45 protein-coding genes and 1 pseudogene (2 of these 46 running past the window's edge) are annotated in these 57,671 nt (G+C 50.1%); 21 read left to right on the top strand and 25 right to left on the bottom strand.

Annotation, left to right across the window (positions count from 1 at the left end):
• From JMI88_RS15330 to JMI88_RS15380, 11 genes are all read right to left on the bottom strand, one after another.
• On the bottom strand, window positions 1-662 hold the 5' portion of the coding sequence (locus JMI88_RS15330) for a M24 family metallopeptidase (RefSeq protein ID WP_201362777.1). Its footprint begins 661 nt before the window's first position; only the first 662 of its 1,323 coding nucleotides appear in the window; its start codon is at window positions 660-662; its stop codon lies beyond the left edge, outside the window.
• A gap of 36 nt (window positions 663-698) precedes the next feature.
• Window positions 699-1,724, bottom strand: coding sequence for an alpha-ketoacid dehydrogenase subunit beta (locus JMI88_RS15335; protein ID WP_201362778.1), 1,026 nt, complete (start codon window positions 1,722-1,724; stop codon window positions 699-701).
• Entirely contained in the window at window positions 1,708-2,646 is a 939-nt protein-coding gene (locus JMI88_RS15340) for a thiamine pyrophosphate-dependent dehydrogenase E1 component subunit alpha (RefSeq protein WP_373323868.1), read from the bottom strand. Before JMI88_RS15340 ends, JMI88_RS15335 begins: the two co-directional genes overlap by 17 nt.
• Window positions 2,647-2,804: 158 nt before the next feature.
• Window positions 2,805-3,131 carry a FadR/GntR family transcriptional regulator gene (locus JMI88_RS15345; protein WP_201362783.1) on the bottom strand — a complete coding sequence of 109 codons (327 nt, stop codon included), beginning with the start codon at window positions 3,129-3,131 and terminating at the stop codon, window positions 2,805-2,807.
• Entirely contained in the window at window positions 3,029-3,538 is a 510-nt protein-coding gene (locus JMI88_RS15350) for a FadR/GntR family transcriptional regulator (protein ID WP_201362785.1), read from the bottom strand. Before JMI88_RS15350 ends, JMI88_RS15345 begins: the two co-directional genes overlap by 103 nt.
• A 113-nt stretch (window positions 3,539-3,651) precedes the next feature.
• Window positions 3,652-4,536, bottom strand: coding sequence for an NAD(P)-dependent oxidoreductase (locus JMI88_RS15355; RefSeq protein WP_201362787.1), 885 nt, complete (start codon window positions 4,534-4,536; stop codon window positions 3,652-3,654).
• A gap of 86 nt (window positions 4,537-4,622) precedes the next feature.
• Window positions 4,623-5,336, bottom strand: a complete 714-nt coding sequence (locus tag JMI88_RS15360) for an ABC transporter ATP-binding protein (RefSeq protein WP_201362789.1) — start codon at window positions 5,334-5,336, stop codon at window positions 4,623-4,625.
• Window positions 5,333-6,091: an ABC transporter ATP-binding protein gene (locus tag JMI88_RS15365; RefSeq protein WP_201362791.1), complete on the bottom strand. Its 759-nt coding sequence runs from the start codon at window positions 6,089-6,091 to the stop codon at window positions 5,333-5,335. Before JMI88_RS15365 ends, JMI88_RS15360 begins: the two co-directional genes overlap by 4 nt.
• Window positions 6,084-7,121: a branched-chain amino acid ABC transporter permease gene (locus JMI88_RS15370; protein WP_201362793.1), complete on the bottom strand. Its 1,038-nt coding sequence runs from the start codon at window positions 7,119-7,121 to the stop codon at window positions 6,084-6,086. Before JMI88_RS15370 ends, JMI88_RS15365 begins: the two co-directional genes overlap by 8 nt.
• Window positions 7,118-7,993 (bottom strand): branched-chain amino acid ABC transporter permease, encoded by an 876-nt coding sequence (locus JMI88_RS15375; protein WP_236022928.1) that lies wholly within the window; start codon window positions 7,991-7,993, stop codon window positions 7,118-7,120. The genes JMI88_RS15370 and JMI88_RS15375 overlap by 4 nt, the downstream gene beginning before the upstream one ends.
• Before the next feature lie 238 nt (window positions 7,994-8,231).
• On the bottom strand, window positions 8,232-9,491 hold the full coding sequence (locus JMI88_RS15380) for an amino acid ABC transporter substrate-binding protein (protein ID WP_201362795.1): 1,260 nt from the start codon (window positions 9,489-9,491) through the stop codon (window positions 8,232-8,234).
• Between the two features lie 697 nt (window positions 9,492-10,188).
• Between JMI88_RS15380 and JMI88_RS15385 the strand changes: the two genes are divergently transcribed.
• Window positions 10,189-12,273: a methyl-accepting chemotaxis protein gene (locus tag JMI88_RS15385; RefSeq protein ID WP_201362797.1), complete on the top strand. Its 2,085-nt coding sequence runs from the start codon at window positions 10,189-10,191 to the stop codon at window positions 12,271-12,273.
• 446 nt (window positions 12,274-12,719) lie between these two features.
• Window positions 12,720-13,319, top strand: a complete 600-nt coding sequence (locus tag JMI88_RS15390; protein WP_201362798.1) for a DUF4388 domain-containing protein — start codon at window positions 12,720-12,722, stop codon at window positions 13,317-13,319.
• Window positions 13,320-13,652: 333 nt separating this feature from the next.
• On the opposite strand, the gene trxA is transcribed toward JMI88_RS15390, so the two are convergent.
• Entirely contained in the window at window positions 13,653-14,006 is a 354-nt protein-coding gene (trxA, locus tag JMI88_RS15395; RefSeq protein ID WP_201362800.1) for a thioredoxin, read from the bottom strand.
• 274 nt (window positions 14,007-14,280) lie between these two features.
• On the opposite strand from trxA, the gene JMI88_RS15400 reads away from it, so the two are divergent.
• Complete coding sequence (locus JMI88_RS15400; RefSeq protein ID WP_201362802.1) at window positions 14,281-14,679, top strand: cupin domain-containing protein; 399 nt, start codon at window positions 14,281-14,283, stop codon at window positions 14,677-14,679.
• 59 nt (window positions 14,680-14,738) lie between these two features.
• On the opposite strand, the gene JMI88_RS15405 is transcribed toward JMI88_RS15400, so the two are convergent.
• Entirely contained in the window at window positions 14,739-15,944 is a 1,206-nt protein-coding gene (locus JMI88_RS15405) for a serine hydrolase domain-containing protein (RefSeq protein WP_201362804.1), read from the bottom strand.
• A 391-nt stretch (window positions 15,945-16,335) separates the two neighbouring features.
• Here JMI88_RS15405 and JMI88_RS15410 point away from each other — a divergent pair, with 391 nt between their 5' ends.
• Entirely contained in the window at window positions 16,336-17,289 is a 954-nt protein-coding gene (locus tag JMI88_RS15410) for an NAD-dependent epimerase/dehydratase family protein (protein ID WP_201362806.1), read from the top strand.
• A gap of 296 nt (window positions 17,290-17,585) precedes the next feature.
• On the opposite strand, the gene JMI88_RS15415 is transcribed toward JMI88_RS15410, so the two are convergent.
• The 4 genes from JMI88_RS15415 to JMI88_RS15430 all read right to left on the bottom strand — a co-directional run bounded on the left by JMI88_RS15415 (window position 17,586) and on the right by JMI88_RS15430 (window position 23,337).
• Entirely contained in the window at window positions 17,586-19,430 is a 1,845-nt protein-coding gene (locus JMI88_RS15415) for an ABC transporter ATP-binding protein (protein WP_201362808.1), read from the bottom strand.
• Window positions 19,423-21,291, bottom strand: a complete 1,869-nt coding sequence (locus JMI88_RS15420; protein WP_201362810.1) for an ABC transporter ATP-binding protein — start codon at window positions 21,289-21,291, stop codon at window positions 19,423-19,425. Before JMI88_RS15420 ends, JMI88_RS15415 begins: the two co-directional genes overlap by 8 nt.
• Window positions 21,292-21,840: 549 nt before the next feature.
• Window positions 21,841-22,239 (bottom strand): Rieske (2Fe-2S) protein, encoded by a 399-nt coding sequence (locus tag JMI88_RS15425; RefSeq protein ID WP_201362812.1) that lies wholly within the window; start codon window positions 22,237-22,239, stop codon window positions 21,841-21,843.
• 15 nt (window positions 22,240-22,254) lie between these two features.
• Window positions 22,255-23,337 (bottom strand): amidohydrolase family protein, encoded by a 1,083-nt coding sequence (locus tag JMI88_RS15430; protein ID WP_201362814.1) that lies wholly within the window; start codon window positions 23,335-23,337, stop codon window positions 22,255-22,257.
• 582 nt (window positions 23,338-23,919) lie between these two features.
• Here JMI88_RS15430 and JMI88_RS15435 point away from each other — a divergent pair.
• The 4 genes from JMI88_RS15435 to JMI88_RS15450 all read left to right on the top strand — a co-directional run bounded on the left by JMI88_RS15435 (window position 23,920) and on the right by JMI88_RS15450 (window position 29,082).
• On the top strand, window positions 23,920-27,081 hold the full coding sequence (locus tag JMI88_RS15435) for an alpha-mannosidase (RefSeq protein WP_201362816.1): 3,162 nt from the start codon (window positions 23,920-23,922) through the stop codon (window positions 27,079-27,081).
• A 184-nt stretch (window positions 27,082-27,265) separates the two neighbouring features.
• Window positions 27,266-27,490, top strand: coding sequence for a hypothetical protein (locus tag JMI88_RS15440; RefSeq protein ID WP_201362818.1), 225 nt, complete (start codon window positions 27,266-27,268; stop codon window positions 27,488-27,490).
• A 153-nt stretch (window positions 27,491-27,643) separates the two neighbouring features.
• On the top strand, window positions 27,644-28,252 hold the full coding sequence (locus JMI88_RS15445) for a PH domain-containing protein (protein ID WP_201362820.1): 609 nt from the start codon (window positions 27,644-27,646) through the stop codon (window positions 28,250-28,252).
• Between the two features lie 146 nt (window positions 28,253-28,398).
• Window positions 28,399-29,082, top strand: coding sequence for a bifunctional nuclease domain-containing protein (locus JMI88_RS15450; RefSeq protein ID WP_201362821.1), 684 nt, complete (start codon window positions 28,399-28,401; stop codon window positions 29,080-29,082).
• Between the two features lie 51 nt (window positions 29,083-29,133).
• Here the strand turns inward: JMI88_RS15450 and JMI88_RS15455 are convergent, their stop codons facing one another.
• A complete protein-coding gene (locus JMI88_RS15455; RefSeq protein ID WP_201362822.1) occupies window positions 29,134-30,186 on the bottom strand; it encodes a LacI family DNA-binding transcriptional regulator in 1,053 nt (350 codons plus the stop codon).
• Window positions 30,187-30,918: 732 nt separating this feature from the next.
• Between JMI88_RS15455 and JMI88_RS15460 the strand changes: the two genes are divergently transcribed.
• Complete coding sequence (locus tag JMI88_RS15460) at window positions 30,919-31,881, top strand: purine-nucleoside phosphorylase (RefSeq protein ID WP_201362823.1); 963 nt, start codon at window positions 30,919-30,921, stop codon at window positions 31,879-31,881.
• Window positions 31,882-31,993: 112 nt separating this feature from the next.
• Here JMI88_RS15460 and JMI88_RS15465 read toward each other — a convergent pair whose 3' ends face one another.
• Complete coding sequence (locus tag JMI88_RS15465; protein WP_201362824.1) at window positions 31,994-33,985, bottom strand: tetratricopeptide repeat protein; 1,992 nt, start codon at window positions 33,983-33,985, stop codon at window positions 31,994-31,996.
• 574 nt (window positions 33,986-34,559) lie between these two features.
• Between JMI88_RS15465 and JMI88_RS40685 the strand changes: the two are divergent.
• Window positions 34,560-35,063: pseudogene (locus JMI88_RS40685) on the top strand (DEAD/DEAH box helicase); the annotation flags it as partial.
• Window positions 35,064-35,183: 120 nt separating this feature from the next.
• Entirely contained in the window at window positions 35,184-36,062 is an 879-nt protein-coding gene (locus tag JMI88_RS40690; protein ID WP_373323870.1) for a helicase-related protein, read from the top strand.
• A 173-nt stretch (window positions 36,063-36,235) separates the two neighbouring features.
• Here the strand turns inward: JMI88_RS40690 and JMI88_RS15475 are convergent, their stop codons facing one another.
• From JMI88_RS15475 to JMI88_RS15485, 3 genes are all read right to left on the bottom strand, one after another.
• Entirely contained in the window at window positions 36,236-36,658 is a 423-nt protein-coding gene (locus tag JMI88_RS15475) for an ACT domain-containing protein (protein WP_201362826.1), read from the bottom strand.
• A gap of 194 nt (window positions 36,659-36,852) precedes the next feature.
• Window positions 36,853-37,437, bottom strand: coding sequence for a helix-turn-helix transcriptional regulator (locus JMI88_RS15480; protein WP_201362827.1), 585 nt, complete (start codon window positions 37,435-37,437; stop codon window positions 36,853-36,855).
• 206 nt (window positions 37,438-37,643) lie between these two features.
• Complete coding sequence (locus tag JMI88_RS15485; protein WP_201362828.1) at window positions 37,644-37,826, bottom strand: HTH domain-containing protein; 183 nt, start codon at window positions 37,824-37,826, stop codon at window positions 37,644-37,646.
• Between the two features lie 729 nt (window positions 37,827-38,555).
• Between JMI88_RS15485 and JMI88_RS15490 the strand changes: the two genes are divergently transcribed.
• The 6 genes from JMI88_RS15490 (at window position 38,556) to JMI88_RS15515 (ending at window position 48,990) form a co-directional block, all read left to right on the top strand.
• A complete protein-coding gene (locus JMI88_RS15490) occupies window positions 38,556-40,406 on the top strand; it encodes an ABC transporter ATP-binding protein (protein ID WP_201362829.1) in 1,851 nt (616 codons plus the stop codon).
• Window positions 40,403-42,262, top strand: coding sequence for an ABC transporter ATP-binding protein (locus tag JMI88_RS15495; protein ID WP_201362830.1), 1,860 nt, complete (start codon window positions 40,403-40,405; stop codon window positions 42,260-42,262). Before JMI88_RS15490 ends, JMI88_RS15495 begins: the two co-directional genes overlap by 4 nt.
• Before the next feature lie 674 nt (window positions 42,263-42,936).
• Window positions 42,937-44,673: a peptide ABC transporter substrate-binding protein gene (locus JMI88_RS15500; RefSeq protein ID WP_201362831.1), complete on the top strand. Its 1,737-nt coding sequence runs from the start codon at window positions 42,937-42,939 to the stop codon at window positions 44,671-44,673.
• A 96-nt stretch (window positions 44,674-44,769) separates the two neighbouring features.
• Complete coding sequence (locus JMI88_RS15505) at window positions 44,770-45,732, top strand: ABC transporter permease (RefSeq protein ID WP_201362832.1); 963 nt, start codon at window positions 44,770-44,772, stop codon at window positions 45,730-45,732.
• A gap of 12 nt (window positions 45,733-45,744) precedes the next feature.
• Window positions 45,745-46,884, top strand: coding sequence for an ABC transporter permease (locus JMI88_RS15510; RefSeq protein WP_236022929.1), 1,140 nt, complete (start codon window positions 45,745-45,747; stop codon window positions 46,882-46,884).
• 396 nt (window positions 46,885-47,280) lie between these two features.
• Window positions 47,281-48,990, top strand: a complete 1,710-nt coding sequence (locus JMI88_RS15515) for an ATP-binding protein (RefSeq protein WP_201362833.1) — start codon at window positions 47,281-47,283, stop codon at window positions 48,988-48,990.
• Between the two features lie 179 nt (window positions 48,991-49,169).
• On the opposite strand, the gene JMI88_RS15520 is transcribed toward JMI88_RS15515, so the two are convergent.
• The gene (locus JMI88_RS15520; RefSeq protein ID WP_201362834.1) at window positions 49,170-50,492 is read right to left on the bottom strand and encodes an MFS transporter; all 1,323 of its coding nucleotides are present in this window, start codon (window positions 50,490-50,492) and stop codon (window positions 49,170-49,172) included.
• Between the two features lie 393 nt (window positions 50,493-50,885).
• On the opposite strand from JMI88_RS15520, the gene JMI88_RS15525 reads away from it, so the two are divergent.
• The 3 genes from JMI88_RS15525 to JMI88_RS15535 all read left to right on the top strand — a co-directional run bounded on the left by JMI88_RS15525 (window position 50,886) and on the right by JMI88_RS15535 (window position 55,271).
• Entirely contained in the window at window positions 50,886-53,504 is a 2,619-nt protein-coding gene (locus tag JMI88_RS15525) for a PAS domain-containing sensor histidine kinase (RefSeq protein ID WP_201362835.1), read from the top strand.
• 159 nt (window positions 53,505-53,663) lie between these two features.
• Window positions 53,664-54,776 carry a sensor histidine kinase gene (locus JMI88_RS15530; protein WP_236022937.1) on the top strand — a complete coding sequence of 371 codons (1,113 nt, stop codon included), beginning with the start codon at window positions 53,664-53,666 and terminating at the stop codon, window positions 54,774-54,776.
• 27 nt (window positions 54,777-54,803) lie between these two features.
• The gene (locus JMI88_RS15535; protein ID WP_201362837.1) at window positions 54,804-55,271 is read left to right on the top strand and encodes an SRPBCC family protein; all 468 of its coding nucleotides are present in this window, start codon (window positions 54,804-54,806) and stop codon (window positions 55,269-55,271) included.
• A gap of 35 nt (window positions 55,272-55,306) precedes the next feature.
• Here JMI88_RS15535 and JMI88_RS15540 read toward each other — a convergent pair whose 3' ends face one another.
• Window positions 55,307-55,789, bottom strand: a complete 483-nt coding sequence (locus tag JMI88_RS15540) for an NUDIX hydrolase (RefSeq protein ID WP_201362838.1) — start codon at window positions 55,787-55,789, stop codon at window positions 55,307-55,309.
• A 45-nt stretch (window positions 55,790-55,834) separates the two neighbouring features.
• Window positions 55,835-56,590, bottom strand: coding sequence for an HAD family hydrolase (locus JMI88_RS15545; RefSeq protein WP_201362839.1), 756 nt, complete (start codon window positions 56,588-56,590; stop codon window positions 55,835-55,837).
• A gap of 673 nt (window positions 56,591-57,263) precedes the next feature.
• Here JMI88_RS15545 and JMI88_RS15550 point away from each other — a divergent pair.
• A protein-coding gene (locus JMI88_RS15550) for a PP2C family protein-serine/threonine phosphatase (protein WP_201362840.1) crosses the window boundary here: on the top strand, window positions 57,264-57,671 show its 5' end (the start). Its footprint extends 507 nt past the window's final position; the window shows 408 of its 915 coding nt (coding positions 1-408); its start codon is at window positions 57,264-57,266; its stop codon lies beyond the right edge, outside the window.

The following is a 57,671-nucleotide window of genomic DNA, read 5'->3' on the forward strand; positions in this document are numbered from 1 at the left end:
CCCAGGTCGTAGAGCACTTTGCTCACCAGCCCTACGCACTCATTTTCACGCATACCCGGTTTCATGGCGCGATAGAGCTCATCATAAGCGGCATCCACCATCATGCACGCGCTTGATAGCAAGGTGATTTCGTCCTGCGTTTTGATTAAGCGGGCCTGCTGCATTAGCTGCTGGCCATCAACGACCTTGATGCCTTCAGCCTGCAGGGCGAAGAGTACGGGTAGCTCAATGACATCGACGCCCAGCGGCTCATGGAGGAGACCTCGTTCTTCCAGTTCAATGCGAATCTTGCGCGCCACATCTTCAGCCCGGCCAGATTCTGGCGCCATGGCGCCACGCTGGGTTGAGATGCCAGCCCGCGAGCGTTCGCCCAGCCAGGGACTATAAAGCTGATGATGGCGGGCCGCCGAGCCAAAATCCCACATGATGGGCTCGTCATTCTGTGGCAGCAGGCTAAAGCGCGCTAGTTTATCCATTGCCCAGGTACCGATATGGGTGGCGGTGATATAGCGGATGTTATTCATATCAAAGCAGAGCAAGGCGCCCATTTCGGACTTCTGGAGCAAGGCTTTGATGCGTTCCAGACGTTGTGTACGCAGTCGCTCAAAGTTTGTGCGTTCCTCCCAGTCAACACTCATCAAGCCATAGGTTTTGATTGTCATGTTTCAGCTCCTTCTGTTAAATTCCTTGTGGCGACATCACACATGGCCGCAAAGCGTCTTTGCTAGCGTGGTTACCTTCTCGGCGGTCGGCACCGTCAAATCTTCGAGGACCGGCGAAAATGGTACCGGGACATCCATTGCTCCCATACGCTTGACCGGTGCATCTAAATAATAAAATGCGCCGTCGGCAATGATCGCGGCTAACTCGGCTGTGACGCCATAGCGCTCATAGCCTTCATCGATGATTATTGCCCGGCTGGTTTTTTTCGCGGACTCTATCAACGTGGTTTTATCGAGTGGGAACAGGGTGCGTGGATCGATGACCTCTGCGCTCAGACCGAGCGTGGCCAGGGTCTCGGCGGCCTCTAGCGCGATCTGTACCATACTGCTGGTCGCCACCAGCGTAATATCGCTGCCCGCACGCTTGATGTCGGCCACACCAAAGGGAATTGTGTAATCGCCATCTGGGACGTGACCTTTGAGCTGGTACATCATCTTGTCCTCAAAGAAAACCACCGGATTATCGTCGCGAATGGCGGTCTTGAGGAGTCCTTTGGCGTCATACGGAGTTGAGGGTAAAACTACCTTCAGGCCGGGAATGTGGCTGACCCAGGCGTGTAAGCTCTGGCTGTGCTGCGCGGCGGTACGGCGGGTGGCTCCCAGCGTCGTGCGTATCACCAAAGGTACCTTGAGCTTGCCGCCCGACATATAGTGTACTTTGGCAGCCTGGTTGACCAGTTGATCCATGACCAGCGTCATGAAATCACCGAACATAATATCAATGATTGGTCGCATGCCGGTCATGGCGCCCCCAACGCCGATACCCGCGATGCCCGCCTCCGAGATTGGTGAGTCGATGACACGCGCTGTCCCAAACTCATCTACAAGGCCGGAAAGCACTTTAAAGGGCGTCCCCGCCTCGGCCACATCCTCACCCATAATAAACACGAGTGGATCGCGGCGCATCTCCTCGGCCAGAGCATCATGAATCGCCTGGCTGAGCGTAATCTCCTGACCGCTGTGATGTTTTTCCTGTGCTACTGTGCTACTTGACGTAGACATCTTGATCTACCTCTTCTGGCGAAGGATACGGCGCATCCAGTGCGAACTGTACCCCTGACTCTATTTCTAATCGCACCCGTTGCTCAATCTCTGCAATTGTCTCGGGCTCAGCAAGGTGCTGTTCATATAACCAGGAGGAAAGGACGGTGAGCGGATCCCTTTCGGTTCGCCACCAGTTTTCCTCTTCCTTTGAGCGGTAATAAGCACGCTGAATATCGCCAACATGATGCCCATAAAAGCGATAGGTATGGCAGAGTAAGAAGCTGGGTCCCTGACCCTGGCGTGCGCGGATGACCAGGCGCTGCGCGGTCGCATAGACGGCACGAATATCCTGTCCATCTATCTCTTCAGCTTGCACACCAAAGGCGCTGGCTCGCGCAAGCATACTGCCAGCCGTTGTTTCGGCGTTATGGGTATATTCATTGTAGAGGTTATTTTCGCAGACATAGATGACTGGGAGCTGCCAGAGCGAGGCCATATTCATCACCTCGTAGAGCAAGCCCTGTCCCAGTGCACCGTCGCCAAAGAAACAGACCGCTACCTGGTCGGTCTGGCGCATTTTACTGGAAAAGGCTGCTCCGGTGGCTATGCCCGCGCTGCCGCCCACAATCGCGTTGGCCCCCAGATTGCCTGTATCCTGGTCCGCGATATGCATTGAGCCTCCTTTGCCTTTGCAATAGCCGGCAGCCTTGCCGAGTAGTTCGGCATACATACCATCGACGGAGGCGCCTTTAGCCAGACAATGCCCATGTCCACGGTGAGTACTGGTTATATAGTCATCTTTGCGCAATGCCTCACAGATCCCTACCGCGATAGCCTCTTCTCCGGCATACAGATGGGCCAGGCCGGGCATTCTGGCTGTCTGGTAAAGATTGTTGACGTGCTCTTCGAACTCACGAATCTTGTACATTTGCTCGTACATATGCAGCCATTGTTCACTGGTAACAGTGGGCAGGGGTGTCAGCGTCTCTGCCGTGGCAGGCTGCGAATGTGATGTGTCAGGATGGGGCATACCCAAATCTCCCTTAAAGTCAGGTATCGCATACAACGCTCAACATGGTGGAAAAATAATTGATCGCCTTATGATAGAAGGGTAGAATCTTCTTGCTGTAATCTTTGTGCTTTCTCCGCATCTTCACGGACCTGGCGCAGATGGGCTTGCATGCATTGAAGTGCCCGCTCCGTGTCGTGATCTGCGATGGCCTCAATCAATTGTTTGTGATAGACCTGGCCATGGCTGGGCCCATCCTCGACGGTAAATATACGTTTCCGTTGCTCGCTTAATAGGTCCACAATTGAGTCAATCAGCAAGAGAAGCAAGGGATTGTGCGTGGCTTTGGCCAGTATGCGGTGAAACTCATTATCGGCGGCAATATAGCGAGCGGCATCATGTAGTGCGCTATCCATGAATCGACCGCGGCTGTTAGCGCGCCAATTTCTTCCCGGGTGGCGCGTGAGGCGGCGCGAGCCGCAATTTCGGGTTCGAAGATCTCCCGCACTTCAACCAGATTATCCGAGCTGGTCGTTTGATCGACCCGCATCATTAAATCCAGCGACTGCCGCATCGCGCGCGAGGTAGCGTTGATCACGATAGTACCACGCCCAGGACGCATCTCAACCAATCCCTTTTGGGCCAGCGTTTTCATGGCTTCTCGCACAGCGGTGCGGCTGACTTGAAACATCTCACATAGCTCGCGTTCAGTTGGCAGGCGATCTCCGCTATGAAGTTCGCCGCGCAGAATCCGTTGTTCGATCTGCTCAGCGACCTGCTCAAAGACCTTGCTAGATTGGACGCGATTGTACATCGTCGGCATCGTAATTGCTTCTTCCTTACCTCGCACACATAAAGTTGGTGTAATGATCATACCAACTTTATGTGTTTAATAGTAACCAGTTTGTTTCGTCTTGTCAAGAATGTTTTCCGAGATTAGACTTGTTCTACGCCTGAGATGCGGGCGAGCGCCTCAAACATAATGGCATAATCTTCTTCCGCGAGCCCCATTGCGCGTGCCATGGTCAGTGTCTCATTGGCGACGGCCACACTTGTCAGTGGAACGTTCAGCTCGCGACCCAATTCTTGTGCCAGTACGAGGTCTTTCTGCATCATATTTACATTGAACCAGGGATTGGCGGGCTTGTTGATGATAAAAGGTGCCCGGTACTTTAAGGATGGAGAGGCCAGGACGCTATTTAAAAATACTTCCAGGGCCGTTTCGCGTGGAATACCGCCTTTTTCGGCCAGCAGTAAACCCTCGCTGAGCGCCTGAAACTGCACGGCCAGGCTGAGATTGATGGCGATCTTCATCAAGACTGCTTTACCGTTTTCCCCGACATAATTGACCTTGGGGCCAATCGCGAGCAGTATCTCTTTGATTTGCTCAAAGGTTTCTCGATCTCCACCGATCATCAAAGATAAGTTGCCTTGTTCCAGTGTAATGACACTACCTGAGACCGGAACGTCGAGCATTTTTGCTCCCTGGTCAGCTACCTGGGCGGCCAGATTGCGACTGAAGCTCGGACTTACCGTGCTCATATCCACATAGATTTTACCTGGCGCCATGCCAGCAAGGATGCCGTTTGGACCCCCTGTGACGTCTTGTAGCGCGGCAGTGTTTGAAACCATGGTGAAGATGACGTCCGCGGCCTGTACCACACGCAACGGTGAATCCGCCCAGAGCATCCCCTCATCCATTAGCCATTGTGCTTTCGCTTTTGTGCGGTTATAACCAGTAACCGTGTATCCCGCAACCAGTAAACGCTGTGTAATCCTACCTCCCATCTCTCCTAATCCAATAAAACCAATGTTTGTCATAATTCACTCCTCGCATTATGTTTGGAAAGATGAATCAACGAATATCGATTCATCTCGCGCAGTCATTGCGCTGGCTAATAAGCTGCTTAAATAGTACCACCTAGATAAAGACTGCCGATTTCTGGATTATTTAAGATATCCTGGGCACTACCCTCCAGACGTACTTTTCCGCTTTCTAGTACCAGTCCGTGGGTCGCCAGAGCCAGGCCTGCACGCACATTTTGCTCTACCAGTAAGATGGTTTTGCCCAGTTCTTGCATGACTCTGACACTATCAAAAATTTGTTTCAGGGTCTTTGGATCGAGTCCCATCGAGGGCTCGTCAAGCAAGATAAGGGTCGGATCGAGCATCAGGGCGCGCGCAAATTCGATCAAGCGTCGCTGCCCACCGGACAGGTTGACGGCGCGTTCGTTGGCACGCTCTTTGACCAGTGGGTAGAGTTCTTCAATCTCTTGCAGGCGTTTACTGATTCGGGGTGTATCGCGCAAGAGATAGCCGCCCATGCGCACGTTTTCCTTCACCGTCATTTCTGGAAAGAGACTATGCTCTTGAGGCACCTGTACGATGCCGAGTTCCAGAATCTGGCGCGTGGACAGGCCAACCAGCGATCGATCCTTGAAGAGAATCTTTCCCTGACGCGCTTTGAGCAGGCCGCTGACAACCCGTAGCACAGTTGATTTGCCGGCCCCGTTAGGTCCCACAATGCAGGTCGTGGTGCCTTTTTCCAGCGTGAAACTCAAATCCTTTAGAATATCACTTCCGTCATATCCGGCGATGACCTGCTCGCATTGTAAAATCATTGCACTCCCTCCCCTAGATAAGCATCCAGCACGAGCGGATTGTTGCGTACTTCTTCGGGTGATCCCTGAGCGATGATGCTGCCGCGATGCATGACGGCGACGCGCTGGCAGAGACTCATGACAAATTCCATGTTGTGCTCTACAAGCAGAAAGGTCAAACCTCTTTGATGCAGTTCACGAATTCGATCAGCCAGGTATAAGATCATGGTTGGATTGACGCCGCCAGCTGGCTCGTCGAGCAAGATGATCTGCGGGTCCGCAATCAGGATGAAGGCAAATTCCAACAATTTTCGCTGACCATATGAAAGATTACCGGCTGGCAGATCTTTGTGCTGCGCAATGCCGACAAAATTGAGCAACTCCAGGGCTTTCTGCTGCTCGTGTGCCGCGCTCCAACTGCTGAAGAGATGGCCTTTTCCCTGCCGCTGCACTGCGACGTGCATATTCTCTAGCACGGTCAATTTGGGGAAGATACGGGTCAGCTGGAAGGTGCGTCCGATACCCAGTCTAAAAACTTTCTCTGGCGTTGCGCGGGCGATACTCTTGCCCTGGAAACGGATATCTCCGCTATCGATACGCTCATAGCCGGTGATAGTATTGAACAACGTGGTCTTACCAGAACCATTGGGACCAATCAGTCCAGTAATTGAACCGGCTGGAATACTTAAAGAGCAATTTGAGAGCGCCTGAAGGCCGCCAAAGGCTTTGGAGACAGAATCTATGTCAATCACGCTCTGCCGGGTATCGCTATCCATTCTTCTTCTCCTCCAGTGCCAGACCTTCTGTGTTCCTGATTTCTTCTGCCGCGACGGCATCCGGAGCCCAGGTGCGTGTGGCTATAATCTTCAGTACCAGTTTGGTGAGTGAAGGAACGATACCCTCTGGCAAGAGCAGAATTACCGCCAGCAGCAGTCCTCCAAAGAGGATCAGATCGAAGCCAGCCGTACCAAACTCCAGTGTGGCATATTGCTGTAGTGGTTCAACGAGCAATGCTCCCAGTACGGGCCCGGCCAGTGTGCCAACACCACCAAAGAAGGTCATGAGCGCTACTGCTATATCAAAGGTCGGATCAAATGCCTCGGGTGGAAATACTGTGCTGGTGAAATAGGAGATCATGGCTCCGGCTGTGCCAGCAAAGAAGGCAGAGATCATCAAGGCAATCAGCTTATACTTTGTCGTGTTAATACCCAGGCTGCTGGCTCGATCCTCATCTTCGCGAATAGCCAGCAGGCCAAGCCCGAACTTTGAGTGACGGATCAGCCAGGACATGAGTATTGCTGCGATCAACAAAATGAAGGCCATATAGTAAAAAGGAATATTAAAGAAGTCGCCGCTCCAGGAGGGCAGAGGTAAGGTCATTCCGGCGGAGCCATTAGTGAAGCCATGCAGGTTGTAAGCCAGCAATTGCATAATAAACAATGTAGCCACCGTCACAACCACAAAAACATGTCTCCTCGTGCGCAGGATGATCAATCCTATCGGAAGCGCAAAGATGGATGCAATCAAGCCGGCCACCAGCACAAAGGCAAATGGTATATAGTCGCCCTGGATGTTCCACTTCTGGCAGATTAATGCTAGCGAATACGCCCCTATGCCAGAAAAGACCGCATAGCCAAGCGAGATATAGCCACTAAAACCAGAAAAGATATTCCAGCCCGCGGCCGCGACTGCGTAAATGACGGCAAAAAAAGCGACTGAGGTAGCACCCGGATTGGGAAATAGTAGAGGGAAGATAGCCAGTATGACCAGCATGATTAGCAGAACAATTGTTTCGGTCTTTTTCATTGCTTTCGGCCCTCGACTTTTCCAAACAGGCCCTGCGGACGGAAGAGCAAGAGCACGACCAGGAGCACAAAAAAGACTGTGCTGGACCAGACAGGCGACCAGATTACATCTGTAATCGCTCCTACTGCCAGCATAAACAGGGATGCCAGCAAGGCACCGCGTAAACTTCCCATGCCTCCCAGCACGATAATGACCAGCAGGCGCGAAATCAAGTCATACGAGCTGGCGGCATTGAAGGCGTTGATGGCTCCAAATGACATACCGCCAGCCGCCGTCAAGGCCACACCCAGGCCAAAAGTGATGGCCGAAATGCGCTCGACGTCGATCCCAATCAACATGGCTGCCGTACGGTTTTGCATCGCCGCGCGCATGCTATAGCCAAAGCGAGTCTGGTAAATCAAGAAGTAGAGTCCCAGTAAGAGGACAATGCTCATTCCAGCCGAGAAGAGATACATGTACGAGATATAAAAGCCAAAAATGGGAAATGTCGCGTCGACATATGGTGCGCTCAAGCGAACCGTTGTGCCCGTGAAAATAAAATTTAAGATGCCTTCAATTACCAGGGCAACGGCATAGGTGACCAGGAGAGAAAGCATGACGCGGTTCTGCCGAATGCGGCGAATGAAAGCCCATTCAATGCCCAGCCCCAGGAAGAACATGACTGGCACCGTAATCAAGAGACCCAGAAATAGGTCAATGTGGAGATAATGTTCTAGTGCATAACTAAGATATGCGCCAAGAACAACAAAAATACCCTGAGCTATATTGATAATGTCCATAACCCCAAAAATCAATGTTAACCCCGACGCCATCAGGGCGTAGACACTACCGGTTAACAGACCCAGGATAATTGCTTCAGCAAGGAGTGCCATTATATGCAAACCTTTCTATGTGACCGATGGATGTACGAAATGGGTTTAGTGAGTGTGTCGGACGCCATGGCTTCCAGGTGCATGCTGCCAGATGCATCGTTCCTTTGGCGCCCACAAAGAGATACTCCTGTTGGTGCAAAAAGTGCGCTTTGCGCACTTTTTGCACCAACAGAAAAAAAGAGATTGGGCGTCAGCGCCCCCGGCTGGCGAGCCACCTTTTCCCGTAGGGGTTATGATACTAAGACCAGGTTTTTTTCGGATATTCGGGATTGGCCTGAGCCTGGTTAGCTGGATATACGGGTATTAATTTCCCATTCTGCCATTGGAAGAGGAAGGGTTCCGCAACAGTATTTTGACCATCGCTGGCAAATTTTACCGGACCCTGGATAGAGTTGAACGTATCCCCTGAATGCAGCTCCTGAATCAATTTGGTGTTATCGATACTGTGTATTTTCTCTACGGCTTGCTGCAATACCTGACCAACGGCAAATGCTTCTACAGAGTCAGCACTGATCGCGTCGGCGGTTCCTCCAAATTTGGCCGTGTAGGCCTGGGTAAAGGCATCATTCTGATAGGATTTGATACCGGGGAACCAGCCATTGTTTGGCACGAAAACGCCTTCGACTCTGTTTGCGCCACCTAGTGGACCTGTAAACTGGCTACCCTGGTCGGGACCGGCTGTTTCAATGATCGCTTTGGGATTGAAATGCTGCTGAATGAGCGCTTTTGTGAGTGCAACCGAATCGTCCTGACCGGTTGTTCCTAGAATCATGACATCTGGCCTGGTAGCAATGGCTTTTTGCGCGATCGGCGCATAGTCGGTGGTTTCGGCGGGATAGACCGTATAAATAGCTGTTTGGATACCACCTTTTTCTAGTTGTGCTTTTGCCCCATCAACCTGTGGTTGTGTGAAGAAGTCGTCGGCGGTGACATAGGCAATCGATTTGGGGCGTTGAGCCTGGGGCAGTGAAAGCAGATAAAAGACGAAGCTGGTCAAATAGCTTTTGGCCGAGAGCGAAACCGAGAACAAATTACTAAATTTGGCATCAAAAATCGATGGTGCCACGCCAGCACCCTCAATAAATGCGTAATTGTAGCGCTTGGCTACAGGGGCAGCGGCCAGCGTCAGGCTGGACGAATAAGGGCCAAGGACCAGATCATCATGATTGACATTAATCAATTTCTGATAATCACTGATGACCTGTTGCTTATTGCTATTATCATTCAAAATATCGAGTTGGACCTTGCGGTTGAGAAGACCACCATGGCTATTAACATAATCTGCCCAGATCTGATAGCCCTGCTGAAGTGCTTTTCCATCCTGTGAAAAGTCACCCGAGAGGGAAACGGTCAGACCAATCTTAATTGGTCCTTGCGCTGATGGTGTAGCGCTTGATGCATTTGATTGGTCGCAGGCACTTATCACGAAAATGATACATGCCGTAAGGAGAAGAGTTAAGATACTGCTTATCTTTACTCTTCTAAGAACATTTACCATGCTCATTACTCCTGACCTATTAAATACTAAATTTCCGCCAGACGATGTTACCTGAAACTATGCCTTGCATGCACGTTTAAATTGTGCGAAAAATATATCCTTCACAATATTCGCACAAATATAGTAAATCACGTTTTATGTCATCCCAAATACCCTAAATGGCTCAAAAATATAAAATACCCCATAAAAGATGTGATTGCCGATAGATATAAATGCAAAAACGAATGTTCTATACATTTATACTTAAATATGCCCGCCTTTATATGGTAGAACCTTTATGGGTCGAGAATACATAAAACCACCAACTAATCATCGCGCACACTTTAACAGAGTTAGCCAATAATTGCAAGTATAGTTATGCTATATGCCTAGATATATTATAACTAATTAAGCTAGCTTGCTATCTAGATGTGATCGTAAAAATCCCTGAACTCTTATACTTACTTTTTAGCCACATATAGATGGGTTACGTAATTCAACACAGTCTGTCCGCTTATGGTATTATATTCTAAATTTGCAACGTAAATGTCACAAAATAATCTATGTAGTTTATAATGAGACCAAGTTGCCAAATATGGTGCCAGAAACAGCATTTGCCCTATGAATTGTTTTTAATTATGCAAACAAAATAGAAAAGAAAAAATTATCAGTGATATCGCCAGCTATTTTTATATCCAGAGGGAAAGGAACTTAAGAAATGACAAATAGTGTGAGAAATATGCGCATATTCCGGAATATGCGCATATTTCCCCGGCTTCTTATCCTATTTGTAATACTGGTAACTATTTCCAGTATTGCTATTGCATTTTTGGACTATTTTTATTTGCGGGCTTTTGATACTCATGCTCAAGCAGTCAAAACGAGTTTTGCTTCGCAACAAATTGCGACCGAGCAGCAGGTAAATTTGCAGCGCATGAATGCTCTATTACAGGCTCGCTTCGCGCAGATTTTCGCCAGCGATAGTCCGAGACTAAATGGAGACCCATCGTTAGCGGCTTCCGGAGGATTGATCGAGAACGATATTGCGGCCCGTGAGATCGACTTTGATCAAACTTTAAACTCATACAGGCAAAATTACTCCATTGCTGATTCAAGTAATATGAGCGTTGTTCGTAATATTCTACAGAGTAGTGAGGAGAACAGTTACTTGATTACGAATCAGCAGACGGCACTGAATGCTGTTTCGTCGAGGCAGTGGACTGATTACAAGTCTTTACAGGACCAGGTTCTGAATGTACTGAACAGCCCATACCCCGACTACGTAAAAGGATATTCGCTGCTTTATAGAGCCAACGAGCGATTCCTGGATCTGCAAAAAAACTGGAATGTCGTTGTAAATACCTCAACTACCGTTGGCCAGGCCGTGACTGGCCTGGATAATTCAGAGATTATCCCGCTACAAATAGCTACTCTGCTCGCTATCGCAATGACAATTCTTATTATTTTGGCTACCGCTTTTGTTGTGAATATCAGCATCTCTCGCCCTCTCAGACAAATGGCCAGCCTGACTGAACGTATTTATAAAGGAGACACCAGTGAGCGAGCGCCGGTGGAGGGACGCGATGAGATCCAGATAGTTGCCGTCTCTATGAATGCGATGCTGGATAATATTGTTGCATTGATGCGAGATGCGCAATTACGCCATATTTCTTTGCAAAATCAGATCGAAATGTTGGTCAAGGATATCCAGGGTATCGGTGAAGGTGATCTCCGTGTCTATGCCGAGATATCTTCAGAGAGCAGCCTGGAAAAATTAGCTGCTTCATTCAACTATGTAATTGCTGAACTGAGCTCGATCGTGGTCAAATTTAAGACGCTTGCCAATGAGGTAGAAAGAGCTACTATTCAGGCGTACGATGAGATGTTAGAGGTGGTGGATGCCACCGACAAACAAATTCAGCAGATTACAGCTGCTAACGCTCAAGTTGGAGATATGGCCAATGCCAGTCGCCAGATGGCAGAGCGTGCCCATTCCCTCTTACAGATGGGAAATGATGCATATACTACTGCTCAGAATGGCCGGAAGTCGGTCGCTAAGGCTTCTTATGGTATGTCACGCATCAGCTACCATGTGGACTCAGCGGTTACGCGGGTCAAACAGCTCGAGGAGCGTTCGCAAGAGATCGATACCATCGTGAAAGTTATTTCTGGTGTGGCTAACCAGACCAATCGCCTGGCATTGGATGCCGCTATTCAGGCTGCTATGGCTGGCGAAAATGGTAAAGGTTTTAGAGCAGTGGCCGAAGATATTCGCCGCTCAGCTGAAGTGGCCAAGGCACAGGCAACTGTTGTTGAACGTATTGTCAAGCAGGTTATCGAAGATATTCACTCCCTGGCCAGTTCTATGGCGGATACAGAGGAAGAAACGGCTACTGGCCGACAATCTTCCCAAGAGGCCGGCAATGCATTTGATGCTATCTTTGCCGCTATTGAACGACAAGGGCAAGAAATAGAGACCATTAACCGGTTTGCTAAACGGCAATTAGACGTTTCTAACCAGGTTCTGTACGTCATACAAGAGGTTTCGCTCTCAACTCAGCAAAGCAACCAGAGTATTCACACTGAAGCAGAGCGCATGGAAGGCGTGGCACAACTGGCCGAGCGACTGCTGGCCTCAGCTGAAGTGTTCAAATTACGAGAGGACCAGGATATCTTCGCGCAAACAAATATGGCCAATCAAGGTTCCTTCGTGTCCGATGAGCAAAACTTCTACCGCGATCCCATCTCAGCTTCGTTAGCTCCAGATAGAAATATTTCGTTTATTCAGTCTGGTCAGTCTTGATTCCTGTGTTCACTCTTAACCTTCTATCTACTATGCACTATCCAACCAGACAAATATATAGGTAATCTTGCCAGGAACCACAGTGGCGATGGCAGCCACATCAATAAACATTGATGTTTGTCGATAAGAGCATAGAGCGCCTGGAGAGAGCTATCCATCAGGGTAGCTCTCTTCCTGAGATATTCTCATGTGCGCTAATTCCATAGGTAATAATCAAGAATGAGCGCTGCGTAAGGTGCCTCTCATTCTTGATTATGCCTATGAAGATTTATACACCTCTTCAGAGGCTTTTCCTGGGCTGTCTCTGGCGGTACTCGAACAAAGGAGAGACAGAGCGAGGTAGTCATACTTCTAGCATGTCTACCTCGCTTTCAGATCAGAGAACAGATGCTTCTGGCGTCTCCTGCTGAAGAGGTATAAATTTACAAATTGTAATGGAGAAAGACATGTCACAACAGCAAGGGAGAATAGCCGATCACCTGGCGCATGTCATCAGTACTATACAGGCTAATCATATGACGGGAGAATTGCGCGCCAAAAAGGGTGATGACGCCTATGCTGAAATAGGCGCGATATTTTTTTTGGAAGGGCAGGCAGTGAAAGCTCAGGTTGGCGCTCAACAGGGGGCCAGCGCCTTTGACGTGCTTTGCACCTGGAGAAATTGCATCTTTATTTTTGTTCCTCACAGTAGTCCATATCAAACATCACCGCTTTCACCATCAACAGGACCTCAATTGAGTCCCTCTGTATCCTCGACGCCTTCCCAACCACTTTTACCTATACCTGGTAGTGTCAACGAACAACAGACGATACCAATCGTTTCAGTTCCGTTAATTGCAGTTCCACGCGCTACTATGTCGATAGTTAAAGCTATTGGTGTCATAAATAATGCAGGCTTGCCACGCACATATCGTCAAATTTTGCTATTGATCGACGGGCAGCACTCTGTCAATGATATTGTCGCCCTTGCGAACGTTCCACTGGAAGAAGTACTGCAAATACTCAGGGTCCTGGAAAATTTAGCCATTATCAGAATACCTACATAAAATATATTTAAAAAATACTGTCTGATCTCGCGTCTGGAAGGCGCTTTTTTTATTGGTACGATCATTAGACCATGAAACAAAATGTAGCAAAGTGGTGGCAGTCTTAGTCGTGTAGAGGCGGCACTAATAATCGATATTTTAAACCGCCAGTACTCTGCGTCGTTGAGGAACATTCGTAAGTAACATGACTCTGATGTACTTTACCATCAAAGCCCTGTGAGCATGCATCCATACGCATAGAAGTAGAAATATATATCCAGACAGGCTGCTTCAAAGCCACAAAGCAGCCTGCTACATTTTTTCTGCGTGGTGTAGTGCTGTCCGTACTGAGACTTACACAGTCGTACTTGATAATTTGGCCAGAATACGATCAATGTCTGCCTGCAACCGGCTGGGATGTGGACCGGTGATGCGCTCGACAACGTTCCCTTTGTTAAAGACGATCAGCGTCGGAATAGCCTGAATCCCTAGTTTTTTTGCCGCTTCGGGATCATCGTCGATGTTCATTCTAGCAAAGCGCAATTTTCCCTGATATTGATCACTCAGACGCTCAAAAACAGGAGCGATAGCGCGACAAGGACCACACCAGGGTGCCCAGAAATCTATGATGACCGGTTGATCTGGATGGTTGATAAACTTTTGAAACGCCTGATCATTGACGGTATACAGATTAGAATGTATAGCCATGAGATGTCCTCCTGCCTGGATTGTTTTGCCGATATAACCTTTGATATATTCAAGCACCGCGCTCAACAGGAGCTACGACTTGCATGTATTTTCATGGATGAGAGCAATAGGCCTGTCTTAACTTCCTCACCAGTGAGCAGCTAAACATTGACCACATGTCAGATACACCATGCATAAATGCGGGGGCTTGTTCCTATCCTTCCCTGTTATGATTAATATGACGTGTTTTTATTCTGAAAAACTAAAACGTACGCATGTAGGAGGTGCATGAAGTATGGAGAATCGCGCTCATATTCAAATCAATCAGTTGCCTGTGGAAATGGATGTACGGGCTCCTGATATGACAGAGATTCGCTTGCTCGCGAATATGAATAACGGAAGTATGGTACATTGCACATTGCTGCCAGACCAGGTATCGCATGCGGGTGTGCATCAGACGGTTGAAGAAATATGGTATGTGTTGCAGGGCCAGGGAGAGGTGTGGTTGCAGCATAGGAATGAGCAGCGAGAAGAGAAGATCTATCCTGACATCTGCTTTACTATTCCAGTTGGTACGCGGTTTCAGGTGCGCAACACCGGCTCGGCCCCCCTCCGCTGTATTATTGTCACTATGCCACCATGGCCAGGCGCCCAGGAATGGGTGCGTGTGGAAGACCACTGGCCATCTCCATAATGTGGATGTGCTGGCGGCCAATGCGCATACCGGGATGAGTGGTGAGACTGGTATGTTGCCTATTCCATTGCTCCATACGCCAGTGTCCAGAAGTCGGTGAAGACCTTCGGTGGTTCCGGCGAATCCATCATGCGCTGCGTGAAGAGGATGCCGACCATTCCCTCCGCAGGATCGGTGTATGCCGTTGTGCCGAAGCCGCCGGTCCAACCGAATCGGCCTGGAGTGTGGAAGATTTCGTTGCGCCGAATGTCTACCGCCATTCCTAAGCCCCAACTGGAATGCGTGCCAAAAAAGATTTCCGAGCCAGTGCGTTGCTTAGGTGTGAGTTGATCTGAAGTCATCAGCTCCACTGTGGCGCGGGAAAGAATTTGTTTGCGGCCGTGCCGGCCTTTTTTGAGCATCATGCGGCTGAAGGCGAAGTAGTCATCGATCGTCGATACAAGTCCGCCTCCGCCCGATTCGGAGGGTGGCTCAGACCGCCAGGCACTGTTGGCCACGTTGTCAAAAACATCCAGCTTGTTCGTTTGACGATTGAAAAAATAGAACGCGGGCAATCGGTCGATTTTCTCGGGAGGCACGTGGAAAGCGGTATCTTTCATGCCCAGCGGATCGAAGATGCGCTCGCGCATGAACGTGCCGAGGGATTGTCCTGACACGCGTGCGATCAAGGCCCCAAGCACATCGCCGCTCACCTGATACATCCACCGCTCGCCCGGTTGCGCCAACCACGGTAGTGAGCCGAGTTTCTGCAGCCATTCGTCCATGCCAGGCGCTTGCGACGGGAGCATCGGGCCGTCGCCGCCAATGCGATATTCACGGATCAACTTCTGGATTGGATACGTGTCTGGCATGGCCATTACACTGCCGAAGCCCATACGGTAGGTCAGCAGATCGCGAAGCGTGATTGCGCGCAACGCGGGCACCGTGTCATCGAGATCCGAGGAGATGGATTTGAGCACACGACGATTTGCAAGTTCCGGAAGCCACGGCTCGATCGAATCGTCGAGCCGTATCTTGCATTCCTCCACCAGAATCATGGCCGCGACTGCAGTGATGGGCTTCGTGATCGAAGCAATGCGAAAGATTGTGTCGCGCTTCATTGGAGCCGGATCGCCGAACGTCAGGGTGCCGAGCACTTCCACATAAACGTCGTCATGATGACTGACGAGCGCTACGAGCCCGGGCATCTCTTTACGTTCAATGTATCCCGACAACACGTGATGCATTCGTTCGAGTCGCGACTTCGAAAGACCTGTGGTGTTCATATTCAGCTCCTTGCATGAGATTTTCCTGTTTGATTTCGGTACAACGGAGGCGCTTTGACAACCTGCTCACGCAGTTTTTCGAACCCTGGATTTTCCTTCCCTTTGACAAGTAGCAACAGGATACGAAGAGGACCATCGAGCTGAGCGACTGGCTCGGCAAACCATCCAGAGCCTTTTGAAAGCTTGGAGTTTCTCCTTCCAGACAAAGTAGCCGTTTTTTTTGCCTGTTATCTAACAAAGTTAGATTTTTGATTGTCGTTATATCCATTCATATCATACATAAAGGAAAGAGCCGGCAGGGAAGCCCACAGACCTGCGCAATAACGACAGCATTTTTCGCGTGTCGGACCTTGTGAAAAACCATTCTATCGTTATATACGGGAGAACTACCATGAACCTATCAAACGAACTTCATGTCATTTTCGGAACCGGCCCGGTTGGGCTGTCGCTCGCTGAGGAACTGCTTGCCCGAGGCAAACGGGTTCGCCTGGTCAATCGGAGCGGAAAGGGGCAGATCCCAGCTGGGGCAGAACTGGTTGCAGGCGATGCCTCTAGACTCGCCATTGCCCAGGAACTCAGCCGAGGCGCTGCCGTCATTTACAATGCGACCCATGCTCCTTACGAGCAGTGGCCAGAGATTCTCCCTCGTTTGCAGGAGAATATGATTGAGAGCGCTGCCACAGCCGGAGCAAAGTTGGTGGTGATCGATACTCTCTACGTGTATGGAGAAACGCATGGGCAACCCATGACAGAAGCGATGCCCTACGCGGCCACATCACGGAAAGGACGTCTCCGTGCCGAGCTTGCCTGGGGCTATCTGCAAGCCCATCGCACCGGCAAGGTTCGCGTCGTGTTGGGACGAGCCGCCGATTTCTTCGGCCCGCGTGTGCTCAATTCGTCATTGGGCCAGTATGTCTTTCCCGCCGCGCTCTCCGGCCAACCGATCCTGACGCTTGGGAATATTGATCTGCCTCACAGCTACAGTTATATGCCAGATATCGCCAGGAGCCTGGCAGTGTTGGGCGAACGTGAAGAGGCCCTTGGGCAAGACTGGCTGTTGCCAGTGGCCCCTACCGTGTCAACACGCGAAGTCAGCCAGTTGATTGAGCAAGCGCTTGGGCACCCGCTCCAACTCTTCTCGGTCCCTTCCATTGAACAAGCCCGCGAACTGGGCATTTTCGATGAGACCTTTGCCACGGAATATCGCGAACTCTTCTACCAATATACCGAGCCACAAATCGTAGACGCTCATGCGATTGAACACGCATTCGGTCTGCAGGCAACTCCGCTGGATGAGGCCCTGCGTACCACCATCCGTTGGTATCAAGAGAATACGCGCTCTTAAAAAGGAAGCGGCCGGAACAGACGTGGTTTATCGTGTCCCTGGTCGCTGTCTTCACGATCATCGTGTTTCGGATGCCAGCGATGGGTGCTTTATCAGCCATTTTGAACCCATAAATGCCTCTCTACACATGTTAAATGGTATACTTTCCTTTTTGTTGAAGTTCCATCGCACGGACCATCGAAACGCACAAAGGATGAGGACGCCCATAGGTTCGGGCCTTGCGCCCGATTTATTGCTCAACGCATGAAAAATGTTCAAGAGACGATGTCATGTTCCCTTGTGTCCTAAGCTTACGCCTATTGATACCAGTGAGCTTGTAGCTTGAACATTCCAGCGTATAAACCATCGTGGGCTAGCAGCTCACTGTGTGTTCCCTCTTCAACGATTCGCCCGTTTTCCAGGACGATGATGCGATCAGCTAAGCGGGCAGATCCGAGGCGATGGGAGATGAGCAGGGCTGACTTGCCGTGCGAAATGTCGCGGAACTGGCGGTAGACTTCCACTTCAGCGCGAGCATCGAGCGCGGCTGTCGGCTCATCAAGGACCAGCACCGCAGCATTGCGCATATAGGCGCGAGCCAGAGCCAGCTTCTGCCATTGTCCGCCGGAGAGATCCTGCCCGTTCTCGTCATAGGCTTTGCCGAGCGTGGTCTCATACTGCTGGGGCAGGCGCTGAATCATTTCGTCAGCCCCGCTTTTCAGGGCCGCGCTACAGATGGCCGGCTCATTATTGAGCTGTCGTATATCACCAAAGCCGATATTATCGCGAGCGGTAACCTGGTAGCGCATAAAATCCTGAAAAACCATCGCGCATTGTGTGCGCCACGAAGTGAAATTGAGCTCTCGCAGGTTTTTATCGTCCACAAAAATACGTCCTTCTGTTGGCTGGTAGAGACCGAGCAGTAGTTTCGCAAGCGTGCTCTTACCCGCGCCATTCTCGCCGATGAGCGCGATCCGTTCTCCGGGCTGGATGCGCAGGTTGAGTTCGCGCAACACAGGTTGTTCTGTGCCAGGATAGGTGAAGCTCACCTGCTCAAACTGAATGGCGGGGACGTTCGGGGTTTGTTGCGCTTTCGTGTTGATGTTTGGTGATTGTGATGGTTGCACCAGGTCCAGGTACTCGAAGATATCTTTAATATATTGCATGTCCCGGTCAATTATTGTGATATCCCACAAAAAGCTAAAGAGAAACTGCTGGAATTGTATGACAGCGTTGAAGTAGGTCGCGTATGCCCCTAACGAGAAGCTGCCCTCTGCCATCAGCGTCACAACGCCGGAGAGTGTGAGGCCAAGAGTAAGTGTTTGACCACCATCACCGATGATGCTGGTCACGACCAGTTTGCGCTCTTGTTGTAAGCGGTGATCGCGCAAACCGTTAAAGATGTGGCGTCGCAGCTGCAGAAAATGATCCTGTAAATGAAACAGGCGCAGTTCCGCGGCGGCTGGACGAGTGCGCAGCATCTCTTCGAAGTAGTTGAGTCTGCGTTCTTCACCGGTCAGCTTGCGTTCAACGAGGTAGCGCTTCTTATTATGCGGGATGATCAGAGTGAGCGGAATGAGCGTGCCGATGAGGAGTAAGAATGGAAAGAACGGTGAACCGAGCGCGACGTAGAAAAGCAGGCTTACAATCGAAAAGAATGTGGATGGTATGCGTACCATGAATGCCAGCGTGCTAAAGATTCGATTATCTACCCCTTTTTGGGCGCGTTCCAGCTGGTCATAGTAGGCTGCAGACTCAAACTGTCCCAGTGGTAGCTGTCCGGCGTTCGTCAGTAGACATTCCTGAATACGCGCCTTCAGCAGTTCCTGAACACCGTCGCCGATCCAGTGTTCTGTCTGAAGTAGGATATTCCCCGCGATATAGGCCAGCAGCAAGAGCACGAGCCAGACGAGCACTGTCGAAAGGCTCTCCCGGCCACTGATGAAAGAGAGAGCACTATCGATCAGACGGCGTAAAAATATGAGCTGCACGACAGGAGCCACACCGTTGGCGAGCGATACCACAAGCAAGAATATGACTTCTTTGCGTCCCGACTGCCAGAAGAGGAGTAGCAGGCGGGGCAGAGAACCCCAATTCCCTCGTATTGCGCGCAGCATCTTCCCTGGTGTTCTCTGTTTGGTTGATGATGTCTGGCTACTCATGTGCGGTCCCTGCTTTCTCCTGATACCATTCTGCCTGCATCGTGTAGAGCTGGGCATAGGATCCGTTGGACGCTATCAGCTCATCATGGGTGCCCTCTTCAGTAATGGAGCCATGTTGCAGGAAGAGAATACGATCGGCCAGGCGGGCGGAACCGAGGCGATGCGAAATGAGGACAATCGTCTTGCTCCGGGCGACATCACGGAACTGGCGGTAGACCTCGTATTCTGTCCTGGCATCGAGTGCGGAGGCTGGTTCATCCAACAGTAAAAGGTGCGCCTCTCGCAGGTAGGCGCGCGCAATGGCCAGCTTTTGCCACTGGCCGTATGAGAGGTCGTGCCCGCCCTCAAATTCTTTCCCGAGCAAGGTTTGATAGCTCTGAGGCAAATGCTCAATGAATTCTGATGCACGACTCTTTTCAGCTGCCTGTTTGATCGCAGCAAGATCATCTTTCTTGTCCAGCAATCCCAGTCCGATATTCTCCTGAACGCTGAGCGGGTAGCGCATGAAGTCTTGAAAGACTGCGCCAACCTTCGCACGCCAGGAATCCAGTTGCATTTCATGCAGATCGATACCATCAACCAGGATACGTCCGCTATCGGGTTGGTAGAGACCGAGTAATAGTTTCGCGAGTGTGCTCTTGCCTGCGCCATTTTCTCCGACCAGCGCAATACGTTCGCCGGGTTGGATACGCAGGTTGAGATCGTGCAACACAGGGTGCTCCATACCGGGATAGGTGAAGCTGACGTGTTCGAAAAGAATGTCCTGGCTCAGCGATGGAGCGGCAGGACCAGCCTCATGAAACTCCTCGCTTTTCAGATTCAGAAATGCGGGCACGTACTGAATTTCTTTGGTGGAGCGATAGGCATGCTCGAATTGCCATTGGAGATTCCCTGCCAGCGTATTAAATTGTTGCAGACCAAGCAGTAAGGCAATGAAAGAACCAGCTGTAATCTGGTGATGCACAGCGGCATACAGCAGCATGAGCAGGCCAAAGCCCAACAGGCTGTAAGTGAGGATACTCACTCGATTGATAACAAAGAGATAGTGTAAGCGAAGTTTCGCCAGACGTTTCATCAACTCGTCGTTGAGATTACGCCAGCCTGCGATGATATGGTCTTGCAGGCCATAGAGGCGGACCTCTGCCGCCGCGTCGCGTTCGGTGAGCAGGCTACGCCAGTAGGTCAACTGGCGTCTCTGTGGTGTCTGCTCGTAATTCATGGTCATAAATGCTTTGTTCGCCTCAAATCCCCACTTAATGAGCAAGATCTGGCCGAGAATAAGCACGGGTGGGATCAACCAGTTGACCTGACCGAGGAGAAGCAGCACGCTCAGTGCCCCCAGGATACTTTGCAGGACACTTTGTACCTGTTCGCCCCAGAAGCGGCTGAAACGACGAATACCCTCTAATGCTCTCTGGCCGGTATCATGGATATGGGGCTCTTCAAAGCTGGCCAGGGGCAGGCTTACCGCTTTACGATAATAACGACTCAACAAACGGTCACCGACGCGTTCTCGCAACAGAGCTCCTTGGTAGGGTTGCAGTCCCTGGATGAGATTACTAAGCAGCATAATACTAAGCAGGAGGAACAACCAGATCAGCGTTGTATTCAGCCGACCCGATTGCAGGAGCGCAGGCCAGGCGATAAATCCTGATGCTTTGGTTGTATGTCGCACTGTCAAACTATCAATCAGCGCGGAAGTGAGATAAATTTGTAGTGCGGGAAATGAGCCGACGACACAGCCCAGGATGAGCGTTAATGTACAAATTATAGGGGCTGTCGTGAACATCAACTTGATACAAAACCAGAGATCGCGCAAGCTACGGTTGAGCAACTCAAAGGGAAAAAATTTTTTAAGCACTCTGCCTCTATTTCTACTCGCGTGGAGACTCACTAATGTTCGTAAGATAGTGCACATCTATAGATCGACGCTCTACATCATATATAAATAAAACTACCAAGCTGTGGTGGGAAGAAAAACATTCATATAAGGTCATTTGCAAAATTTGAGGTATATCTCAAAGTATAACATAAAATGCATAAAAATGCATATATTTGCTGTGATCAAACATAGCTGTTTTTTTGAGGATATACAGCGAACTGGGATTATTGGGGATGTAGATTAGTGGATGATAGCTTTTATGATAGAGAACTTATCCCATCAACTAGCTAATTCATGGCAGTGTCAGGATCGTTTTACTGCCGATGGCTCCGTTCCAGGACTCGTTGTTCTTTTTTAAGGCACACTCAAATAGTCTCTAAAAAAGTGATCGTTCCTTGTTATCCTGGTTGAACTTAAAAACCCAAAAAGCCAGAAAGCAGGAACGATCACATGATAGTGTAGATAACGACTTTCACCAGCAACAGCACACGGTTGACGCCCCATACATGCATAGTCGAGAGGGTCTGATCAAAGATAAACAATAACCCATCCGGTATCTACCGTTACAGGGTATGTTTCAACATGCGGAACATCTTCTTCCTCAACCCTTACTTCGTAAGTTTTTACATGGTATTTATGAGGATCAAAGATAGATTTACCATTCGTAAGATCAAACTCCCAGCCGTGCCAGGGACAGCGCACAATCTCCCCTTGACGCCCATACAGATACTCTCCGGGAGACGATGGTAATGTCATACCGGTTACTGTTCCAGCGCAAAGAGGCGCTCCCTGATGAGGACAGCTATTTCGAAGGGCATAATACGTACCACCCACGTTGAAAACGCCAATAGAACGCCCCTCTAAAGTGACTATTATACGCTTTCCAGGCGGCAAGTCAGCAGCCGCTCCAATTACGTGCTTTCCCATTACGCTACCTCTTACTTACAATTTGTAGAATTCCCTCGCATTTTCATGAAAAATGCGATTATGCATAGACTCAGGCAATTTTGGAAAGGCACGGAGAGGAGAGTCAAAATCCCAGTGCGGATAGTCGCTTGCAAACATCAGAATATGCTCAGCATCCATCATCTCAAGCATCTGAAGCAAATGCTGATCATTATCTGGTCGTTCCAATGGCTGTGACGAAATACGAACGTGTTCCCTCAGATAGTCACTTGGCCGCCGTTTCAACCAGGGAACTTCATAACGAAGCGCTTTATACTCCTGGTCCAGCCTCCACATGAGAGCAGGCAACCAGGAAACGCCTCCTTCCACCAGCACAATTTTGAAATCCGGAAACCGTTCAAATACGCCTTCGGTTATGAAGCTCACAAGATGCGCCTGAAAGCCAAGAGATAGACAGGTGTGCCATTCAATGTAATGCGTTGGATAACCCGGCGAGGGTTGAATGTTTATTCCCATACCATCAGTACCGGGATGAATTGCAAAAGGCAAACCATGTCTCGCACATGCCTCATAGATAGGATAATATTGTCGCTGACCAAATGGCGCACGGGCACCAGAATCGGTCATCACTTGCACAAAATGGGGATGCCCGGCCCATCGTTCAATTTCTCGCGCAGCGGCCAGTGGATCCTGGTGGGCAATTGTGATAGAACCTTTAAACGTTCCATCCTGGTTATACTTACCAAGCCATGTTTCCGCCAGCCAGTCGTTATATGCAGCTGCAATAGCAGTACCAAAGTCCGGATCAGGGTGCAGATTGCAGAATGCTCTCGGAAGGAGAATAGCATGCTCAATTCCGTATTCATCTAAGAGCTGCTCCTGTAAAAATTCTGGATCTGATCCAGCTGGCCCTCCATTGGGGGGATTGGCATCAAGCCGAGATCCATGCACAGGATTATCATAGAACCCTCGCCCTCCTCCACGATACCTATCTCTCCAGGGCTGCTTCATATAAGCACGAATCTCATCCATAGCTTTGGGATAGGGATGCACATCACAATCGATGATGCTTAATTTGCTTTTTTTGTCCCTAATATCTTGTTTGATTTGCAGGTTCATATCTACCGATCTCCTCATTTCAGAAAATAGCAGTACCACCTAATCAGCTGGAAGATAGCAATGCTTGCGAGGCCCGAACCCAGGCTGGAATATCTCTGCTTGGAGCAGAGTCGATCGGGCGGTGGCGGAGTGCTTCGGCTTCGTGAGTTTGCACACGACGGACGCGTGTTTCATCTCTGGTTGTCATCATTCTTCCTCAGAGGTTCTCCAAAACGAGAAATTGAAGCCTTTTGGCACTTCATGAACATAGAGACATTGTAGCACACGTAGGGATCGACACGAATGTTTCTAATTGATAGGTTATTGCTATGCAGCAAAATATTTCATATATAAATACTGTGCTCACGAGCACAATTTGGCACAACTATTAGCGAAGAATGTGTTTGATTCCTGGCGTGCTGGGAATCAAAGCGCCCTCGGATCTGGGGAACGCAGGTGTCCCCATACGTTTTTTCATGGTTGGTGCTTCTTGTGGCTTTCGGCTACTTTGGCGGTGAAAGAAGTTGTCGCGAAATCGGAGCACCGGTGGTCAACTGGTGTGTTACAATGGGTGGAGTTTACCATAACAGTAAGGAGTATGTTGTGCTTCACCAGATTCGTTGGACGATTCCGAAAATTGCCCAGCGCTTGAAGTTGATCGAGCCGCTGGTATATCGTCGGCGACAGGCATTGCCGCCGTTCCGTTTTCAAGCCTTGACGAGCCCGCAGGAGTCGCCTCCGGTTGGGGTTGAGGTTGATGACCGTGAGTGGAAGACCATTGAGCCCTATTCCTACTGGGGCGAGTGGCGCCAGAACTTTGTATTACGTACGACTTTCCAGTTGCCCACCGAGTGGGGGCAGGATGCGCCGCTCGCGCTGTATTTACCAATTGGTGATGCGGGCGATTTCATCCATCCCGAGGTGCTGGCCTATATCGATGGCGTATCCTATGCCGCCAGCGATCGCTACCACCATGAGTTTCTGCTGCGCCCGCAGTGGCAGGATGGGCAGCAGCACACGCTGGCGATGCATGGCTGGACCGGCCTGGGCGGTGAGAAGGGCACACAGCTGTTGATGAAGCCCTGCGAGATGGTCCAGATCGATCAGCCAACGCGCGATTTTATTGCCACGGCCCGTGTGGCGCTGGGTGCGGCCCAGGTGCTGACCGAGGCGACGCCCGCTCGTGGCAAGCTGCTCTATGCGCTTGATCGTGCCTTTACGATCCTGGATACACGCGAGCCCTTTGGCGAGGCCTTCTATGCCAGCGTGGCTGAGGCGCATGCCGCCCTCAAAGAAGGGGTTGCGCAGGCAGGCGCGCCACTGGATGTGGAGGTGGTGGGGACCGGCCACGCGCATATCGATGTGGCCTGGCTCTGGACGCTGGGGCAGACCCGGCGCAAAGCATCGCGCACCTTCCATACCGTGCAGCGGCTGATGGAGCAGTTCCCCGATTACCACTTTTCGCAGAGCCAGCCGCAGCTCTATGATTACATTCGCCAGGATCATCCCGAGCTGTTTGAGGCGATTAAGCAGCGGGTGGCCGAGGGTCGCTGGGAGGCGACCGGTGGCATGTGGGTTGAAGCTGACTGTAATCTGAGTGGTCCCGAGTCGCTGGCCCGCCAGTTCCTGCTGGGTCGCGCCTTCTTTAAAGAGCACTTCGGTGAGCATGTTGATACGCCAGTGCTCTGGCTGCCCGATGTCTTTGGCTATGCCTGGGCCTTACCGCAGTTGATCAAGCAGGCCGGGCTGGAGTATTTCTTCACCATCAAGATTGGTTGGAGCCAATATAATCGCCTGCCCTATGATAGCTTCTGGTGGCAGGGCATCGATGGCACACGCGTGCTGACCCACTTCAGCCCAACGCCCGAGAAGGGCAGTGCCTTCGCCAGTACCTACAATGCGATGGCAACTCCTGAGGATGTGCTGGGCACCTGGACCAATTTCCGGCAGAAGGATCTGGGCCATGATAATGTGACGCCGCCTGTGCTGACCGCCTTTGGCCATGGCGATGGTGGTGGTGGTCCAACCCGCGAGATGCTGGAGAACCTGCGCGAGATGGCGGCGTTCCCGGGTCTGCCACGCACTCGGCAGGGGCATGTCGATGCCTTCTTCCGCCAGCTGGAAGAGACCTCGGGTGCGCAGTTGCCGACCTGGAATGGCGAGCTCTACCTGGAGTTCCACCGCGGCACCTATACCACGCAGAGCCGTAACAAGCGCGCGAACCGCAAGAGCGAGTTCCTGATGCACGATGCCGAGTTCCTGGCCGCGCAGGCCAGCCTGTTGAACAGCGGCTACAGCTATCCGGTGGACGCTATCCAACGCGCCTGGCAGCTGATCTGTCTCAACCAGTTCCACGATATCATCCCCGGCAGTAGTATCCATGATGTCTATGTGGAGTCGGCCGAGCAATACAAAGAGATCACCGAGCTGGGTACCAGTGTACGCGATGGAGCCTTCCAGGCCATTGCCGAACAGCTTGGCGGCGACGTCTTGCTGGCCAATCCGACCTCCTTTGAGCGCAGCGACCTGGCCTACTGGCCACAGCGGCTTCCGGCGGGTCAGCATCTGCAGGTGAGCCAGACCGGCGAAACGGTTTCCACGCAGACCAGCGAGCAGGGCACCTGGATCGATGCCGGCACAGTGGCGCAATTTGGGATCACTGGTTTGCAATTGGTTGAGGGCGAGCAGAAGGCACCTACGACCGAGCTGACGGTGACCTCGAAGCTGTTAGAGAACAAGTATATCCGCATCGAGCTCAACAGCGACGGCGACATCACTCGCGTCTACGACAAAGTGCGTGAGCGCGAAGTGCTGCCCGAGGGCGCCATCGCCAACCAGTTCCAGGCCTTCGAGGACCGTCCGATGAACTGGGATGCCTGGGATGTCGATATCTACTATGATGACAAGCAGTGGCTGGCAGAGCCTGCTACCTCAATCCGCATCATGGAAGAGGGTCCGTTGCGTGCCACGCTGGAGATCCAGCGCCGCATCCTGCACAGCGACTACACCCAGCGCATCTCGCTGAGCTACAACAGCCCCCGCCTGGATGTCGATACGCACATCGACTGGCGAGAGCGTCACATCCTGCTCAAGGTCGCCTTCCCGGTTGATATCCTGAGTCCTGTGGCTACCTACGAGATCCAGTGGGGCAACGTCCAGCGTCCAACCCATCGCAACACCAGCTGGGACTGGGCTAGATTTGAAACGTGCGCGCAAAAATTCGTTGATCTGAGCGAAGGCGACTATGGAGTGAGCTTGCTCAACGACTGTAAATACGGCCATGACATTAAAGAAAATGTCATCCGCATCAGTCTGTTGCGCAGCCCAACCATGCCTGATCCGGAGGCAGACCAGGGTGAGCACCGCTTTACCTATAGTCTGTTGCCGCACGCTGGCAATTGGGGCGAGGGGACCATCAGCGCCGCCTATGCGCTCAATGATCCCCTGATCGTCTATACGCCAGAGCGTTCGGCCAGTGTGTCTGCCGGCCAGCAGCAGCTCCCGGCCCTGTTCAGCGTGGACAAGCCCAATGTCATCATCGAGACGGTCAAGCGTGCCGAGGATGGCAACGGCATCATTGTGCGCCTGTACGAGAGCCAGCGCCGCCGCGGTCATGTTACGCTCACCACCGGCTTTGAGTTGGCCGACGTCTGGCACACCAACCTGCTGGAAGAGAACGGCGAGCAGCTGCAGAGCCAGGGCGAGCAGGTCACCTTCTCGATCAAACCCTACGAGATCGTCACCTTACGCCTGGTGCGAGCATAAGTCTCACCCAATCTGGCACATACCAAACGTCGAAACGACGCTCCTCCCATGAGGGGGAGCGTCGTTGTGTTTCACCATGAAATAACAAGAGCTTCCATTCCCACCTTTAGGCTTCATAGCCCTCTTCTCATATCTGCCAGATCTCATCAAGAAGCTGGCACTTTCATGTAAAGCGGGAGGAACGGTGCCATTTGAAGCGATGATTACCACCTATCATCGGCAGTTGGAAGCGGAAACGAGGAAACAGCTTCCGTTCGCTCTCCTTCATCAGGTGCTCGATGCTCTTGAATTACAAGCGTGGCTCCTCGTTTGGCCTGACTATTTGATGGACGCGTCACCTCAGTGGCTGGACTCGCTCTTCAATCGCATTGATCTGCTTGCGAGCCGGCTCCATCTCGCCGTGCAGTAAGAGACAACTGAGTGGTTTTTCTCCTGCTTCTCAGTGGTGTTGCTAAAGAGGGGAGATCCTTTTCTTCTTTGAGAAGCGCTATTTTGACATTTGTTATAAAATAAAAGGAGTTTTCTTAAATACATAGAAATAGGATAGAAAGGACACAACTGGATGAGCGATGCATCTGCTGCTAATTCTGTGATGCCAGATATGGAACCGGTTGTTTTTGTGGCCCCGCGCAAAAAATTTATGACGGCTGGCCTGATATTTGTGGGCCTTGCCGTTGTCTCGCTGGCAATAGGTATCCTCCTTGGCTTACAACTCACCGATGGAACTTATTTTATGGTAGCTCTTGTTTTCACGGCCATTTTCGGGGCCATAGGAGTAATGACGGTGGTCACCTCTTTTGATCCTCCTCGCCTTCAGATCGATGCGGCGGGTTTGACAATGTCAGCACGAGGGCGTCAACACCGCATCCTGTGGTCGCAGATAGAGGAGATACGGATTGTTGACTTCTCAGTGATCATTGGCCAAAGATCGCTCAAGAGAGCGTCAGCGGATCAGGTGCCGGTTCATCGGGAGCGACTCTGGCTGGTGGCCTGGCTTCATTCAGGGGTGCCATTGCCAAAAGGGCATCTATATCTTCCCCAATGGTGGGAGGCAATCGGCGGAGTGCGAGTTTGCGACCTTAGCTATATGTATACATCGGTTACTGAGGTAGGCAACGCGGTGGCACGCTTTGCCGGGGAACGCTGGAATGAGTCTCGTGAGCCACGGTAGTGGTGAATAAAATATTTTGACTTCAACTATCTCCCTTCAAAGGCGCCTTTGAGCAATAGTGACCTGATTATTCCAGTGTGAAAAATTTTGTCGAGGTACTACGACGAATTGAGCACAGTATGGGGAGAGGAGAAAAAGAGCGGAGGATGGCTATGATCTCTGTACATGTGGAGGGCGTCAGGCGCAATTTTACGAGCAGCAGCGTGTTTCTGTATAGTGTGTTCCTGGTTGATGACACGGGGCGGCGCCTGCTGGTACTGGGGGTTGAACGTCATGAAGCGCTGCCCATTGTGGCGGTTCTGAACAATATTATCCTACCTCGTCAAGACACCATCAATCTGATGGCCGAGACGCTCAGATTGCTCAACTATACGCTAGAGGAGGTACGCATCGAAAGATATTCGATGCTTCCTCCACTTTACAATCTTTGTGGATGTCGACTACGCTGGCGTAAGGGAGAAGATGTACAGGAGCAGGTGATGCATCTGCGTCCCGGCGATGTGGTGGGGCTCGCTCTGCTCATGAATGCCTCGTTTCTTCTCTCAGATGACGTGTTCCAGCAAATGGGGACCGAACTTCCAGAAGGACAGCCTCTCGAACTTGTGCTGGCCAGATATATGCTCAAGCGTGAAGGAATCACGTTGCCCGAGGGGAAAGAACCGCGCCTGGGCTATAGTAAGACGCCACTGCGCGATGCCCTCGTCAAAGAGGTTCAAGGCTTCCCTTTTAGGAAAAGCGCCGATCTTCCCAGAAGAGGATATGGAGCAGCGCAAAAAGGAGTATCTGACCTTCTTGCTTGGAGAGAGTGCTTATTTCTTAACCTGAGCTGACTACGGATTGCAACGCGTGCAAGAATTCGTACATTTGTGCAAGCGGAAAATTTATGCCTGTGAGGGGCGCAACTCGCCAGAGCCACGCACAATCAGCTGCGTTGGCACAATCGTTTGTTGAACGGGTACATTGCTACCGGCCAGGCGCGCAAATAGTATCTCGCCCGCCCTGGCCCCCATTTCCGCCGGATCATGAGCAATGACTGTTACTGGAACGGGCAACATATCTGCGAGGTCAAAGTCATCAAACCCTACGAATGCTGGTTGAAATGTGTAGGAGCGAAGCGCGCGCAATACTGCAATACTGATGCGATTGCTGGTGGAGAAGATGGCGCTGGGAGGCTGTGGTAGGTTCATCAATGTATGGGTGGCTTGCTGGGCCTGGCGGGCGTCGTCGCAGTTAGAATAGATCAATGTTTCATCACAGGGAATGCCGTGCTCGGCCAGCGTTTCGTAGTAGCCCGCAATGCGCTCGGCTCCGGTATAGACGCGCGGATCACCCTGTATCACAGCAATACGGCGATGCCCATAAGAGAGTAGGTGCTTGATAGCCTGACGTGTTCCCCCACGATTATCAAGCACAATCGTATCGGTTTGCAACTGCATTGGTGGACGGTCAAGAAAGATGAACGGTGTCCCCATACGCAATTCTGCTGATAGATAGGAGTGATCAGATCCAGCAGGAACAATACAGAGTCCCTCCACGCGACGGCTTAGCAGAGCATTAACCAGTTCTCGCTCACGAAGCGCGTTTTCCTCCGAATTGCTGATAATCAACATATAGTTATACTTCTGCGCGACCCTTTCCAGGCCACGAGCAATACTTGAATAAAACGGGTTGGCGATATCTTCAATTATAAGTCCAATTGTTGAGGAGGCCTGCCCCTGGCGTAGGCTGCGCGCAATATCGTTGCGCCTGAAGCCAAGCTGCGCGATCGCCTGGTGTACACGCTCCCGTGTCCTGTCATCTACACGTGGCTCATTATTGACTACGCGCGACACGGTTTTGAGGCTGACTCCGGCAGCATTAGCTACATCTTGCATAGTTGGGCGTGCAAATGGAGGATCGTTAGATTCATTAATAGAGGATGCAGGTGTGGACATGGCCTTATTTCCCTTCGACTTCTGTCATCTTTATACCAGAGTTTTAATTGTTTCTATCATACAATAACATGTAGCTATTAATGAACTCAAACCAGCGTTTGCGCCTTGAAACGTAAAGCAGATGGGTGACCCTTTTCAACATCGGTGCTGAGAAGGGTCCTGCTTTCTTCTCGTGCTGCCAGTCAATTGTCAAAGTACATGAGAAAGGCAGCGTGTAGGGGATGCAATCCTCTGACTGGGTTCCAGGGCTGTGCCCCGGCCCTTCCTCTGCCCGCTGCAGGCGGTTCCCTTTCAATCGAAGACTGGCAAACCACTAGTTTGTATTATGCAGATTGACCATTGGAGCGAAAAATCCAGCGTTGATTTTACAACAAGTGAAAATTATATGAGAAAATATCATTATGCTGCTTTAAGTGTGTAATCTTTGTTTATTGAATGGCGCTCCCCAAAAAGTCATGCACAATAGAGCTGATCAATTGACAGTGAAAACACTGCTATGTATACTTCATCCATAACACCACTTGAATGCGTTGTAAGTGGCAGAAACATTTCGATTTATCATCAATTCTGATGTTAACAAAATTTCTACTGCGCATTTCATTCTCGGTAAAACGCAAAAAAGAATCTGCTACGTCCTACATGTATATACATACGCAACTCCGGTCATATAGACAGGTTATGGGTGGTTTTTGTTGTTTCGCCTGGTAGTTATTTTGTGTGAAGGGAGTAACAATGGTCTTCAGTTCTTATTTCAAGCGTGCCAGTTTGGCTGCGCTCTGTCTTGCTCTGTGTCTGATCGCGTTGTTGATCACAATAGGTCGAGGACGTGCGGCCGCAGGGCCTTTTCCGGTTAAAGTGCTGGTAATTACCATGTTTTCATCTGAGACACAGCCATGGTTGGCACACGAGAGCCTGCCTCTTGATTACAAGACGACCGGTGCTTTTAGCGATATGCATTGTAACAATAATGGTCTCTGTGTTACCACCACTGGTGAAGAGAAAGTCAATGCCGCTGCTAGTATGATGGCGATCTTGCGCGACCCGCAATTTTCGTTCCAGAATACCTATTTTATAACTGCTGGCATTGGTGGTGCGTCTCCTTCCAATAATACATTGGGTTCCGTGGCCTGGGCGAACTGGGTTGTTGACTGGGATCAGGGTCATCATCTCCTGCCTAATACAGCTCCTAATGTGCCTCATGGCTACCTGCAGAATAATAAAGCTGGCACCGGTGCCTTTCAGCTGAATAGTACACTGACCAACACGGCCATGACCATCACTTCTAAATTGCAATTACAAGATAGTCCCCAGGCTCAAGCAGCCCGGCAGAAGTATCCAAATCAGGCCAACCAGCATCCTTCTGTACTTGCATGCGACACGATAGCTGGTGACGATTACTGGGCGGGACAGGAGCTTTCCAATGAGGCTCAGTATATTACAGGTCTGTTGACCAATAATCAAGGCAAATACTGCACAACGGAACAGGAAGATACAGCAGTGGCTGCTGTGCTGCAGCGCACAGGCCATCTGGACCACTACCTGAACCTGCGCGCCGCCAGCAATTTTGATCAGCCAGCGGCCGGTCAATCTGTACAAGATTTGCTCGCGAACTTCCCGGGTTCTAGCATCGCCTTCGCCAATGCTTACCAGGTTGGTTCAACCATGGCCCACTATCTGCTCACGCATCAGGTGTAAAGGCTGGATGCGTCCAGGATAAAGTGAAAACCAGTGCCCCTCTTTTTTATCAGAAGAGGGGCACTGGTTTTTATGTGGGCTCGATAATTTGTCGACCAGATTATGATCTTGTTTATGCGTTAGATCTGGTGACGTTTGTGACGTTGCCCATATCGACCATGCATAAAGGACCAACATTGGCAACATACTTGGGTGATAATGAGAGCTCTGTGTAGATGAACTCGACATGCTCTGAAACACCATCATTAGAGTACCAGAGCAGGTCATAGCTGCCCTTGGGGATACCCTGGAAGACAAAGTTTCCGTTGGGCTGGATGTCGGTTTTGTATGGCGCATTGTCCCATTTGTTGAATATTTCATCCTGTGACATCAAGCCATGCAGACCCTGCACCAGCGCGATTTGTGAAAAGTTGTGCTCAGGTGTGGTATTGACAAAATGACCTTTGACATCCTGTGGAACACTCAGTGCTTGTTGGGCTTTCTGGCCTTCCGGAGTGTCTTTATAATCTTTAGCCAGTTGTTGATAATATGTCACTGAGTCGGTGCAAGAACTGGCACGTGTCGTCACGCCCTGACCCATGATGGCCTTGGCTAGATCTGTATGGATCTGCTTAGATTTGGCTGGATATGGATAGGTTGAGACGATCTTATTGAACGAGTCTACGGCGTCATTATAGTTTTTATTGTGCAGTTGTGACTCGCCCTGCCCCAGGAGGGCCTTGGACATATTTGTACGTGTGTCATTAGCCTCTTTAGCATCTGGAAACGAGGTAAGAATTTTGTTGAAGCTATCGATAGCGGAGCTATAGTTCTTAGACTGCAACTGACTACTGCCTATCTGGTAGTAGGAGGTCGCATCCAGAGGTTGGGCCCGTTGCCGACAGTTATTATCACAATATTGTAGACCCAGAGTGGTATCCAGGAACATGGTTGCGTCGGAATAATTATGAGCTTGCATACTTTGCTGGGCCATCGAAATGCGTGTATCTATGCTGCCTTGCTGTGCGCGTTTTACCTGTTGCACAACATCCGGGTTAGCTGTAGTGTCAGGTTCGGTGTTGCTAAAGTGGTCGATGACATAAGTGAATTGTGTCAGGGCACCATTGTACTGATGCTGTTTGCTGAGATCTAGTCCCCATGAAGTATAGGTACGTGCAAGGTTAGCACCGGTGGGTGGCTGTTCTCCAGCAAAGGTATATTCATTGATGGCCTGTTGCCACTTTTGCTGATTCTCAAAGGATTGACCTTGCCATTCATGTATCGTGCCCTGGGAAGCTCTGGCCCAGCCAGAGAAGATCAAGAGGACCAGCAAGAAGGCTGTAGAGATCAGGCGGCGTGGTTTACTGACTGGAACGATCTGGCGTAGGCGCGTGCGCACAAACCATCCTACTGCGACAAGTACACCAATAATTAGCGCGGCAACGGAGGCCTGTGAGGCTCCTTCAGCCCAGTCGCTTCCTATGATATACAGCACGATCAGTAGCACTATAGTCAGGACAATTCCACCGCTAAACAGCCATAGTGGCAAGGGGGCTGCCTGCTTCTTTGGTTGTCTGGGTTTTGGTTGGTAGCCGACATTAGGTCGTTGCTGATGGTTGGGTGGGGGATAGCCAGGTGCCGACTGATAGTTGGGCCCAGATTGATAGTTGGCCCCCGATTGATAGCTGGGTGGTGGTGGATAACTGGGCGCAGACTGATAGTTGGGTCCAGATTGATAATTGGTTCCCGACTGATAATGGGGTGGTGGCGGATAGCTGGGTCCAGATTGATAATGAGGTGACTGTGGATGGTCTGTAGTTGACTGGTTATCAGGAAGTAATGGGGCACTTGAAATAGTAGGATAACCAGTACGATCAGGTTGACTATCCGCGGTCTTATTAGGCTCTGCATTATCCTTTGAACGAGAAGATGCATTTACCCTCTTTAATTTCTGGGTTGTTTCTTGTGAAGATGACTTCAGCACAGTCTTATCATCCTCCTCCTCATCTGGCTGTGGAAATGGGGATGAATATGTATTGCCTGACTCATTGACTGGTTGATTATGTGTTGTGCTGTCGTCCTCTCCATTAGAGGCTTGCGACAAAGGCTTGTCATTAGAATCCATTCTTGCGTGAGACCTCCATGTGCTTATACAGTTGCTTTAATTTTGATGATACCTACTTCTTCTATGTGTGAATGCCAGAGAAGGTAAAAATGTCAGAAATATTTTTACACTCCCTGAGGGATAAAGACGTGTAGACGAAGCTGAAATTCAATAGATAACTTTGAATATTTTAATAAATTTGAGAAGAAATGTAAACGTGGATATCTGATTTTTTGGGGGTATGACTTGACGATTAGCTCTAGAGCGGGTACACTCTAGTGGTTATAACTGTTTGCATGGCTTGGAACAGGTGATGATTAGAACTGTTCCCTGATAAAAGACGCTAAAGAGCTCTGAGCAATCCTCTGTAGAATAATCTCTTCCTGCACGCCAGTTCTACTTACTTATCAGATAGCAGCATTGCTTCCGTGACCTCGCGGCCTGCTCCTGGTAATCCCTGCCACATTTTATTGTCAGGGAGCTATAGTGCGTCCACAGTTTGACGCTTTGGCCGAAAGGATTTTTGATGCCATCTTTTTCTGCAACTTTTTCCGAATTTACATTGCAACCCGCCACACGTGCGGTGCTAACAGATATGAAAATTACTCAACCCACTCCCATTCAGGCCGGTGCCATTCCAGTGCTGTTGGCTGGAAAAGATCTTGTGGGACAGTCGGCGACCGGTTCCGGTAAAACGCTGGCCTACAGTATTCCCCTGGTGGAAAGACTTTCTAAAGATAAACGCTTCGTACAGGCGCTGGTTCTTGTACCAACCCGTGAGCTGGCCGTTCAGGTTAATACTGTTTTGAGCAAGCTGGCCGCCGCACGGAGGCTCTCGACCGCTTTACTGGTTGGTGGCCGACCTTATAACCCGCAAACATCGGCCCTGCGTTATGGTGCCCAGATAGTCGTTGGCACGCCGGGCCGTGTGAAAGATCATCTGGAGCGAGGCAGTCTGACCCTTACCCGGTTGCGCATCTGTGTGCTGGATGAGGCTGATCAAATGCTGGATAGTGGTTTTGCCCCCGAGATTGAGGAGATCTTAACCACGACTCCCGAAACACGTCAGATGGCACTCTTTTCAGCTACAATGCCCGACTGGGTGGCGAAGATCCAGGAAAAATTCTTGCAAGATCCTGTTAAAGTAGCTATCCAACCGGCCACAGGGGCAGAAAGTACCATCGAGCAGATTGCTTATCAGATACCACAAGACCAGAAGATGGCGGCACTCTGTACTCTCTTGAATTCTACCGGTGGCGAAAGTAGCCTGATCTTTGGGAAAACCAAATATGGCGTTGAGAAGTTAGGTAAGCAGCTCAGCAACCTTGGTTTTGCTGTGGGAACCCTCCACGGTAACAAGAGCCAGCGTGCGCGTGAAGAGGTACTGGCCGCCTTCCGCCATGGGCGGGTACAGACCTTGCTGGCTACCAATGTAGCCGCTCGCGGCCTGGATATTCAGGGTATTTACCAGGTTATTAATTATGAACTGCCCGAGTCCAGTGAATTGTTTACCCATCGTATCGGTCGGACGGGCCGCATGGGGCGCCAGGGCAAGGCGATTACGTTGCTCACCCCATCTGATGTCTCCAAATGGCGACGGATGTCGCGTAACCTCGGTCAGGCCGTCTCGCTAAAGCAGCTGACTATCGCCGATGATGCCATGGTTGCCAAACCGCTTCCCCAACCCGTTATAGTAGCCGCGCCAGAATCTGAGCAGCGTCTTGGGTCACGACCAGCGCGTACTCGCAAGTATGCATCCTCTACTCCAACATATGACAGGAGCGCACGGCCAGATGCTGAGGATAATGCCCCTGCTGAAACGAAGCAACGGACGAAAAAGATCCGTGTCAACACAGCACCTACATGGCAGTCGGAAGAGTTTGTCAGGCCGGAACGTTTTGTTGCCAATAAAGAGAGACATGGTAAACGGACGGCAGGTCAGTCAGCCCGATTCGGTCGCAACAAAGTGAAGCACAACGCCTATGCTTCTTTTGAGACAGAAGCCCAATATCACGGAGATGATAAAAAATCTGGCGCCAGGGCAAGTGGACGCGCGCGCCGCCGCGCCGTCTCCACGGGTCGCTCCAACCATCGCTAACTACGGCTCCCATCGAACTGTACTTTTTGTTGAGAGATAGTGTGCTCCTGGACTTCATATATTCATGATCGCGCGCAATATAGAGCTATGCAGACCATCGATCTGGCAGATCGATGGTCTGACTTTGTCAACTTTAATAGCGTAAGTGCTACTGTTTCTGTGTGATGCTTGTTTTATTGAATGGCGTGTGGTGCTGTAGCTTTATTCTCACTGCGTACAGTATGACCGGCCTGAGCCAGGATCTGAATGGCTAGATTGAGATTTTTCTCCTGGACCAGCACGTGTCCGGTGTCATAAGTAGTAGCGGTAAAGACGCTGAGTTTTGCGTCTGCCAGCGGGGACAGTACCGCGGCCAGGATGCCAGTTGTGCCGGGTGTGAACGGTCCCTCAATTCGCAGGCAGCGCCAGCCTTTGGTGTAAATAACTTCATCCGGTATGTTTTCCTGGGGACGGATGATTGAGAGTTCTTCATCTGTTTTGGTAATGGCTACGAAATTCCCTTTGAGCATGTCGGCTGAAATCTGGGTGGCTGGATCTAAACGGCAGATGGCCAGTATATCTGGTTGAAGCGTAAGAATAAGTCGTTTGTTTGTCATGGTAGCCTGATCCCTCTTCTTCCTCTTCTCATAAGTCAATTCATCTGCTTTGGGCTTCCGCGCTGAAGTTATTTTTTCTTTTGTACTATTGCAGTGTGCCACATTCTAAATTTTTTCTCAATTGATGTTTGTTCTAATTAGAAGGTCAGCAATATAAGGTGGATGTTGAATTGCTATGGAGGAATAGATCAGGCTTAGCCATATATTTCAGCAATTGCATGAGCGGTTGCGGCCACGGCGACCCTGACCTGGGATGGTTCCAGGACCGTCGCGTCGGCCCCTAGTCCGAGTGCGTAGGAGATGGCGTCGTCAAGGGATTCGACATTTACCTGTACGATGGCGCCTCCATCTGCATTTTCCTTCAGGACGTTGACGTCTCCATGGAGGGCGCTGTAGCGAGCATTGGCGGTCACATGGAGTTTTAGAGAAATAGGGGGATGCTGTTTCTCTAATTGTTTGCGTGCTTCGCGCCAGTAAGCATGCAAATCAAAGTCTGGTCTGGGGGTGGTAAGTTCTTCTCGTACATAAACCTGCTCAATGTCACTGACACGCAGCGTATGGAATGACTGACAGCACTGGCAGAAGGCAACCAGGTACCAGCGTCCTGTGCGGATATGGCGCCGGCTGAGCCCTTTAAATACTAATCCATAAGGTTCGATACGGCGCCACAAAACACCGGTGCCTGTGAACTTTGAGCAACTGCTACTGGGATAAAGAATATCTAGTTGATAGGAACCCAGTACAGCGGCCCTTATCGTTTCCAGATGGGTCGGTTCCATTGTTTTATTACACCACGCAGATGTATCAACCAGAATATGGTCGCGTGCCGCCCGTACGTCTGCCTGATATTCTTCGGGTAGTACTGCCTCTAATTTGACCAGGGCTCGATGCAGATCTGTATCACCGGCAAACAGGTTGTAGTTGCCAGAAATATCGGCACTTAAAATCAGCGAAATAGCTTCTTCGCGGGTAAAAATAGCTGATTCTAAGTGATAATCTTCTGGTAAGTAATAGCCTCCCCTGGCCCATATTCCATTGAAACAGGTACGTGCGCGAGAGAAAGAGTAATAATGTCTCGATAAATGGTACGTATTGAGACACCCAAAATGTCGGAGAGTCGCTTCGCCGTCATTTTTCCACGCGCCTGCAGCAATAATGTAATTGCCACAAGTCTTTCAGTCTTTTGCATATCTTTTATTATGTGCTACTGATCCATAAAAAACAAGAGGGGATGAGTTTAAGAATTTGCTGTTTTTTGACGAATATCGTTAGTGAGGAAGGCGCAAAAGATCAGTTATGGGTCGCAGAATAATGTAGCGTAGGGATTGTCCTCTATGCTGTGCAGAACGATGCGCGGCGCATCGTTCTGCACAGCATAATAAAAAGGGGCTCTGGTGCGTCAGCATACCTCTACGAGGGGGACACAATGTCAGTGATCAGGGGAAGCAATTCTCTCCGGAAAAACTAAAAAACTATATGTATGAAGCTAAAGGTACCAGAAACTTTGCTCTAGCAGTGTAGCAAAAAAAGAAAAGAGGATCTTAAAAGAGCAAAAATTGGAAAAATTGCCTATTCCCGGAAATTGATAATAATTTCCGGGAAAATAATAAAACTCAATTACCGAAATTTCCAAAAAAGAAGTGCAATGACTGACAAACGTATGTCAGCCATTTCCTTTTAGACTTTAAGTGATGATACTAACCTGTCACATCCATTGATGTATGTGATTTGTCGTCAGGCGCTACTTGCATGATGTATTTCACGCGTTAGTGGATGAAAGATAGCGTAATAGGTCATCTTTGTTTTTATGGGCATCACCAGAAATGCCCCGACGTGCGATGAGTATGTGTATTGGGTATCCTGCGGATAAGGCGCGTCAAGAAAGGATTTATCTGGAATGCAGGTAACACAGGCCAATCAGCAATCTTCTTCATCTTTAAGTAAGGCTCAAGTACAAGAAAATTGGCGCATTTATATGCGCATTATCAAGTTGTTGCGACCTCACTGGGTTAAGGCAATTGGAACCGTAATCTGTATTGCGCTGGCAACAGGTTTTTCGTTGATGGTGCCCTGGTTGTTGCAGTGGGTCGTTGATGTAGGTATTCGTAGTGGTCGTTTTCAGGATTTGTTGTGGGTCGCGTTGGCGATTCTGGTAACCAGTACATTGCGCGGTCTCTTTTCGTATGGGCAGGGCTATCTTTCTCAGGCCATTTCGTCGCTGGTAGCTTACGATCTGCGCAATATGCTCTATGATCATTTACAGCACCTCAGTTTTTCATTTCATGATGATTCTGAAACGGGTCAGCTGATGTCACGTATGACCGCTGACATTGAAGCTGTACGTAACTTTTTCCCTATGGGACTAATGCGCGCCCTGGTAGCAGTGGCTACTTTTGCTTCTGTGACAGTCTTATTATTGCGACTCGATGTGTATCTGGCTCTTATTACGTTAATTTCAGTACCTATTATGCTAATTCTCTCGGCCCAGGTTGTCAAGCGTTTGCGACCTTTGTGGCTGTCAGTTCAAAATGGTGTGGGCGATCTGAGCACAATTATGCAGGAAAGTCTGAGTGGTGTGCGGGTCGTGAAGTCTTTTGCACGCGAAGAGTTTGAGATTGAGAAATATGGTACGAAGAATCTGGAATTGCGCGAGCTCAATATGAGTGCTATGCGCCTTTCTGCCTGGAATCAGCCTTTGTTAGTTCTTTCACTGAACGTGGTGACGGTACTTGTGCTATGGGTTGGTGGTATCGCTGTCATTAATCGTACGTTGAGCCTGGGTACCCTGGTGGCGGTGACCAACTATATCCTGCTGCTGGGAGCGCCGGTGCGTACATTTGGTTTTATGATTAACTGGTGGGTACGTGGCCTGTCGGGCGGGACGCGTATTTTCAATGTCTTGGATACTCAATCTGATATTACTGATGCGCCGAACGCTAAGGTGCTGGAAAAAGTGGCTGGTCATGTGCGTTGTGAGCATGTTTCATTTGCCTATAGTAATGGTGTGGAAGTTCTACATGATATCACTATTGATGCGCAGCCGGGTCAGACCATCGCTATTCTAGGTCCGACTGGTAGCGGCAAGAGTTCTATGCTGCATTTGTTGCCACGTTTCTATGATACTAAAGAAGGACGTGTGCTGATCGATGGGTCAGATGTGCGTGATGTCACGCTGGCCTCGTTGCGGCGCAATATTGGCCTGGTGTTGCAAGACGTGTTCCTGTTCAATGCTACGATTCGCGAGAATATCGCTTATGGTGTGGTTGGAGCAACCGAGGAGCAGATAGTTGAAGCTGCCAAGGCAGCGCGTATTCATGATTTCATTCTGGCGCTTCCCGATGGCTATGAGACCTGGGTGGGTGAGCGTGGCGTAACATTGTCAGGTGGTCAGAAGCAGCGTGTCGCGATCGCGCGCACACTATTGCTGGATCCAAGCATCCTGGTGTTGGATGATTCTACTTCCAGTGTGGACATGGAGACTGAATATCTGATTCAGCAGGCGCTTGAGGAAGTGATGCGCGGACGTACCACTTTTGTGGTGGCTTCCCGCTTACGTACCATCAAAAATGCTGACCAGATTCTCGTTTTAGAGCGTGGTAAGATTGTTGAGCGTGGTACCCATGCTACATTATTACAGCGTAATGGCCCTTATGCCCGACTCTATGATTTGCAGCTGCGAGAGCAGGAAGAGTTTGAAGCACAGATGCTAGATACTCATTCTGATCTGCAGACGGAGGTATTGCAGTGATTAAGACGAAGGCAAATGAGAAGGCGGCTTCTTACGCTGCCTATAGACGTTCGCATACCTGGATTGAGAACAGCCTGGCCCATTCTGATGAAGACGAGGGCTTGGATTTTGACTGGAAGCTGGTCAGCATGTTTTTTCCCTATATCGGGAAATACAAAACGCCAGCGATCTGGAGCATGGTGCTCATGCTCGTTTATACCTTGCTCAACCTGCTCAATCCGTGGTTAATTGGAGTGGCGATCGATAATTACATTACCCATAGTGACCTGATAGGCCTGGCGATACTGAGTGTTGTCTTCCTGGCCGTCAATGTCGCCATGTGGCAGGCCCAATACTGGCAGGTCTGGTCGATGTCCTGGGCTGGTCAGCAGATCTTGTACTTGCTGAGCGCTGATATGTTTACGCATCTTCAGCGCCTCTCATTGAGCTTCTACGACCATACACAGATTGGTCGCGTCATGTCGCGCTTACAGAGTGACATTGATGTACTGGAAGCGATGCTCAGTTCAGGACTGCTCTCGATGCTGGGCTCGGTGATCTCGTTGGTGGGTATTATCGCCTTGATGTTGATTATGAGCCCACTTCTGGCATTGCTGACCTTTGTGGTTTTGCCCATCATGTTTGTCATCGCGGCCTTCTGGCAGAAACATGCTCAGACCTCTTTCCGTCGCACTCGTGCCTCGATCTCGCTGGTGAACTCGACATTGCAGGAGAATATCTCTGGAATGCGCGTGATCCAGAGCCTGGTGCGTGAGGATCGCAACCGGGCCGAGTTCGATGATCTGAATGCCTATAACCGGGATACCAACCTTGATTCCAGCCGGATTGCGGCGCTGGTGCTGCCTCTGGTTGAGGTTGTGGCGGCTCTGGCTATCTGTCTGGCCGTTGTCTATGGTGGTTACCTGGTCTCGAAGGGCCAGTTGTTGATTGGTACACTGGTCGCCTTCGTGCTATATATTAACCGCTTCTTTGATCCTATTCGTGATCTCAGCCAGCAATATACACAGCTGCAACGTGCAGGCGTGGCGGCTGAGCGCATCTTCCAGATCTTGAGTATGAAGGTTGAGATCAAGGATAAGCCAGATGCTCAGGATCTGCCGGAGATCAAGGGAGATGTCAAGTTCCAGGATGTTGTCTTCGGTTATAATCCTGCGCGTCCGGTGCTGCGAGGTTTGAACTGGGATATTCAATCTGGCCAGACCGTGGCGATTGTGGGCCCGACCGGCGCGGGTAAGAGTACCATCATCAGCCTATTGACGCGCTTCTATGATATCCAGAGCGGATCGATTACTATCGATGGCTATGATCTGCGCGACGTGACGCAGAAATCGTTGCGCCGCCAGGTTGGTGTGGTGCCACAGGAACCATTCCTGTTTACCGGCAGCATTGCGGATAATATTCGCTATGGTCGCCTGGATGCTACGGATGATGAGGTTATGGAGGCAGCCAAAATTGTCGGTGCCCATGAACTGATTATCCAGTTGCCCGATGGCTATAACACGCCTATCCGTGAGCGTGGCCGTAATCTGAGCATGGGACAACGCCAGCTCATCTCGTTCGCCCGTGCATTGTTGGCCGACCCACACATCCTGATCCTGGACGAGGCTACGGCTAATATCGATACCTTTACTGAAGCGATCGTTCAGATGGGACTCAAAAAGCTGCTGCATGGTCGCACTGCCTTTGTGATTGCCCATCGCCTCTCGACGATTAAAGACGCGGACTGCATTGTGGTTCTGCAGGCGGGTCAGATCGTTGAGCAGGGTACTCATAGTGAGCTGTTGCAGCGCGAAGGGGAGTATGCGTCGCTGTATGCGATGGGTTTCCGCCACGCTGCTGCTGCCGCTAGCGCTTAGCGCGTGCTTCTTTTCCCGAGCCATTGGATGGCTCGCCAGCCTGGGGGCGTCAGCGCCCCCACTCTTTTTTATGTATGTTGCATGACGTGCGCTGAGCGCACGTCATGCAACATACATAAAATCTTTTGAGAGCCGAAGGAGCCTGACGGTTCGCGCCTTCGGCTCTCAAAGAATTTTTTTTGCACTACTGAATAAAAACAGAGCTCGGGCGCGCACGCGCCTGTCCTCAAAGGGGGAAACAGGAGCCGGCTCCTGTTTCCCCCTTTGTATTCTTCAGGCTTTCTGTAACGAACACTGAGCTAAAAGCGTGTATGAGATAAGTTCCTTTCAGAGGACCTGTCAGGGGCCTTCTTCAATGCTATTGCGGTTACAGAAGACGTTGTGATGCCGCGAAATTTCCGCGCGTATTCCGCGCAAACGAGCTGGTTCTCCGCGAATTATATAGCTGTCTTTGTGTATTATGTCCTTGTGTTCTGTGATTGAGAACCATGCTCATGTCCTTCTTCATTACTCCTTCCCACGCAAGGAACGCTCCATCTATAAGGATAGTAATCATGACTGGGAATGTGGTTGGTGGGTTGGTTTGGTTTTAATGTGAGCTTGTTCTTTATTGGGCGTGCCCTGATGCTCCACAGGCACGACGCATACTTACATATCAAGGAGTTAATCATTCTATGCGCTCTGGCAAAAAAATCACAACGATGATGCTGCCAACTCTCCTGTGTTTGTTTGGTGTCCTGCTAGCTGCTTGTGGTGGTGGTTCTGTGCCGGGAAGTGGTACTGGTAGCGTTAACAAGACCAAGGCTCCTGACAATCAGCAGGTGTATCGCTGGGCATTTCGTTTGCCTGATATCGCTTCATTTGATCCCGGTATAGCGACTGACAATACCTCGATTCAAGCTATCAATATGGCCTTTACCGGCCTGGTTCAGTTAGATGATCAGCTGAATATTAAGCCTCAGTTGGCCCAGTCCTATGATATCTCTGATAACGGTTTAACCTATACATTCCATCTGCGACCCAATCTGAAGTTCAGCGATGGTACCAAACTGGACGCCAACGATGTTGCTTATAGCATCGACCGCGCTCTATCTCCAGATATCAACAATCAGTCTGGTGTGGCTCTGACCTATTTAGGACTCATTAAAAATGCCCCGGAGCGGACTGAAGGAAAAGTAAAATCTGTTATTGGTACCGGCGTGATTGTAAAAGATCCTGATACCGTTGTGGTGAAGCTGAATAAGGCCACAGCGTACTTCCTGGGCGCTTTGACGTATCCAACCAGTTATGTGGTGGAGAAGAAAGTCATTGATAAGTATGGTAGCAAATGGACAGATCACCTGGCTGATAATGGCGGCCAGGGCGGTGATGGTCCTTTCAAAGTAAAAGAATATAGCCATACGACCGGTATTAAATTCGTTCCGAACGAAAATTATTATGGCAAGAAGCCACAGCTGAAGGAAGTTGATTATCTGCCGTTTAAAGATCGCCAGACCAGCTACAATTCCTATCTGGCCGATCAGGTAGATATCACTGATATTCCTCTGCCACAGTATCGTCAGTCGAAGAGCCGTCCTGATTTCAGTCAGAACGATGCTTTGACCATTTTCTATGTTGGTATGAACTACAAAGTCAAGCCTTTGGATAATATCAACATTCGCCAGGCGATGGCCCTGGCTTTGGGCCGCGATACCATTGTCAAGGCAGCATACCAGGGTGCCTATACCCCAACCTGCCACATCATTCCTAAAGGACAGTTTGGTTATAACCCGGATCTGACCTGCCCGGGTGGTGCGAGTGTTCACGGCAACAAGCAGAAAGCTGTGCAGCTGTTTGAAAAAGGTTTGCAGGAAGAGGGCCTGACACGTCAGACATTCCCTCAAATTACGCTAACCTATCCAAATCAGTCACAGGAAGCTGCTAACGAGGTTGCGACCGAAGTTCAGATGTGGAAGAGCGTTCTGGGTATTAACATCGCTTCAACTGCCATTAGCCAGAACTCCATCTATACTGCTGAGGCACAGACGCAAGGCAAAAATGGTCCATTACAGATGTGGCTGGCTGGCTGGGGGGCTGACTTCCCAGATCCAGAGGACTGGATAACCCTGCAGTTTGGCGCTGGCGCACCAAACAACGCTTATAACTATGGCGACAACAATAGCAGTCATATCGCGGTGCAGAAAGATTTGCAGAATCAAATGCTGGCCGCTGATGTCATGACCGACAAAGCTGCCCGCTTGAAAGCGTACAACAAGATTGAGCAACAGCTGGTAAATGATGTAGCCTGGCTGCCTATCGACCAGCGCCCTGATTCCCGCCTGGTCAAACCATACGTGATTGGGATGAAGTTCTCCGCTGGATCTGTCATTCCTCCAGACGACTGGGCGAATGTCTATATCGCACAGCACTAAACACTGATTGACCCTTCAGGCAAGTCAACAGGAGTAAGGGATAGCGATACCTGTATCGCTATCCCTGCTTGACTAACAGGAGGGCAAGGAGTTTGTATGATTCAATTTCTGTTGAAGAGATTAATAGGCCTGATCTTCGTGGTAATCGGAGTTACCTTTATTACCTTTACAATGGGTTATTTTGCTCCTGATGACCCGATTAAGCAGTTATTGGGGCAGCATTATACTCAAGAGGCTTATCTACAGCTTAAACATGCATATCATCTGGACCTGCCTTTTTTTCAACAATATTATAATTTTTTGATTGGACTATTCCACCTGGACTTTGGCTATTCTTTCCAATCGAAGGGCCGACCAGTGTGGGACATCTTAAAAGATGGTGTCCCCGTTTCAATTGAACTAGGTATCTGGGCCATGGTGGTACAGCTGGCCCTGGGTATTCCTCTGGGTATCTATTCAGCCATCAAGGCTCGCACATGGGTAGACACTACCAATATGGTGGTGATGCTAATTATCTATGCTTTGCCGGCGTTTGTGCTTGCAACCTTTGCTCAGGTTGTTCTAGTCTACCTGGATATCTCTATCCCCGGCTTGAACTGGCCAGTGTCTAACTGGGGCACCCCCTGGCAATATACATGGTCAGACATTCAATATAAGCTGGTGCCGATCCTTATCTATGGCGCCGCTGGCTTCGCATATTATGCTCGCCTGGCTCGCACAAGTATGCTGGAAGTGCTCAGCCAGGACTACATCCGCACCGCCCGTGCCAAAGGTTTGCTTGAACATGCCATTACGTTCCGACATGCATTCCGCAATGCCCTGATTCCGCTTGTCACGGTGGTCAGTGTATCGTTAGGTTTCCTGGTTTCTGGTGCTTTCTTTATTGAGCATGTCTTTAATATTCCCGGCATTGCTGAGACCACCCTGTCTTCAGTCGGTGCCAGCGACTACCCGGTTATCCAGGCAACGACTGTTGTACTTGCTGTCACTGTTGTGCTTGGCAACCTGGTTTCTGACATTTTGTATACCGTTGTCGACCCACGTATTAAGTCAGAATAGGAGGACATGTAGATGATGAAGGATCGCATGGAGCGGGGGCCGAATGTTCCACAATATACCCCGGGCGAGCCATTTAATAATAATTACAGGTTTCAACCAGGGGTGATGGCTCCAGATAATACAGTGAAGCCCATGGAACCAGAGATGGAGCCGATGGCTGCCAGCACTACTGATGGTCCGCAGAAGCCAGACAAGAAGCATGCGACACCTTTCCAGGAGTCATTCCGCCGCTTCCGCCGTGATAAGAAAGCGATGATTAGCCTGGGTGTGATCGTGTTTTTAATCGTGCTGGCAATCGTGGGCCCGCCGATCTATCAGCACATTGGTGGCATCTACAATAGTACGACGAATGGCCCGATCGGACCTGATCAATATCACAATTTTGGACATGCTGAAGTTGACCGCGTGACCGAGGGGCCATCTGCTCAATACTGGTTGGGAACTGATGCCCTGGGACGCGACATCCTGGCCCGCATTATGCAGGGCGTGCTGATTTCAATTTCAGTCGCGGTACTGGTTGAGGTGGTTGACATTGTGCTGGGTATTCTAGTGGGCGTGCTGGCTGGCTATTATGGTGGCTGGATCGACTTCTTTCTGGCGCGCTTTACCGATATCATGTTTGCTTTTCCGGGATTGCTCTTCTTGATTCTGATTTCTGGTATTATGGGTCCATGGGCTGATAAAAATCTCAACCATATACCTGTCATTGGGGCTAACGGGAATGCTCGCCTGCTCCTGGTTTCACTGGCCCTGGCCTTTACTATCTGGCCTCTGATGGCTCGCTATGTGCGTGGTCAGACCTTGCAGTTGAAGCAGCAACAATATGTTGAGGCCGCCAAAACTCTGGGTAGCTCGAATCTCCAGATTATCCTGCGTCACATCGTTCCTAACCTGTTTAGTATTGTTGTGATCGCCTCGACCCTGAACATTTCAAATACTATTATCGCTGAGGCCGGTATTAGCTTCCTTGGCCTGGGTGTACAACCTCCCGGTTCAAGTATTGGTCTGATGGTCTCTGAAGGCTCACAATACATTCGCACCAATCCCTGGGTCGCGATTGTCCCTTGTACTATCCTGGCGATCATCGTGCTGGCCTTCTCATTCCTTGGTGATGGTGTACGCGATGCTTTTGATCCACGCGCCAAAGACTAGCAGATATTACTAATACGCAAAAAGGGATTTGCTTTATGGGCAAATCCCTTTTTGGTGTCTGGGTCTACCCTTTGCGGACGGGCACATGAGTGCCCACACAGTATTTAGTATGTGGTGCAGAAAAATGTGCTCGACACGTTCTGCACCACATACCAAATACTGCTCTCTTCCTTTGAGGGCTGAGATGTGATAGAGTAGGAATGTATGGTCGGGACTATGATTGGATGATGGTTGCCGCTAAGTGTGTATATTTACCAATAGAGGGTGGAGCTGGTTGTTCGTGAGGGACGCACCTCTTTTTTTCTAGCACCCCAGGAAACTACAAAGCGGATGATGCTGTATTAATATCTATTTTAAATCGCAAAAGTATTTATGTGTATATGGGCGGTGAATGTCTTGAAAACGTCGATGGATGCAATTCAGTTTGGTAAGTGGATGAGTGAGAGGCGGCGCAAGCGTGGCTGGTCAAGCCAGCGGGCACTGGTAGAAACAATACGGCAGGATCACTTCTTAAAAGATGTGCGTATTTCTGAAGATTTTCTGGCTCGCCTGGAAGCTGGTCGCCTGGCATATCCATTTAGAGGATACGTGCGCTGGCAGGTGCTGGCATTGGCGTGGCTATTGTGCTCAACTCCACGCGAGGTGCAAGCTTATCTGCAGGCGGCTTCCCTGAAAGATTTGAGTGCGGAGGAACATGAATGGGTACAGCAGTTGTATGCTCATGTTTCCAGGCAAGCTGTGGCTGCCATTGAACTGTTGCCCGTTCGTCCCCAGCGACTGGTAGGTCAAGAGACGCTGGTGCAGGAGGTATTAAACCAGCTGTGCACATTGGAGCATGGCGTTTGCGCTCTGACAGGTATGCCTGGTGTGGGAAAGAGCGCGCTGGCCTCAGAAGTTTTGCATCGCCTGGTCGCGGATGGTTATTCACGCATCTTTCATCATGGTATTATTACTATCTCCTGTAAAGGTCGGCGTGGCACCCAGGGTTTGTTATCTTTGTTGCATGAGGTTATTAGCATCCTGTTGCCCGCTCAGGAACAGCGGCCCCTGGAGCAATCAGATTCCTCCCTGGCCTTCTGGCTGGATCGCATGGAGACACATCTGGCGAGTGTGATTGACCGGGTGCGTGTGCTATTGATGGATAAGAGCATCCTTTTTCTGCTGGATGATCTGGATGCACAATTTCCTTTGCGAACCGCACTGGATGCTTTGCTAGGGAGCACCCGGCGCAATACTGTTCACTCAACTGGACAGCGCAGAAGCGTCACGCGTCATGTCGTGCTCACCACCAGTCGCCATATTCCATCGCCGGCACTGGTGAACTATCATCATCATGTACAGCCATTATTACATACTGACGCTTGCGCGCTATTTCATACCCTGACTGCATCAATGACTGCTGCTACGCCATTGAAGTTAGATGAGGAGCAAGAGCAGGCAGTTGGACAGATCTGCCAGACGGTGGGCTATCTGCCTCTGACCATAGAGCTTGTCGCTAACGCTGTGGCAGTTAGAGGCATTCCTCTCGATCTGCTGGCAACCAACGCCGCTTTTGATCCCTTCCATCCATTGCTAGATAATAGTGGAGAGCTTGGAGCGCTTTTTGAACAGGCCTTTAGTAACATTGGCCATGAGCAGCACAAACACTTTGCGTTGCTCTCGTTACTGGGACCACAGGCCTTTAGCCTGGAAGCCGCGGCAGCATTATTTCAGCATGAAAAATGGGGGGAAGAAAGCACGTCATTTGAGCCCATTTCACGCAGTGTATCGGCTCGGACGGGACGAAGTACGACGACGGAACTGGAGCGTCCCTCTGAGCCTGGCAGCCATAGAAATAGTACCCCAGAACTGACGCGGCTAGATAATCCTTATGTGCCTTTTCAGACATTGACCTCAACTGCTTTAGAGCTTGGCTACCTCGTCAATGATTCACTGCTGGAGCGCGTGACTACTGAAGCCGCTGAGTCGCACAATAATCAGCAACAGTATATGTTGCATCCATTGCTCTATGCCTATGCGCGCAATTGCGTCCAGCGCCTACCTGCCAGATATCTCGATTCCATCTGGAGTAACTTTCAAGCCTACATGGCCTGTCTGTACAGATAGGATAGCTGACGTCGCAGAAACAATAATATCTCGTAGGTGCGCCTCTTGCGGGTGCTTCTACCCTTCACACTCGAAAAATAGATAATCACAACAATACGTCCGTAATCGCTTTTCTAGTACGTTTTCGAGTGAGAAGCAAGCAAGAGCCCGCAAAGGGCGCACCTACGGTCAACGATTATTTAGATTGGTTGCTCCTGTGCCGAAATCTCGGGCTCATCTTTTGTATACATAAAGTCGATGCCACGCGCCTCCTGGCCGATAGCCGTCATGATAATTACCGCCAGGAACGCCGCCAAAGAGAAAATTCCCAGCGCGGCCGTATAATTCGGGATTTTCTGTTGCCCCAGATTGACGGCCAGAAGGGCCTGGGCAAAGATGATCTGGGCCGCGAACAGATTCCCTAGCTGATAAGCAAAACCTGGGAAGGTGCCACGCACATCAGTGGGCGAAAGCTCGTTGAGATGGACCGGCACCACGCCCCACGCTCCCTGCACCATAAACTGCAACAGGAAGGCGCCGATCGGCAAGGTGTAGAGCAGACTGACATTGGGAATTTTTAGCCAGCCAGACCACAACGGTATCATGATGATGCCCAGGCAACAGGCAATAATGATGGCCCGGCGCCGTCCCCAGCGCTGCGAATAATAGCCAAACAACGTTCCACCAATGATCGCTCCCACATTAGCAATCGCTGTGATGATGGTAGTCCCGGTGACACCAATTTTAAGTTGAGCTTGTAAGAACGTTGGATAATTATCTTGAGTTCCATGTGATAGGCAGTTGAACGCGGTCATTAAAATGATCACATAGATAAACAGGAATGGACGACTGGTAATCGCTTGCCAGATGCTTTGCCAGGGACTGATACCTGCTCTGCGGTGGCGTTGTTGTTGTCGTTCCCAGACTGGAGATTCGGGCACATTCAATCGAATGTAGACGACCAGTAAGGCTGGTAACACACCGATCACAAACAGTGTACGCCAGTTTGCCAGGGCGGCTGGGAAGAAGCTGAAAACCAGACCATAAACCAGCGCGGCAAGCAGATAACCACACGCATAGCCCTGTTGGAGAATACCCGAGAAAAGGCCTCGTGACTCTGCTGGAAGCGATTCCATGGCCAGTGATGCACCCAGTCCCCATTCACCACCCATGCCGATACCAAACAGGATACGCAGAAAAAGAAATACTGCGTAATTTGGTGAGAAGGCTGTGCATAGTTCGATAATAGAATAAAATAGAATATCGATCATCAAGGGGATACGCCGGCCGTAACGTTCGGCCAGTAAGCCGAAGATAAAGGCACCCACCGGGCGCATCATCAAGGTCAGCGAAAGAGCGAATGCGATCGCGGGTAATCCAACATGAAAATCATCTTTTAGTTTAACCTGTACGAAGGTAAGGAGAAAGAAGTCGAATGCATCCAGTGTCCAGCCCAGAAAGCTGGCGGTAAAGGTGTTGCGCTGTTCTCGTGAGAGCGAAGTAAACAATCTCCACGCCTGCATTAACCAGAGTCCTTTCATCATTGAAATATAGAGTGCTCGTTACTACACTGCTCTGTATATCATAACACAAAAAACGTTTTCTACTTTTCTTTATTGCTGTATAGAGTCATTGGATGGCTGCGCGCACTATGTATTGTGTGTGTGAAGTCTATCATCATGAGAAGCCAGGCGCCCCTGTACGGGTGGGCGCGCATACGCCCGTCCGCATTCGATCAGAGCTCTAGCTATAGTATATTGTTGAAATATTAATTAATAATAGGTATGTACGTTCTAATGTGCTAGAATGAGAATGGACGATTTTTTATCAAGAATGGTGATTTGTTCGGGTTGGGCCTGCTATATTCACGAATAAGACTTTCTTTTCAGCGATCTCTTGGCAGAGGAGGAACTGATTTGCAACGTAAATTGGACTCCACCATTCCATCTCATTTTCAACTACAAGATTTAAATAAGCTACAGGTCCTGCTGGAGGCGATTCCTGATGGTGTAGTCAAAGTTGACACGGCTGGCCGCCTGCAAAGCGCTAATGCGGTTGCTCAGCATTTGCTTGCTCGCATTATCTCAACATCGCCAGAGGATATCCTGAGGCCGGAGCGGGCGACTGCCCTGCGCGCCCGCGATGTCCAGGGGCAATTGTTGACAGCCGAGACGTTTCCAATTGCACATATGTTAGGTGGCGAAACGTTATCTGGTCAGAATGCTCCTATCATTCATTTCCCAACGCGTGATGGACAGGAGTTGTATTTGCAGATGAGTGGAGCTCCTTTGCAGAAGGAACGTACTGAGATAGTGGGTGCCGTGGTGATCCTGCGCGATATGACCGAACATGTGCGACGCCGTCGCTATTTGGAAGAAATGTTGTTGCAAGGAGCGATCGAGCAACGGCGCTTACGCAGGCGTGAGGAGCATGCGCACCGCATTTCTGCCCTGGTTGTGGATTCTGCCTATTCGTACCAGATCCGGGTGGATAGCGAAATTAGACGCATATGGCTAACGGATACGTTTAAGTCTATTACTGGCTATACACCCGAAGAAATCGATGCATTAGGCTGGCTGAATCCGTCACTCTATCATGTGGATGATGCGCCGGCGGTGCAGGCGCGCAGGCAAGCATTATTAGCAGGCGTTTCGGATGTGCAGGAGTGGCGCCTGATCACCAAAAGCGGCGAGGTACGCTGGTTGCGCGACTCCTGTCATCCGATCAAAGACCTGACCAGCGGCGCGTTTCACTTCTATGGGGCCGTCCATGATATTACCAGCCACAAGAAGGCGGAAGAACAGATTCATCATTTGAGCCGGCAACTGTCAACTACCTTTGCGGCTATAACTGACGGCGTCGTAATTTATGATCGCGAGGGACGCATGTTGCAGCAGAATCAGGCGGCTCGCGAGCTGTTAGGCTTTGACCAGGGTGATAACTATAGTCTGCTACCGATGCCAGAACGCTTTCCGATGGTACATATGCACCTGGACCGGCAGCCGCTGAGGCTAGAACAGACGCCATTGTATCGGATTTTGCATGGCGAGATCCTGAAAGGTCCACAGGCTGAAGATAGTTTTATTACGGCCCTGGATGGTCAGCAGCGTTGTCTTAACATTAGTGGTGCCCCGATTCGCAATCTCGCCGATGAAATTATTGGTGGCGTGCTAATATTTCGCGACGTGACGGTCAGGCGGCGGCAAGAGTTGCGTACCCAGCATGCATTGGATACACTATTGGCAATGGCCGAGGCCCTGGCACGCTCGATGGAGCAGCTAAACTTCCCTGATAATATAGCAGATCAGAAAGCTTATATCTCACGACAAGAGGTTGTCCAGCACTTACTCTCGCTTGGTTGTGATCTGCTGGGTGCCCAGGTAGCTTGCATTGTAACAATGGACCAGGGCACTTATCGTTTTGTGCCGGTGGCGGTCACAGGACTTGCGAGCGACCTGGAAGAGCGCTTTTGGAGAGAGACGCCTCATGCGTATTTGCATGATTACTTTCCAGCTGATTTTCGTGAGCAACTTTTAGAGGGTGAACCCGTTTTGCTAGATGTAGCCCGGCTACCAAAGGCGGATATGCCCACCTATGGTATGTCTCAGATGTTGGTTGCACCTTTGCATGTCGGCGAACAGTGCCTGGGCCTGCTGATAATGGATACGCTCTCAGTCACGCAGGAATATCCATTAGCTGAAGCCCTGGCCTTGCTAAAAGTAGTGGGCAAATTAACCGCTCTGGTCATCGAGCGTGAGCGCCTGATACATGAACGTATCATTGCGCAAATTCGTACTGTTGCTGAGTGCGAAGCGAATCGCCAGAAAGACGACTTTTTACGCCTGGCAAGTCACGAGTTACGCACGCCTTTAGCAACCATTAGATCTGGGCTGCAACTCACGCGTCGCAAAATAGGACATTTGCAGGCGGAAATACCTGGCGTTGACCTGCTACAGCAGATCGATGAGGTACTCGATCGCGGAGAGCGCCAGGTTGCGGTTGAAAGTCGGTTAATTAGTGATTTACTAGATGTTTCTCGTATACAAGAGGATCGCCTTGAGTTACAATCTAAGTTGTGTAATCTACTGGATGTAGTACGCAATGTTGTTGCCGATCTCCGTACAAGCAACCCGTTGCGCACCATTCAGATTATTGAGCCCGCTAATGAAGATATGATCCCTGTTGCCGCTGATGTTGAACGTATTGGACAGGTACTCACAAATTATTTAAACAATGCCATCAAATATTCGCCAGTGGATAAAGCGATCAAAGTATGTTTTGAGCTAGATGAAAGGGTTATACGGGTCTCTATTTGTGATGAAGGGCCGGGCCTGGCTCAGGAGGTTCAGCCAAAGGTCTGGGCGCGCTTTTATCAGGTGCCTGATCGCATTGTGTATAGTGGATCATCTGGATTGGGACTGGGACTCTATATTTGTCAAAAGATTATACGCCAGCATAATGGACAGGTTGGCGTTACTAGCTGCCCGGGGCAGGGGGCTACTTTCTGGTTTACCTTACCCCTGGCCCTGAGTTAAAGTATGAGCGACGGAGATTTTCCCGATCACAGAAACGTTAGTAACCAGAGTAGTAGAGCCGTTGTTGTAATGCCATCGGGAGGGAGATCGCACTCATAACGACTCGTGTCAGCTTTTCTGTGTGAATGGGAGCCAGGAGTTTTGCAATATTTGTTTACGGTGCCTTTTTTTTTACGCCATTCTCCATTGCGTGTGCGTATGACTATCTTTCTAAGTTGTTGTGTGGTCGTCTTTATTGTAATTGCGTACGCATTATTTGAGACCTCCAATAATAGAATCGTCACTCTCTGTGCTATACCAGTGATGGTTGCCTGCTGTCTGTTCCGGTTACGGAACGCCAGCCTTTGCACGTTAATTATCCTGCTGGTCTCTGCTGGCTTATTGACCCTGCATATCCATACTCTGCAATGGCCAGTTCCCCTCATTGAAGGTTTCTCGTTTGGAGCTCTGGTGATAGGCATGGAACTTGCTTGCTTCAGTTTTCTGACGGTATCTTTGAATTTATCTGACGCGGCCAGGCAGCAATCACGGCATGCAGAACAACAATTGAACCTGGCTTATGAGCAGCAGCAACAATTAGAAGAATTGCGCGATCAGTTCCTGATGAGCGTCAGCCATGAATTGCGTACGCCACTTACGGAAGTGAGGGGCTATATTAATCTATTGCTGGAATATGGTAATAGGCTTGATGAAGCCACACAGAGTTCCTTTTTGCAGAGCGCATCCTATGGTTGTGACGAGCTGGAATTAATTATTGGTAACGTGCTAAATATGTCTCGTGTAGGAAAAGATTTGAAGCCTATCTGCATGCAAGAATTGCCACTGGCCGCGACTATTGCTGAGATATGCGAGCATGTCTATTTGCAGGATCACTCGTTAGAGCTGAATATTGACGCTGATTTGACCGTGCTGGCCGATCGACAACAATTGCGGCAGGTATTGCGTAACCTGATCTCGAACGCCTGCAAATATTCTCCTGCACATACTTCTGTAGTAGTCTGTGCCAGTCCCTGGGAAGATAACATGGTTCGCTTTTGTGTAAAGGATTATGGCGCAGGCATTGGTGCCGCTGATGTGCCCCACCTTTTCCAGAAGTTTTCACGCCTGAAGCGCGATATTGCCAGTTCGGTGCGTGGTACTGGTCTGGGCCTGTATATCAGCAAGCAATTTGTGGAAGGCATGGGTGGACGTATCTGGGTTGAGAGTGAGGGTGTGCCAGGCAAGGGAAGTAGTTTCTATTTTACGTTGCGTCAGCCCTCTACGACCAGGTAGGTAGATGGAGTACTAGAAAGAATAATTATGTCACAAAATCATTATGAGACCGTAGCGTTGATTCCTGCCTTGCCGACGGTCGTTTATGCGGTTCTGGCAGACTATCGCCGCGGACATATGAGGATTATGCCGAAGCAGTATATACGCCAGTTAGAGGTTGAGTCGGGGGGCCAGGGAGATGGAACGGTTATTCGCTACCGGGTGCGCGCTTATGGCATTGAGCGTGCCGCGCGTGCCATCGTCAGCGAGCCAGAGCCGGGTCGGGTGCTGGTTGAACGGGAAACTACTTCGTCTCTTGTGACTACTTTTGCGGTAACCCCGGCTATGAATGGTGAACAGGCACATGTTCAGATCGCCGCCCACTGGGAGCCTGCCCGTACGTTGTGGGGAAGGTTCCAGCAGGCTTTCTATCCCACCATCTTAAAAAATGTCTTTACGCAAGAGCTCAACGCCCTGGCCAGATATGTTGGTAACATGAGGCGTTCTGATGCCTGACGCTGATTTTCCCTCCGTGTGTGCACCAGGGTGGCTCATGAACGGACATAGCTCCAGCTGAGCATTTTTCCGTCCTTCCATGGCATGACGCCGTGGAAGGGTCTGGGATCGTCGTCAAAGACCATGGGTAAAAATTCATGATCACTGGGCCAGACTGGTAGCGTAGCAATCGCTGAGCGTTCCACCCATTCCAGCGTCCCTTCTTCATTGCCCTGATGGGCCTCGCCATGCCAGCGATCAATAATAAAGATAAATCCGAACCAATCCTGCCCTTGTTTGCCAAAGCCGGGCCAGGAGATAGTGCCGCGCAATAGCATATGATCGACGATTAGTCCCGACTCTTCTTCAATTTCGCGCTTCATACAGGACGTGATATCTTCTTGCGCATTCAATTTTCCGCCCAGCCCATTATATTTGCCATAGTGTATATCATCGGGGCGTTTATTGCGGTGAATCATCAGAACCTGTGATCCATCCGGTGATAGAATATATCCCAGCGTACCTATAATCGATGCCATCTTATCTTTAAAACTCCATTCCTCGACTCAATTTTGCTACTTGCTTTATTTCAGATCGCCTGCACTATCCTCTTTAGCTGCTACAGGCTGTAAACCCAGCAAGGGCAGTAGATCAGCAAATGTATGCACCGTCAGGTCAGCCACCTCGGGCGAAATCTGTTCCGGCCACTGGCGAGGCTCATGGTGAATCCAGACCGTCTTCATGCCTACCTGGTGTGCTCCCCAGATGTCGAACTCGGGATTATCGCCGACAAATAGGATTTCCTGTGTCGGCTTCTGTAAACATTGGGCAGCCGCCAGAAAGATAGCTGGATCAGGTTTTTGTTTCCCAAACTCTTTCGAGATAAAAATGCAGTCAGTGTATGCATCAATTCCCAGCGTCTTAATTTTGCGCTTCTGCTGCTGACCTACGCCGTTAGTAACGATGCCGAAAGGAACCCGTCTTGTGCGCAGTTGCTGCAAGAGAAGCAGAATCTCATTCTCTAATATTATATGATCGATGACATCGCGCTGATAGTCAGCAATTAATTGCTCAATCGATCCTTCTACCGTCGGATAATTGTGCTTGACATAGGTGAAGTACTGTTCGCGTGGCCTGTAGCCGTGGTTGTCCAGATCGACCAGATAATCAACCATCACCCTCATCTCAGCTTGCTGTGATGAATCATGATAGCGCTGTGCAAAATCTCTGGCCCAACCATAAAAGGCTTTGCTACGATGATGAAGGGTGTCATCTAAATCAAATAAGAGCGCGCTCGTTTGTAGTGGAAGTAAGGTTTTTTCTGGTTGTAAGTCTGACAATGTTTTTCTCTCCTGAGGTAGTGCTGTCGCCATGGTTGGGCATATGTCCTATGCCCAACCATGGCACTTATCATAACATACTATTCTATCTTCACCAATTGTTCCTTTACCGCCCCCTTTCGGGCGGGCGCATGCGCGCCCGCGCTCTTTATTATTGGTTGGTGCAACAAGGTCGCACGGCGACCTTGTTGCACCAACCAATGGAAGGCATTTTTTGAGAGTGAGATACATGGAGTGCGTAGCGACCTTGTTACACCAACTAATGGAAGGCATTTTTTGAGAGTGAGATATATGGGGTGCGTAGCGACCTTGTTGCACCAACCAATGGAAGGCATTTTTTGAGAGTGAGATACATGGAGTGCGTAGCGACCTTGTTGCATCAACCAATAATAAAACATTTATGTGGTGTTGCATGAAGTGCGCACTGCGCACTTCATGCAACACCACATAAATGTTTTTGAGCGCCGAAGGCGCGTACAGTCAGAGGCCGAAGGCACGAAAAGCAGGTTTTCACATGCCCTCTATGCAATAGCAATAACAACAGAGCCAGATTCAGAAAAAAGCTTCAAGATATGTTAAAATAATTCAAAATGACCCTTCGTTTGGTTGATGCAGAACTTCTATCTCATTCTGCATATGCTGGATAGTATTCTCGAAGAAAGAGGGCTTCTCTATGACTGTCTCTGTGAGAGCTTATTCTACGTCTGGTGTTACGCATACATCGCTGACCTTCGTTCGGTATAGTGTGCCACACGAGGGGCATGCCTACTACAATGATGACACTATCCTGCTAGACCGGCAACGGGGTCTGGCTGCGGTCTTTGATGGCGTTGGTTCTGGTCCAGGTCAGGTGGCTTCACGCCTGGCTGCACGCGTCATTCGCCGCGCCTGGAAAGAACTGCATGCCGAGTCGCGCATCATCCCTTTTTCGACTCTGTCGAATCCAGAAGGGCTTCTACTAGATATGTTTGAGTCCGCCCACCAGCAGATTATTTTAGAGGGTGAACGCCGTGCCCGGAGTCTGCAAGAATATGCCAGGTATCCTGCAACTACTGCCGCGTTAGCCTTTTTTTCTTATGAT

This window comes from Dictyobacter formicarum (assembly GCF_016587435.1).

What these genes read in the sequence shown, in the direction of transcription:
- JMI88_RS15335 (WP_201362778.1), bottom strand. Translation starts at nt 1,724, where the DNA reads ATGTCTACGTCAAGTAGCACAGTAGCACAGGAAAAACATCACAGCGGT.
- JMI88_RS15340 (WP_373323868.1), bottom strand. Translation starts at nt 2,646, where the DNA reads ATGTACGAGCAAATGTACAAGATTCGTGAGTTCGAAGAGCACGTCAAC.
- JMI88_RS15345 (WP_201362783.1), bottom strand. Translation starts at nt 3,131, where the DNA reads ATGGATAGCGCACTACATGATGCCGCTCGCTATATTGCCGCCGATAAT.
- JMI88_RS15350 (WP_201362785.1), bottom strand. Translation starts at nt 3,538, where the DNA reads ATGCCGACGATGTACAATCGCGTCCAATCTAGCAAGGTCTTTGAGCAG.
- JMI88_RS15355 (WP_201362787.1), bottom strand. Translation starts at nt 4,536, where the DNA reads ATGACAAACATTGGTTTTATTGGATTAGGAGAGATGGGAGGTAGGATT.
- JMI88_RS15360 (WP_201362789.1), bottom strand. Translation starts at nt 5,336, where the DNA reads ATGATTTTACAATGCGAGCAGGTCATCGCCGGATATGACGGAAGTGAT.
- JMI88_RS15365 (WP_201362791.1), bottom strand. Translation starts at nt 6,091, where the DNA reads ATGGATAGCGATACCCGGCAGAGCGTGATTGACATAGATTCTGTCTCC.
- JMI88_RS15370 (WP_201362793.1), bottom strand. Translation starts at nt 7,121, where the DNA reads ATGAAAAAGACCGAAACAATTGTTCTGCTAATCATGCTGGTCATACTG.
- JMI88_RS15375 (WP_236022928.1), bottom strand. Translation starts at nt 7,993, where the DNA reads ATGGCACTCCTTGCTGAAGCAATTATCCTGGGTCTGTTAACCGGTAGT.
- JMI88_RS15380 (WP_201362795.1), bottom strand. Translation starts at nt 9,491, where the DNA reads ATGGTAAATGTTCTTAGAAGAGTAAAGATAAGCAGTATCTTAACTCTT.
- JMI88_RS15385 (WP_201362797.1), top strand. Translation starts at nt 10,189, where the DNA reads ATGACAAATAGTGTGAGAAATATGCGCATATTCCGGAATATGCGCATA.
- JMI88_RS15390 (WP_201362798.1), top strand. Translation starts at nt 12,720, where the DNA reads ATGTCACAACAGCAAGGGAGAATAGCCGATCACCTGGCGCATGTCATC.
- trxA (WP_201362800.1), bottom strand. Translation starts at nt 14,006, where the DNA reads ATGGCTATACATTCTAATCTGTATACCGTCAATGATCAGGCGTTTCAA.
- JMI88_RS15400 (WP_201362802.1), top strand. Translation starts at nt 14,281, where the DNA reads ATGGAGAATCGCGCTCATATTCAAATCAATCAGTTGCCTGTGGAAATG.
- JMI88_RS15405 (WP_201362804.1), bottom strand. Translation starts at nt 15,944, where the DNA reads ATGAACACCACAGGTCTTTCGAAGTCGCGACTCGAACGAATGCATCAC.
- JMI88_RS15410 (WP_201362806.1), top strand. Translation starts at nt 16,336, where the DNA reads ATGAACCTATCAAACGAACTTCATGTCATTTTCGGAACCGGCCCGGTT.
- JMI88_RS15415 (WP_201362808.1), bottom strand. Translation starts at nt 19,430, where the DNA reads ATGAGTAGCCAGACATCATCAACCAAACAGAGAACACCAGGGAAGATG.
- JMI88_RS15425 (WP_201362812.1), bottom strand. Translation starts at nt 22,239, where the DNA reads ATGGGAAAGCACGTAATTGGAGCGGCTGCTGACTTGCCGCCTGGAAAG.
- JMI88_RS15430 (WP_201362814.1), bottom strand. Translation starts at nt 23,337, where the DNA reads ATGAACCTGCAAATCAAACAAGATATTAGGGACAAAAAAAGCAAATTA.
- JMI88_RS15445 (WP_201362820.1), top strand. Translation starts at nt 27,644, where the DNA reads ATGAGCGATGCATCTGCTGCTAATTCTGTGATGCCAGATATGGAACCG.
- JMI88_RS15450 (WP_201362821.1), top strand. Translation starts at nt 28,399, where the DNA reads ATGGCTATGATCTCTGTACATGTGGAGGGCGTCAGGCGCAATTTTACG.
- JMI88_RS15455 (WP_201362822.1), bottom strand. Translation starts at nt 30,186, where the DNA reads ATGTCCACACCTGCATCCTCTATTAATGAATCTAACGATCCTCCATTT.
- JMI88_RS15460 (WP_201362823.1), top strand. Translation starts at nt 30,919, where the DNA reads ATGGTCTTCAGTTCTTATTTCAAGCGTGCCAGTTTGGCTGCGCTCTGT.
- JMI88_RS15465 (WP_201362824.1), bottom strand. Translation starts at nt 33,985, where the DNA reads ATGGATTCTAATGACAAGCCTTTGTCGCAAGCCTCTAATGGAGAGGAC.
- JMI88_RS40690 (WP_373323870.1), top strand. Translation starts at nt 35,184, where the DNA reads ATGGCGGCACTCTGTACTCTCTTGAATTCTACCGGTGGCGAAAGTAGC.
- JMI88_RS15475 (WP_201362826.1), bottom strand. Translation starts at nt 36,658, where the DNA reads ATGACAAACAAACGACTTATTCTTACGCTTCAACCAGATATACTGGCC.
- JMI88_RS15480 (WP_201362827.1), bottom strand. Translation starts at nt 37,437, where the DNA reads ATGGAACCGACCCATCTGGAAACGATAAGGGCCGCTGTACTGGGTTCC.
- JMI88_RS15490 (WP_201362829.1), top strand. Translation starts at nt 38,556, where the DNA reads ATGCAGGTAACACAGGCCAATCAGCAATCTTCTTCATCTTTAAGTAAG.
- JMI88_RS15500 (WP_201362831.1), top strand. Translation starts at nt 42,937, where the DNA reads ATGCGCTCTGGCAAAAAAATCACAACGATGATGCTGCCAACTCTCCTG.
- JMI88_RS15505 (WP_201362832.1), top strand. Translation starts at nt 44,770, where the DNA reads ATGATTCAATTTCTGTTGAAGAGATTAATAGGCCTGATCTTCGTGGTA.
- JMI88_RS15510 (WP_236022929.1), top strand. Translation starts at nt 45,745, where the DNA reads ATGATGAAGGATCGCATGGAGCGGGGGCCGAATGTTCCACAATATACC.
- JMI88_RS15520 (WP_201362834.1), bottom strand. Translation starts at nt 50,492, where the DNA reads ATGCAGGCGTGGAGATTGTTTACTTCGCTCTCACGAGAACAGCGCAAC.
- JMI88_RS15535 (WP_201362837.1), top strand. Translation starts at nt 54,804, where the DNA reads ATGTCACAAAATCATTATGAGACCGTAGCGTTGATTCCTGCCTTGCCG.
- JMI88_RS15540 (WP_201362838.1), bottom strand. Translation starts at nt 55,789, where the DNA reads ATGGCATCGATTATAGGTACGCTGGGATATATTCTATCACCGGATGGA.